56 protein-coding genes and 3 pseudogenes (2 of these 59 cut by a window edge) are annotated in these 57,671 nt (G+C 44.7%); 6 read left to right on the forward strand and 53 right to left on the reverse strand.

Annotation, left to right across the window (positions count from 1 at the left end; genetic code table 11):
- The 4 genes from M3212_RS09365 to M3212_RS09380 all read right to left on the reverse strand — a co-directional run.
- Positions 1-247, reverse strand: the beginning of a protein-coding gene (locus M3212_RS09365) for a Rid family hydrolase (protein ID WP_251193704.1). The gene continues 281 nt to the left of window position 1, outside the view; only the first 247 of its 528 coding nucleotides appear in the window; it begins with the start codon at positions 245-247; the stop codon falls past the left edge of the window.
- 36 nt (positions 248-283) lie between these two features.
- A complete protein-coding gene (locus tag M3212_RS09370; RefSeq protein ID WP_349774184.1) occupies positions 284-1,885 on the reverse strand; it encodes a flavin monoamine oxidase family protein in 1,602 nt (533 codons plus the stop codon).
- Between the two features lie 288 nt (positions 1,886-2,173).
- Entirely contained in the window at positions 2,174-4,777 is a 2,604-nt protein-coding gene (locus M3212_RS09375; RefSeq protein ID WP_251193705.1) for an S-layer homology domain-containing protein, read from the reverse strand.
- Between the two features lie 450 nt (positions 4,778-5,227).
- Positions 5,228-6,751, reverse strand: coding sequence for an S-layer homology domain-containing protein (locus tag M3212_RS09380; protein ID WP_251193706.1), 1,524 nt, complete (start codon positions 6,749-6,751; stop codon positions 5,228-5,230).
- A 425-nt stretch (positions 6,752-7,176) separates the two neighbouring features.
- On the opposite strand from M3212_RS09380, the gene M3212_RS09385 reads away from it, so the two are divergent.
- Positions 7,177-7,728 carry a DUF3231 family protein gene (locus tag M3212_RS09385; RefSeq protein WP_251193707.1) on the forward strand — a complete coding sequence of 184 codons (552 nt, stop codon included), beginning with the start codon at positions 7,177-7,179 and terminating at the stop codon, positions 7,726-7,728.
- 1 nt (position 7,729) lies between these two features.
- Here M3212_RS09385 and M3212_RS09390 read toward each other — a convergent pair whose 3' ends face one another.
- Positions 7,730-8,455 carry an AAA family ATPase gene (locus M3212_RS09390; RefSeq protein WP_251193708.1) on the reverse strand — a complete coding sequence of 242 codons (726 nt, stop codon included), beginning with the start codon at positions 8,453-8,455 and terminating at the stop codon, positions 7,730-7,732.
- A 175-nt stretch (positions 8,456-8,630) separates the two neighbouring features.
- On the opposite strand from M3212_RS09390, the pseudogene M3212_RS22400 reads away from it, so the two are divergent.
- Positions 8,631-8,786 (forward strand): annotated as a pseudogene (locus tag M3212_RS22400) (IS5/IS1182 family transposase); the annotation flags it as partial.
- 214 nt (positions 8,787-9,000) lie between these two features.
- Here the strand turns inward: M3212_RS22400 and gerQ are convergent.
- The 4 genes from gerQ to M3212_RS09415 form a co-directional block, all read right to left on the reverse strand.
- The gene (gene gerQ / locus M3212_RS09400) at positions 9,001-9,465 is read right to left on the reverse strand and encodes a spore coat protein GerQ (RefSeq protein WP_251193709.1); all 465 of its coding nucleotides are present in this window, start codon (positions 9,463-9,465) and stop codon (positions 9,001-9,003) included.
- Between the two features lie 24 nt (positions 9,466-9,489).
- Positions 9,490-9,966 carry a cell wall hydrolase gene (locus M3212_RS09405; RefSeq protein ID WP_251193710.1) on the reverse strand — a complete coding sequence of 159 codons (477 nt, stop codon included), beginning with the start codon at positions 9,964-9,966 and terminating at the stop codon, positions 9,490-9,492.
- 583 nt (positions 9,967-10,549) lie between these two features.
- On the reverse strand, positions 10,550-12,121 hold the full coding sequence (locus tag M3212_RS09410; RefSeq protein ID WP_251193711.1) for a stalk domain-containing protein: 1,572 nt from the start codon (positions 12,119-12,121) through the stop codon (positions 10,550-10,552).
- A 7-nt stretch (positions 12,122-12,128) separates the two neighbouring features.
- On the reverse strand, positions 12,129-14,639 hold the full coding sequence (locus M3212_RS09415; RefSeq protein WP_251193712.1) for an Ig-like domain-containing protein: 2,511 nt from the start codon (positions 14,637-14,639) through the stop codon (positions 12,129-12,131).
- 403 nt (positions 14,640-15,042) lie between these two features.
- Between M3212_RS09415 and M3212_RS09420 the strand changes: the two genes are divergently transcribed.
- The gene (locus tag M3212_RS09420) at positions 15,043-15,927 is read left to right on the forward strand and encodes an AraC family transcriptional regulator (protein WP_251193713.1); all 885 of its coding nucleotides are present in this window, start codon (positions 15,043-15,045) and stop codon (positions 15,925-15,927) included.
- A 69-nt stretch (positions 15,928-15,996) separates the two neighbouring features.
- Here M3212_RS09420 and M3212_RS09425 read toward each other — a convergent pair whose 3' ends face one another.
- From M3212_RS09425 to M3212_RS22075, 11 genes and pseudogenes are all read right to left on the reverse strand, one after another.
- Complete coding sequence (locus M3212_RS09425; RefSeq protein ID WP_251193714.1) at positions 15,997-17,301, reverse strand: acetamidase/formamidase family protein; 1,305 nt, start codon at positions 17,299-17,301, stop codon at positions 15,997-15,999.
- A 158-nt stretch (positions 17,302-17,459) separates the two neighbouring features.
- Positions 17,460-18,444: pseudogene (locus M3212_RS09430) on the reverse strand (Rpn family recombination-promoting nuclease/putative transposase).
- Between the two features lie 218 nt (positions 18,445-18,662).
- Complete coding sequence (locus M3212_RS09440) at positions 18,663-19,877, reverse strand: ABC transporter permease (protein ID WP_251193717.1); 1,215 nt, start codon at positions 19,875-19,877, stop codon at positions 18,663-18,665.
- The gene (locus tag M3212_RS09445) at positions 19,874-21,235 is read right to left on the reverse strand and encodes an HlyD family secretion protein (RefSeq protein ID WP_251193718.1); all 1,362 of its coding nucleotides are present in this window, start codon (positions 21,233-21,235) and stop codon (positions 19,874-19,876) included. The genes M3212_RS09440 and M3212_RS09445 overlap by 4 nt, the downstream gene beginning before the upstream one ends.
- Positions 21,232-21,822, reverse strand: coding sequence for a TetR/AcrR family transcriptional regulator (locus tag M3212_RS09450; protein WP_251193719.1), 591 nt, complete (start codon positions 21,820-21,822; stop codon positions 21,232-21,234). The genes M3212_RS09445 and M3212_RS09450 overlap by 4 nt, the downstream gene beginning before the upstream one ends.
- 214 nt (positions 21,823-22,036) lie before the next feature.
- Positions 22,037-22,744: a CPBP family intramembrane glutamic endopeptidase gene (locus M3212_RS09455; protein WP_251193777.1), complete on the reverse strand. Its 708-nt coding sequence runs from the start codon at positions 22,742-22,744 to the stop codon at positions 22,037-22,039.
- Between the two features lie 445 nt (positions 22,745-23,189).
- Complete coding sequence (locus M3212_RS09460) at positions 23,190-23,567, reverse strand: hypothetical protein (protein ID WP_251193720.1); 378 nt, start codon at positions 23,565-23,567, stop codon at positions 23,190-23,192.
- A gap of 681 nt (positions 23,568-24,248) precedes the next feature.
- Complete coding sequence (locus M3212_RS09465; RefSeq protein WP_251193721.1) at positions 24,249-25,232, reverse strand: peptidoglycan DD-metalloendopeptidase family protein; 984 nt, start codon at positions 25,230-25,232, stop codon at positions 24,249-24,251.
- A 191-nt stretch (positions 25,233-25,423) separates the two neighbouring features.
- Positions 25,424-25,792: an Rpn family recombination-promoting nuclease/putative transposase gene (locus tag M3212_RS09470; protein WP_251193778.1), complete on the reverse strand. Its 369-nt coding sequence runs from the start codon at positions 25,790-25,792 to the stop codon at positions 25,424-25,426.
- A pseudogene (locus M3212_RS22070) lies at positions 25,785-26,093 on the reverse strand (helix-turn-helix domain-containing protein); the annotation flags it as partial. The gene M3212_RS09470 and the pseudogene M3212_RS22070, both read right to left, overlap by 8 nt.
- A 97-nt stretch (positions 26,094-26,190) precedes the next feature.
- Positions 26,191-26,325: a hypothetical protein gene (locus M3212_RS22075; RefSeq protein WP_285874174.1), complete on the reverse strand. Its 135-nt coding sequence runs from the start codon at positions 26,323-26,325 to the stop codon at positions 26,191-26,193.
- 81 nt (positions 26,326-26,406) lie between these two features.
- Here M3212_RS22075 and tnpB point away from each other — a divergent pair, with 81 nt between their 5' ends.
- Positions 26,407-27,528, forward strand: a complete 1,122-nt coding sequence (gene tnpB, locus M3212_RS09475) for an IS200/IS605 family element RNA-guided endonuclease TnpB (RefSeq protein WP_434084041.1) — start codon at positions 26,407-26,409, stop codon at positions 27,526-27,528.
- A 47-nt stretch (positions 27,529-27,575) separates the two neighbouring features.
- Here the strand turns inward: tnpB and M3212_RS09480 are convergent, their stop codons facing one another.
- The 5 genes from M3212_RS09480 to M3212_RS09500 form a co-directional block, all read right to left on the reverse strand.
- The gene (locus tag M3212_RS09480; protein WP_251193723.1) at positions 27,576-27,797 is read right to left on the reverse strand and encodes an HIRAN domain-containing protein; all 222 of its coding nucleotides are present in this window, start codon (positions 27,795-27,797) and stop codon (positions 27,576-27,578) included.
- Between the two features lie 15 nt (positions 27,798-27,812).
- On the reverse strand, positions 27,813-28,106 hold the full coding sequence (locus M3212_RS09485; protein ID WP_251193724.1) for a hypothetical protein: 294 nt from the start codon (positions 28,104-28,106) through the stop codon (positions 27,813-27,815).
- 229 nt (positions 28,107-28,335) lie between these two features.
- Positions 28,336-29,658: a TolC family protein gene (locus M3212_RS09490; protein WP_251193725.1), complete on the reverse strand. Its 1,323-nt coding sequence runs from the start codon at positions 29,656-29,658 to the stop codon at positions 28,336-28,338.
- A gap of 501 nt (positions 29,659-30,159) precedes the next feature.
- Positions 30,160-30,588 (reverse strand): hypothetical protein, encoded by a 429-nt coding sequence (locus tag M3212_RS09495; protein WP_251193726.1) that lies wholly within the window; start codon positions 30,586-30,588, stop codon positions 30,160-30,162.
- Between the two features lie 266 nt (positions 30,589-30,854).
- Positions 30,855-31,760 (reverse strand): hypothetical protein, encoded by a 906-nt coding sequence (locus M3212_RS09500; RefSeq protein ID WP_251193727.1) that lies wholly within the window; start codon positions 31,758-31,760, stop codon positions 30,855-30,857.
- Positions 31,761-32,471: 711 nt separating this feature from the next.
- Here M3212_RS09500 and M3212_RS09505 point away from each other — a divergent pair.
- Together M3212_RS09505 and M3212_RS09510 are read left to right on the forward strand one after the other, a co-directional pair.
- A complete protein-coding gene (locus tag M3212_RS09505) occupies positions 32,472-32,810 on the forward strand; it encodes an integrase core domain-containing protein (protein WP_251193779.1) in 339 nt (112 codons plus the stop codon).
- Positions 32,811-33,014: 204 nt separating this feature from the next.
- A complete protein-coding gene (locus tag M3212_RS09510; RefSeq protein ID WP_251193728.1) occupies positions 33,015-33,197 on the forward strand; it encodes a hypothetical protein in 183 nt (60 codons plus the stop codon).
- Positions 33,198-33,349: 152 nt separating this feature from the next.
- Here M3212_RS09510 and M3212_RS09515 read toward each other — a convergent pair whose 3' ends face one another.
- From M3212_RS09515 to M3212_RS09650, 28 genes are all read right to left on the reverse strand, one after another.
- On the reverse strand, positions 33,350-35,209 hold the full coding sequence (locus M3212_RS09515; protein ID WP_251193729.1) for a hypothetical protein: 1,860 nt from the start codon (positions 35,207-35,209) through the stop codon (positions 33,350-33,352).
- Between the two features lie 235 nt (positions 35,210-35,444).
- Positions 35,445-35,891, reverse strand: a complete 447-nt coding sequence (locus M3212_RS09520; RefSeq protein ID WP_251193730.1) for a type II toxin-antitoxin system PemK/MazF family toxin — start codon at positions 35,889-35,891, stop codon at positions 35,445-35,447.
- Positions 35,875-36,552 carry a Panacea domain-containing protein gene (locus tag M3212_RS09525; protein WP_251193731.1) on the reverse strand — a complete coding sequence of 226 codons (678 nt, stop codon included), beginning with the start codon at positions 36,550-36,552 and terminating at the stop codon, positions 35,875-35,877. The genes M3212_RS09520 and M3212_RS09525 overlap by 17 nt, the downstream gene beginning before the upstream one ends.
- Positions 36,553-36,800: 248 nt before the next feature.
- Positions 36,801-36,974: a Zn-dependent hydrolase gene (locus tag M3212_RS09530; RefSeq protein WP_251193732.1), complete on the reverse strand. Its 174-nt coding sequence runs from the start codon at positions 36,972-36,974 to the stop codon at positions 36,801-36,803.
- A gap of 68 nt (positions 36,975-37,042) precedes the next feature.
- The gene (locus M3212_RS09535; RefSeq protein ID WP_251193733.1) at positions 37,043-38,008 is read right to left on the reverse strand and encodes an Rpn family recombination-promoting nuclease/putative transposase; all 966 of its coding nucleotides are present in this window, start codon (positions 38,006-38,008) and stop codon (positions 37,043-37,045) included.
- A gap of 91 nt (positions 38,009-38,099) precedes the next feature.
- Positions 38,100-38,867, reverse strand: a complete 768-nt coding sequence (locus tag M3212_RS09540) for a hypothetical protein (RefSeq protein ID WP_251193734.1) — start codon at positions 38,865-38,867, stop codon at positions 38,100-38,102.
- A gap of 18 nt (positions 38,868-38,885) precedes the next feature.
- Positions 38,886-39,752, reverse strand: coding sequence for a tyrosine-type recombinase/integrase (locus tag M3212_RS09545; RefSeq protein WP_251193735.1), 867 nt, complete (start codon positions 39,750-39,752; stop codon positions 38,886-38,888).
- Positions 39,753-39,994: 242 nt separating this feature from the next.
- Complete coding sequence (locus tag M3212_RS09550) at positions 39,995-40,696, reverse strand: N-acetylmuramoyl-L-alanine amidase (RefSeq protein ID WP_251193736.1); 702 nt, start codon at positions 40,694-40,696, stop codon at positions 39,995-39,997.
- Positions 40,693-41,100 carry a phage holin family protein gene (locus M3212_RS09555; protein ID WP_251193737.1) on the reverse strand — a complete coding sequence of 136 codons (408 nt, stop codon included), beginning with the start codon at positions 41,098-41,100 and terminating at the stop codon, positions 40,693-40,695. Before M3212_RS09555 ends, M3212_RS09550 begins: the two co-directional genes overlap by 4 nt.
- A gap of 55 nt (positions 41,101-41,155) precedes the next feature.
- A complete protein-coding gene (locus tag M3212_RS09560; RefSeq protein ID WP_251193738.1) occupies positions 41,156-42,250 on the reverse strand; it encodes a siphovirus ReqiPepy6 Gp37-like family protein in 1,095 nt (364 codons plus the stop codon).
- The gene (locus tag M3212_RS09565) at positions 42,237-42,383 is read right to left on the reverse strand and encodes a CD1375 family protein (RefSeq protein ID WP_251193739.1); all 147 of its coding nucleotides are present in this window, start codon (positions 42,381-42,383) and stop codon (positions 42,237-42,239) included. The genes M3212_RS09560 and M3212_RS09565 overlap by 14 nt, the downstream gene beginning before the upstream one ends.
- The gene (locus M3212_RS09570) at positions 42,380-42,691 is read right to left on the reverse strand and encodes a hypothetical protein (protein WP_251193740.1); all 312 of its coding nucleotides are present in this window, start codon (positions 42,689-42,691) and stop codon (positions 42,380-42,382) included. The genes M3212_RS09565 and M3212_RS09570 overlap by 4 nt, the downstream gene beginning before the upstream one ends.
- Positions 42,688-45,030, reverse strand: coding sequence for a hypothetical protein (locus M3212_RS09575; protein ID WP_251193741.1), 2,343 nt, complete (start codon positions 45,028-45,030; stop codon positions 42,688-42,690). The genes M3212_RS09570 and M3212_RS09575 overlap by 4 nt, the downstream gene beginning before the upstream one ends.
- A gap of 15 nt (positions 45,031-45,045) precedes the next feature.
- On the reverse strand, positions 45,046-45,897 hold the full coding sequence (locus tag M3212_RS09580; RefSeq protein ID WP_251193742.1) for a phage tail family protein: 852 nt from the start codon (positions 45,895-45,897) through the stop codon (positions 45,046-45,048).
- Between the two features lie 10 nt (positions 45,898-45,907).
- Positions 45,908-48,988 carry a phage tail tape measure protein gene (locus M3212_RS09585; protein WP_251193743.1) on the reverse strand — a complete coding sequence of 1,027 codons (3,081 nt, stop codon included), beginning with the start codon at positions 48,986-48,988 and terminating at the stop codon, positions 45,908-45,910.
- A 215-nt stretch (positions 48,989-49,203) separates the two neighbouring features.
- Positions 49,204-49,503 (reverse strand): phage tail assembly chaperone G, encoded by a 300-nt coding sequence (gpG, locus tag M3212_RS09590; protein WP_251193744.1) that lies wholly within the window; start codon positions 49,501-49,503, stop codon positions 49,204-49,206.
- A 2-nt stretch (positions 49,504-49,505) separates the two neighbouring features.
- Entirely contained in the window at positions 49,506-50,072 is a 567-nt protein-coding gene (locus M3212_RS09595) for a major tail protein (protein WP_251193745.1), read from the reverse strand.
- Positions 50,073-50,405 (reverse strand): hypothetical protein, encoded by a 333-nt coding sequence (locus tag M3212_RS09600; RefSeq protein ID WP_251193746.1) that lies wholly within the window; start codon positions 50,403-50,405, stop codon positions 50,073-50,075.
- A complete protein-coding gene (locus M3212_RS09605; RefSeq protein WP_251193747.1) occupies positions 50,402-50,773 on the reverse strand; it encodes an HK97-gp10 family putative phage morphogenesis protein in 372 nt (123 codons plus the stop codon). The genes M3212_RS09600 and M3212_RS09605 overlap by 4 nt, the downstream gene beginning before the upstream one ends.
- The gene (locus M3212_RS09610; RefSeq protein ID WP_251193748.1) at positions 50,766-51,092 is read right to left on the reverse strand and encodes a phage head closure protein; all 327 of its coding nucleotides are present in this window, start codon (positions 51,090-51,092) and stop codon (positions 50,766-50,768) included. Before M3212_RS09610 ends, M3212_RS09605 begins: the two co-directional genes overlap by 8 nt.
- Positions 51,089-51,376, reverse strand: a complete 288-nt coding sequence (locus M3212_RS09615; protein WP_251193749.1) for a head-tail connector protein — start codon at positions 51,374-51,376, stop codon at positions 51,089-51,091. Before M3212_RS09615 ends, M3212_RS09610 begins: the two co-directional genes overlap by 4 nt.
- A 45-nt stretch (positions 51,377-51,421) precedes the next feature.
- Positions 51,422-52,603: a phage major capsid protein gene (locus tag M3212_RS09620; protein ID WP_251193750.1), complete on the reverse strand. Its 1,182-nt coding sequence runs from the start codon at positions 52,601-52,603 to the stop codon at positions 51,422-51,424.
- Between the two features lie 37 nt (positions 52,604-52,640).
- Entirely contained in the window at positions 52,641-53,336 is a 696-nt protein-coding gene (locus tag M3212_RS09625) for a head maturation protease, ClpP-related (RefSeq protein ID WP_251193751.1), read from the reverse strand.
- Entirely contained in the window at positions 53,302-54,582 is a 1,281-nt protein-coding gene (locus tag M3212_RS09630) for a phage portal protein (RefSeq protein ID WP_251193752.1), read from the reverse strand. The genes M3212_RS09625 and M3212_RS09630 overlap by 35 nt, the downstream gene beginning before the upstream one ends.
- 14 nt (positions 54,583-54,596) lie before the next feature.
- Complete coding sequence (locus M3212_RS09635; protein WP_251193753.1) at positions 54,597-56,156, reverse strand: terminase large subunit; 1,560 nt, start codon at positions 56,154-56,156, stop codon at positions 54,597-54,599.
- 1 nt (position 56,157) lies between these two features.
- Positions 56,158-56,628 carry a phage terminase small subunit P27 family gene (locus M3212_RS09640; RefSeq protein WP_251193754.1) on the reverse strand — a complete coding sequence of 157 codons (471 nt, stop codon included), beginning with the start codon at positions 56,626-56,628 and terminating at the stop codon, positions 56,158-56,160.
- 64 nt (positions 56,629-56,692) lie between these two features.
- Positions 56,693-56,977 carry a hypothetical protein gene (locus M3212_RS09645; protein WP_251193755.1) on the reverse strand — a complete coding sequence of 95 codons (285 nt, stop codon included), beginning with the start codon at positions 56,975-56,977 and terminating at the stop codon, positions 56,693-56,695.
- Between the two features lie 25 nt (positions 56,978-57,002).
- Positions 57,003-57,671: the 3' portion of a site-specific DNA-methyltransferase gene (locus M3212_RS09650; protein WP_251193756.1), read on the reverse strand. 576 nt of this gene lie beyond the right edge of the window; 669 of the gene's 1,245 nt are visible here — the last part of the coding sequence; its start codon lies off the right edge, out of view — the gene reads right to left on this strand; it ends in the stop codon at positions 57,003-57,005.

Raw genomic sequence — 57,671 nt, forward strand, 5'->3', positions numbered from 1 at the left:
ACCGTTCATAGAGGGTTGCCCCTTCACTGTTGATCACACTTGGTACGGTCCCACTGAAGTTAAGGATATGATAATCACTCGGGATCGCGACAGAGCTTGAAATCGAAGAGGAAGGGTTTCCAAAAAAGGTCACCTCGGAAAGCTCTTCAATGGCTTGTTGATCACTATTCGCCCCGACAAAGGAACCAATTAGAAAGCTTGTCCCGATCAAACAGGAGGCAAGGGTCATTTTCAGCTTTTTTTTCATTGTATAAGATCATCCTCCAATCATAGGTAGTTGCTTTTAAGCAGTTACTGGCTCTTTCATCACGCTTTCGTGAATTTCACTCACGGCTTTCCGCGCCGACTCGAACGCTCCCGCCATCCAGCCGGTATAATAGCTGAGATGCTCTCCGGCAAAATAAACACGCCCTTGAGGCCGGTTCAAAATTGGATAGTAATTTCGTAAATCGGACTCGGAGTATGACGCCCAGCCACCTTCACTGTAACGGATCTTATGCCATGCGAGGGAGAAGCCCGTCTCAAACTCTGTCGAATATTGAGGATGAATCTTCGCTCCCTGAGCCAGAGCATGAGCCTGACGCTCGGCTAACGACATATTGCCCATTGTCACTGCATTATTACCGAAGTTATAATAACCGACCAGGATGCCTTTCTGTGCCAGGAAATCAGAGGATGGATACCAGATTTGGTTGATGTCCATGTTCGTTGTCGTCACACCGCCGTACACACGGTCCTCTGTTTCCCAGAAACGGCTTTTGAATTGCAAGCCGATTTTCCCAGTCGTCGCATAGCTGATCTGGTTCATCGCATTTTTCACTTCCGCGCTGAAATCGGCTGGAATTTTCTTCAGAACCGGAAGAGGGATCGTACAAATACAGTACTCTCCTTCAATCGCCTGCGTTCCACCGCCGCTTGCCGAATAAATAATTCGCACCCCGTTGCCTGTCTGACGGATTTCCCGGACGATCGCGCCAAAGGTAATTTTTCCGGCGAGCTTCCGTTCAAACGCTTTCGGGATTTGATCCATTCCGCCAATAGGCTGGAACATCATCATTTGCTGGTTGAAGCTGTATTCTGAACTGAAATGATTCATCATCCCTGATTGAAGCAAATCAGTAAATGAGTGCAATTGCCCTAATGTACCAGGTTGATCACCGGCTCCCGGAAGCTCGCTGTATCCCCGGGCGCTTGACCCCTGATATGTAAAATCGGAGGCGAGACCTCCCTCTCTTCTTAAGTATTCCAGCAGCCTGTCGGCATCGTCGCTTGAAAGTGGCTGATCAAGCGCCGATTGATTGACCGCTTTGGCGAGCAGCTCCGCCACATAACCGCGGGCGTCTGCCTTAATTTCATACTTTCGGTACTTCTGATTTGCAAGTGCGCCGACATTTTCCTGATAATAAAATGCATGTTCATTTCCGTTTGAAAACACCTCTAACGGCACACCCAGCTCTTTACAGTAATCCATCGTCACATGATGCTGCGGAATACGCGCCGGTCCCGCGTTAAAGTAGTGCCCCGGATCGTAAGTCGCTGTTTGCATCACCCCGTTGATTTCCTGCTCTTGGGTGCCCCGGCGCACTGTCCAATTTCGTCCACCGGTACGCTGACGGGCTTCAAGGATATGGCAGTCATAGCCGGCTTTCCCAAGCTCATAGGCTGCCGTCATTCCAGCAATCCCCGCTCCTAAGATGAGAATCCTCTTCCCATTTCTACCAGTAAGGGCTAAATCTCCTTGAGTGGGAGGCTGAAAGGAACTGGCTGAAGCTGATGTTGATAAAAGCCCAAGTGACTCCATCGCCCCAAATACTGCTACTGCTCCTCCAACCTTTCCAACCCGGTTTAGAAAGTCTCTTCGTGTCATGCCGCGTTTCTGTTCCAAATTAACCCTCCTCTTGTTAGTAGATTCATCATCAGTATAATTTGATCTTTTCTGAATATTTTTTATTTTGTGATATAATTTTACAGACTTTTTTGAAAATTGGTTCCGCTATTCTAACCTGACGATGATGAAAACCCGCGCCATGACAATAAGAAAGCCGACTAACGGCTTTTCTGAAAACCTCGGCCAGATGCGCCCCTGCCCCTGTACCACTATGTAACATTTTTCCCAAAAAAAGATGGTCAAGGTCCAATTGGACCTTGACCATCTTTCTATTTATTTACAGTACTATTCAACATCAACATTAACGACAGTCGTAATTAACGCATTGTTCGCACCACTGCGGTTAAGACGAAGAACGATGGAACCTTCCGTCCCAGCAGCAAAGCCGCTGACAGAATCTGTATTTCCTAGGAAGTTATTGCTGCCATCTTGATAGAATCCGGCATCGCTCACGTTCACAGAGAACGCGCTGATGGTCGCGACACTTACTGTCTCATTATCATCACTCAAGCTGATAACCAGGTCATCGCCATCGACTGAGTAAGCAACCGCGGCATCTCCTCTTTCACCAGAGAAAGTAAGAGAATCAATGATGTCATCAACCGCTAACGCTTCTGTTGAAGTGATCTCAAGACCATCCACGAACGACGCTCCAGCAAGAGTAGGAGTCGTATCTACTACTGTTACCTCTGTTTCATAACGAACGATTGATCCTTCTTTCACTTGGACCGTCGCTGTACCTTCAGCGACAGCTTCAACTGTGAAGCGGCCATCTGTCGAATCTGTAGCAGGTGTATTCTCAACTGAGAGGATATCGGAATTTGAAGATTCAATCGTATAGCGACCTTCTCCACTGAAGTCATGACCACCGATCTTCAAGCCTGATTCGTTGTACTCGTTAAGAACAAGTTCAAGTGTATTGTTATCGGCATTGAACGGATTCACATCGACTTCTGCATCTCTTGATGGATTGACAAGCTCAAGTGAGCGGCTGGCAACCTCAAGGTCCGCATCAACGGTGACATCAAGAGAAGCGAGGACATCGCCTGCCTCATTGACGATTTCCAATGTGCCGCTTCCTTCGTTGGCGCTATCCGCACTTACTTCCACGACAACGTTTCCTTCACTGTTTGTCCCGTCGGCAGGATCGTACGCAGCTGTCAGAATTGTATCCCCGTCGCTGTTTTCGACGGCTTCAATCGTTTCAGCAAATCCTTTCACCGCATCACCAAACTGGTCTCTTACCGTTAAAGCGAAGTTATCCGTCCCGTCGATGACAAGACCGATTTCTTCTTTGGAAACTTCCGCTTCTGTCGCTTCTCTTTCCTCAGAAGTCACAGTCGCTTCAACTTCATACTCAACGTCGCCAGCTGTAATCGTGAATGTCACGTCTCCATCGGAAATTGGTGTAATGACGCCATCCTCATCAATTAAAGCTACTGTCTGATCGGAAGAAGAGAATTCAAATACCTCGCGATCGGCAGATAAAGATGCTGTTCTTCCATCACGATATTCAACAGCAATATTAGCAAGGCTGATGTTATCATCAGACGTACTAATCACGCCACTTTCGCTGTGGACATCTTCATTGAAACGAATGTCGGCACCGTCAATCGAAACAATCGATGTCTGAAAGCTTTCAACAGTTACAGTTGTCACGTCAGACGTTAGCTCGAAATCGTTCTCGCCTGTTACTCTTACTTGATAGTCGAACGAATCGCCTGCTTCGAGGTTCGCTGCATTAAGCTCTCCCGTACGGGCATCAGCAAGCACATTATTGTCTGAAACAAGGAATTCAAACTCATAGCCCATGTCTTCGAGATAAGCCATTGGCAGTGCTTCGCCGTTCACTGAGAATGTTAGGAACTGCCCGTCCGCTCCAGCATCAACAGTCGTTGTGGTACCGGCAATTTCTTCAATTTCAAGCGTTTCAACGGTAAATTCCGCTTCAGCTGTCAGCGCTTCTTCGTCTTCGCCGACGGTGACACGAGCGACATAATCGCCTAGTGGAAGCTGGCTGAAATCAACAGCAGCGACGCCTGCTTCAACAGGAACAGATTCAGAATAAGCCGCTTCCTGATCTGTTTCTCCATTGGCGAAAAGCTCAATTGTAGCGCCAAGTCCGGCAGTGGCACCAGCAACATCAACGCTGACGTTTGTCACGCCTGTGTTGTTTGTTGTCACTTGCACGTCGCCAAGGCTTAGCTCTTCATCTTCCTCTTCGTAGCCAATGCGCTCGCTCGGTACTTCTGTACGATGTAAGAACGCCGCTGATTCAGCACGAAGCACAGTTGCGCCCGGATCAAAAGTTCCGTTTGTGCGACCGCCCACAATTCCAAGATCAACAAGCGTCTCAACTGCCCCTTCATACCAGGAACCAGCTACTACATCCGGGAATGTCGTGTTATTTCCTGCTCCCTCTTCCGCTTCAAGCATGTACGCAGCCTTTACCATTACCGCAAATTCGGCACGTGTTACAGTTGCATTCGGTCGGAAAGACCCATCTGGGAAGCCGTTCAGAATGCCGCGTTCTACTAACGCTGCGATTGGAGCTGTATACCATACACCATTCTTTGTATCTGTGAAATCAAGTGTCGCGTTTGGATTGGTACCGATCTCAAGTGAGTCGGCAATCATTTTTGCAGCCTCCGCCCGGGTTAATGTTCCCATTGGCCGAAGTGTACCGTCTGTGTAGCCACCAAGGACTCCTTTGTCAACCAAATAATTTACATTATCATAATACCAGGCATTTTCATCAACATCAGAGAACTGACTGGCGTCTGCGCTTACAGTCAATGGAGAGACAACCGGCGCAGCAATCGTGGCCACCATAGCCGTCGCGATTCCTGTCGCCATATACTTACGGTACGCTTTAGAGTGCTTGTTCATCGAAAATAATTCCTCCTTATTAGTAAGAAAATAATCAAAGTGACAGTGACTCCGTTCCGATCCAGCATCCAATCCTGATCAGCATTCCCAATAGAATTCACTGACCCCCTTCATTCATCTACCATAAATTCTCGTCTCGTAAACTACTTTTGTTCACTTTTTGAGAATTTCAGATTATTTTATGTATTTTGTCTCTACTTTCCCAAAAATAATTGGCGATGAAATGAATGTAAAAGACAAGCTCAGTTCGAAGTACATGTTCATCTTAGATTTATTAAACCTTTTATTCAATCGTGCATTGATGGAAGACTCACTAAAGGTTAGCGAGATTGAGAGATTTATCCTTAATCTGGTCAATAATACTAATCACCCTTCCTGCAAAACAAAAAGAGCAGAATCGAAAGGCTTATGCCTTTTCACCTGCTCTTTTCTCTATCCAGTTATCTTCCATTACCTCTTTACAAACACAACATCATCGTCCTTATTTAAGAAGACGGTGACCCGGCGTCCTTCAAGCTCTTCCGCTATTTTTAAGTCAAAATCATAGAGACGTTCATCCCGTTGAGCCCAGTAATAACCGTCATATTCATAGAAGTCATCGTCAATGTCGACACCGTCTGCAAAGACAGCGTCAATTCTGCCTGTAAGGAGGTTTGTACACACTTCCACCACCTTGTCGCTGCTGTTGAATAGGAGGAGGTCACCTTGCTTCACCTCTTCCGCGCTAATTGTTTTATGACCTTTAACAATGACATCATAATCGGCTAAATCGATTTCATCATGCAAGCCGCGGACCGTCGTGCCTTCAAGCCCTTCGATATAGATAAACTCATCCAGCTTAAATTGGTTGATAAATTTGCTGTTCTTTTTAACATCCTTGGCCTCATTCGTCAATTTGTAAAGAGTCAGTTCCCCTAAGCTGTTGTGCCAAATATCGGCTTCCCGATTAAAGGCATCCACAAAATCGATTTCTATCTCCGCAGGCACCTCTAGTGTGATTTTTTGCCCATTTCCATAGGAAATGCTGATCTCTCTGTCCGTCACATCGACTTCCGTTATTTTAGCTTTAGGAATCCGAAGATACTCGTTGCGATAATAATGATACGTGCTCGTTTCTCCTGCCACGGTATATTGAATTGTGTAATCTGCCACAGCGAGCAGTCCCGCCCCGTGATACATTGTGACGAGCGCTTTTCGGCCGTCTTCCATTAGCTCGATGCTCTCGACGCCATGCTTTTGCTGCGAGGCTGCATGGTAAATTGAAAATTGCGACTCATCAATCGTGTGAACTGGCTCGCTAAAGGTAATTTCAAGAAAGCGTCCATCCGAGCTTAATGCTTCGACTTCAACAATTTCGGTCGCTGTCTCATTTGGAACTGGAACGGTCTCCCTTGTCGCTTCATTTGCCCGATGAATGAGCACGGCCGCCTGGGCCCATGTTAGCGTCTCATCCGGCTTGTAAAGATCGGGTGTTACCCCTGTTACCATTCCTTCTGACACCAGCCCTGCTATGTAATTTGCCGCCCAATGGGAACCAGACAGATCAGAAAAAGGCAGCTCCTTCCCGCTTGGCTCAATTTGATAGGCCAGTGAAAGAACCTTGGCTATTTCAGCCCGCGTCAGGCTGTTTTCGGGGCGAAAGCTTCCATCCGGATACCCGTTCATCATTTGGGCAGCAGTGACAGCCTGGACGGCTGCCACATCATGTTTTTCCTCTTCAACATCAGGAAAGGAATAAGCAGACACCTCCTCCTCAAGTGGTAAGGCACGCATGATGATCGATGCAAATTCAGCACGCGTAATCTCTGCATCGGCGATAAACTGCCCCGGTTTAAGAATACCTCGTTCCGTTAACTCCTCCACCTCAGTCGAATACCAGCTTTCCCCCGAGACAGGAGCAACGGTTGTGACAATAAAAGCGATTACGAAAAAGAATACAATAAGACCAGACCTTTTAGCTTTATCGTGTTTCACAGCTCTCCATTTCCTCCTTTTTATTGATATAGATAATCATTATCACTAAAAAACAAACAAAAAAAGAAACTCCTTTGAGTTTAATCATCCTTTCTCCCTATAAATAACTGATAACGATTATCATTACTAATTATGATAAACTGTGTATTCCATTTGTCAAAGGATAATTGATAATCATTTTCAATAAATAGCCTGCTGTTTTTCGTATAATCGTCTTATCTTTGGTCATTACTAATAACACAACTTGAAAAAGGAGCCACCTTTTATGTCGAATTACCATAAAAAGCTTTTAGTTCTTATTTGGATGGGGGTTGGCAGTACATTACTCACCTGCCTATTCAGTACCATTTTGATTCTTTCATCCCGCCGCATACTTTCTAAATTAAATCAGCTTGCAACGATTCCATTACAGGGGAGATGATTCCATGCCGATTCATGCAGTCGAAGCCTTAACAAAAGTTCTACATAGCTTACACGACGATGAAAGCAAACCACCTCTACATGTCGGCGAAGTGATGACATTATGGACGTATTTAGCTTTGTTGGAGGAAGCAATCGTGCTTGAGCAGATTTACTTAAATACGACAGAAGATACGGAGTTGGAAGAGCTTCTAAAAAAGATTCAAAACAAATGTAATGATCAAGTAACAAAGCTGAAAGAATTCCTACAGCAAGAGGGTGTTCCTTTTCCGCCAGCTGCTGAACAAAAGCCGTATTCCGAGGCGCGTGCTATCCCTGTCGGCGCTAAAATGTCGGACTCCGAAATAGCCAGTGCGATCAGCGCTAAAATGGCGGCCTTGATCACGCTATGTGCCACCGGGATTTCGCAAGCGATCCGAAACGATGTCAGCATGATGCTGCTTAAATTCCAAATAGAAGCAGTGAATATATCGGCGATTTTAAAATCGTCGATGAAAAAACGCGGCTGGCTCAAGGTTCCACCGGCTTACTCTCCACCGGGCTCACCAGTGGAATAGCTTACTCATCGGTAAAAAGCTCAGCCAGCATTTTTTCCCGGTGCTGAAGAAAATACTTCGTTAATTGATAGTGTTCTGTTTGTTCATAGCTCGTTAAAGTAATGCTACCATCATCAAAACTGAAAATATCCGCCTCCGGATACCCCAATAAAATCGGCGAATGAGTAGCAATAATAAATTGAGCCTGCTTATTCGCCGTTACATCACGCATAATCCTGAGAAATGTCAGCTGCCTGGCTGGTGATAAGGCTGCTTCCGGCTCATCGAGCAAGTAAATCGCCTTGCTGCCCTTAAAACGATGCAAAAACAGTGACAGAAAGGACTCCCCGTGTGACTGCTGATGAAGAGAGCGACCTCCATAGTCTTTAAAGCCGTTCTGATCAACCGTCTCAATATGAGTCGCAAACTGATAGAACGATTCCGCCCGTAAAAAAAACCCGTTTGTCAGCTTCGGCATCCATGACAGACGAATATGTTCACTTAAAGAGGCTTCCGCCGCATGTACCTCATAAAAATTGTTGCGTCCCCCTCCTGCTGTATGGAAATCACATTTATCAGCTACCGCCTCAAGCAGCGTTGATTTGCCTGAGCCGTTTTCCCCGACGAAAAACGTGACGCTCTTCGTCAGTCTAAGCTCCGTCAAACTGCTAATCGCCGGAATCGAATAGGGATAACGGTCAAATGAGGAAATGTCGTCCCGCAATAAAGTTATTCTCTTTAAATACATAATCGGCTCCTTCCTGTTAATTTGGCACCTATATTGTAGCATGGCTATCTGACATATAAAAAAGTGATTTAAATTTAAAAGCCGACATTTGTACCAAAAAAGATATGAGCCTTCCTACATATTCGTAGCAAGGCTCATTTCAATTGTTTCAAATGGCATACAGATAGAAATAATGATTTACACAAAGCGTAAAGAAACGATTGAACGTGTCTTTACAGATTTGAAACAAAAGCATGGGTTGCGTTGGACAAACCTGAAAAGGGTGAAATTCAAAACAGGAGATGCTTTTACTGCCATGAACCTAAAAAAAGTAGCCAACTGGCACTGGAGAAACACACATCCTCCAGGGTCACCAACCCAAAAGAGACAAAATAACGTAAAAGTGCCTTTGAGAATCATCTCTCAAAGGCATTTTGTCTACGGTCTGAAGGAGCCAATATTACTGGCTCTTGTTAGCTTCCTTATCTCTTTTCACTCTTTCAAAAAATGCATTCCATCCATATACCACCGGTCATTGGCAGCTCGTTTTTTCTTGTTCTAATCCATTAATCCGATACTTCCATGGACGCTTGGATTTCCGGACTAATTTCCGTGTGAGGATAGTTAATTCGTTCTTCAAATTCTACCCAGTCGAGGTTTGCCATCATCAGCAAGTAGCGTTTACCGCTAGCAGGGTCGCTGATGATGATGTGGTCACGGCCAGCTGTTTCAACACGCCCACGGTAAACCATTGCATTCCATTCGCTGTTCCCTTGGTACGTAAAATAGAACGTACCAACCTTACCTTTGTTGAAGCGCAGGATATTTTCAATAAACGATTCTTCAACCCTGCCGGTCAGCAGCTGCTGCCCCGTTCCCATCGGAACAACTGGCACAGAATACGCAGGTCCAGAAGGCATCCCGGCCTGGAGACCGTTAAAGTTTTGCGGGGTATCGCTCCCCATCATAGGAGCTGGTTGAAAACCGGTCTGATTGCTCATTGGATAAAAACTAGAATTTCCGTTATTCACGAGAAAGTCATCTCCTTTTTTCATTTATCTATAAAACTCTGGGCAGTAGCCCGGTACACCGACATAGAAGCAATGATTCTTGTGTGCAAAATCGAACTGTGTCATAGGGGATCTTGGCATCGTTTCCGTGCAAGGCTCACGGTATGTTTGCCCCGGACTCGGATTAAAGAACCACAAATTCATTCGGGACCGTGGGTTCCTATGACCTTGCAACAAATTTCTAGCTCTCTGGAGATCTTCTTCAGTAGGACGCTGTGTATACAAGGCTCCATTTAAAACAGGCTCGAAGTGAGGAATTCCCGTTCCCGGTATCGTTTGATAAATAGCATGTCGGATATTACGTAAATTGGCGAAGTCCGGCTCACAGTCTGCCTCAACCCGATTGGCCACAACCGTTCCAACCATTTCCATGCCCTCGGCGCCTTCACCAATGGCCTCCGCCAGCATGAGCCTCGCTAAAGCATCCACGTCATTTTCAGTATGTTTGATTCGCCTACCCATTTTCTCACCCCTTTTGCTTATACAGTAACTTACTGCCCGGAGCCCGTTTTCGTAGCTTGCCTATCCGCCCAAATCCTGAAAACTGCAAATAAAGTGAAACTTCCTCCGCTGGGGCTTTTCTACATCCCTCTTACTAGTAGTGAACCTAGAAGAGCGTGCCAGCGCACTGAATGGAGTAAGTCAGATGATATAGCTCTCGACTTTTGTAAAAGGCATCTGAACGTTTCCTCCTGCCCTGCAGTTAATGAAGCCTTTCGTAATCTATGTACGTTTGCCTATACTTGAAACGGCAAATGCCTATATAAAGTTTATCCATATGAGCAAATAACCCAGCTGGTTGGGTAAGTGACCTTTCACCAAAATAGTTGTTATATACTTTATGGTTGAGTGCTTCAGCACATTTCTAACCGTTGCCCTTTCATGGCTTAAGCATTTTTAATCAGCTTTCTTATTAGGACACAATAGAAAAAGACGGCGGTTTCGTGCTGCGCAAAGTGAATACCTGCGCAGACGTTACCCGCCGCCTCAAGGGACGTGTTAAAAGGGTAAACTCAGCCTTTGGGCTCAAGCTCTCTTCCATTTATTACTTATCACGTAAAATGACTGTTTTTAACGGAGCGTGCCATTGGACATCAAGCGCGAACTCCTCAGAGAAGAAGCGTAATGGCACCATAAAACGGTCCCCTTCAATATACGGAGCGGCATCAAGCTCTTTCGTATAGGTCTTATCCTCCCTCTCCACCTTCATCGTCCGGCTGCCTACTTCCATTTCAATGGCAGTGTTTCCTTTGCGCAGTGTTACGGTTTGCGACTGATAGGAGCTCGTATAGCCAAAAGCTTCGACCACAGCGCGAACAGGAACCATCGTCCGGCCATTTTTCAGCTCAGGCTGCGTATCAAATACAATTCGCTCCTGCCCGTAAACAACCTTGATCACTTCATTTTGTGGAAGCTCCGGCAGCTGATACAGCGACCATCTTTTAATCAAGTTGTTTCCGGAATCAGCAATATACATATCACCGTTCTCATTTACCGCGACATTGGTCGGTTCCCTAAGCAAATTATGGCCATTAATGCCATCCCGGTCCCCGGCCAGACCTTCTCCGCTGCCGGCAAGTGTGCTCACCGTACCGTTGTGCAAATAACGGACCGCATGATTGAGACTGTCGGCAATCACAACGCCGCCATCAGCTGTTAGCGCTAGCCCTCGTGGTGCATGGAAACGGGCTGCATCCGCTGCACCGTCAGCAAAGCCTCCCCTCACAAAAAGCTCCTGACCCCGCTGAAGCTGCTGTGCCGCCGCGACATCTCCAGCCACGGTCGTCACTTCGCCAGCAGCCAAATCAATGTAGCGAATCAGTTGATTGCCCGTATCACTCACATAGAGATTGCCAGCGTCGTCCAGCGCCAGGCCGGAGGGTTCATTAAATTTCGCTTCCGAAAGCGTCCCATCTGCATAATCACCGGCCAACAAAGGCACGCCCTCTACCACTTCGACATAACGCTCTGAAGCCGCAGTCAACGTCTCGACTTCTCCGTCGACGATCCGCCTAATGAGATGGTTGCCACGATCAGCGACATAAATCGTTCCATCGTCGGCAACAGCGACAGCCGATGGATGATCAAAGCGGGCCTCCTCGCCGGCTCCGTCACTGCTGCCGGCAACGCCATCACCAGCCACGGTCGTCACTTCCCCATCCGGAGATATACGTCGAATCGCATGGTTATTTGTATCGGCGACGTATACCGTCCCATCACCAGCGACAGCCAATCCGTGCGGGCGCTGGAACGTCGCTTCCAGCGCTGTCCCATCAAGCAAAGACCCGATAGGCAGGCCATAGCCGTCAACCGGCAGCTCCTCAATTCCGGCATAGGTCGTCACCTGATCACCTTTTGCGAGCTTGATCAGCTGATTTCGAGTATCAGCGACAAGCAGCGATCCATCGGGAAGGAGGGCTATTCCTTGAGGCATTCTTACTCCGGCCTCAAGCAACGACCCATTTTCATGCGTGTACTGTCCGCTGCCCACATAAGTGGACACCTCTGACAAAAGCTCTCCGTCCTCGCCATAAAGCGCCTCAGCGGCAGCGATGCTTGCGCCGCCTGCGAGCCATGCTAGAGACAGAAGCAAAAGGATTGTTATTCGCTTTCTCATGTTCTCCCTACTTTCTAACCGTTTTAGCCATTCCTACAACTTCCACAGGAAACGGCGTCTCCGGATCATCCTCTGGAGTGAAGTTGACTGTCAGATGACTCTCTGATAGCAACTCGTTGAACTCAATCGTCAGCTCAAGCCGTTCCTCATCAAGACGGCGAGTATAGTCAGAAAATCCCGGTACGTCTATTTGATAAAGCCGACCATTTACAACTAATTGATTATTCTCATTGAGCATGACAGGGTGCGTGAAAGAGATACGGGCAACCGAGTGACTGTCGCTACCCTCAAGCACAGCTTCCGAATAATCAGTATAATAGAACAACCTTGGCTCACTGAACAGGTGGTTCGGATAAATGGCCTTCAGATTTCCGTTCCAGTCAGACTCATACGCTGTAAAATTATAAAGGACTATCTCCCATTCCCCATCTGTCTTTTGATAGTAGATCTGTCTATATTCGTCAGCCCATGGATGATCATCATAAGAAAACGCTAATAGCTCACCTTCGCGGGCGAGTCCCTGTTTCGGTGAAACTTCAGGAAACTCTGCCTTCTCAGCATAGAAGACACCATAGGTACCATAAAATCCTTCTATAACCGCAGTCGCTCGCCCATTCTCTATCGTCGTTGGGATGTAGTCCCAAAGACCATCATCATCTTGATGAAAAATACCGATGTCATCTTCCTCGACTCCGGCCTCTACATCGAAATGCAGCTTCACGGTGGCACTGCCGATTTCAAACTGTCTGAATTCCAGAATGGCCCCTGCAGGCGCAAGACCGGTCAATTCTCCTTCTTCTTCGGTAAAGGGAAACCGGGAAATACTTGCAATACTCTCGTCCGGCACATAGTCGACATTGTGTAATTCAAGCATGCCATCACGAAACGGGATCATTTTCTGTGTCAGGTCAATCCCTTCTTGATCATACGGAGCATATACGCGAACTTCCAGCGCTACTTCTCCTCCGTAGCCGGCAATGGTTCCGTGGATTGTGTAGATTCCGTATCGCGACGTTTCAGGAATTTCTCCCCATTGCACCGGTACCGCACGAGTCGTTCCATTACTCATTCCCACCACGACCTGCGCAGGCGGAGTAAAGGTTCCCCCCGCTTCAACCTTAACCGGCTCCGGCTGAATGACCTCTACTATTGTTGGCGAAGGGCTGCTTCCGCCTCCACCTCCTCCGCCTGAAGATCCTCCACTTGGCGGATTTGGTGGCGACGGTGGTTGTGGTTGCCGTTGCTCCCGCTCCTGCTGCGCTCGCTCCCGTTCCTCCGCGCGCTTCCGCTCTGCCTCTTCAAACCGCACTCGTTCTGCTTCTGACAACTGCTCGAGGTAACGATTGATTGCGTTATTTTGCGCTTCCTCTTTCGCCCGTTGGTTTGCCTCCTGTTGTTGACGAGCCTTCTCCTGCATTCTTTCTAACAGCTCTTTGTTCCGCTCCTCATACTCTTCCTTTTGTTGCTCGCGTCGTTCCTGCTGTTCCCTTTTTTGCTGGTCCAGGCGCTCCCGTTCTTCCTGCGCCTGCTTTAGCCCTTCACCACTAGGGTCCTCCCATGGCTTGACATCATCAAGATCAATCCGGGAAGAAGATCCTTGATTATTTATTTCCTCAATCAGCTGCTCGATACGTTCTTTATCTACCGTTCCCCTTTCCAATGCTCGTTTTATAATATTCCCGACAAGGTTCTCTAGATTTTGTGAGATTCTGTTAATATCCCCGGGATCCAGTCCGTTTTCATTCATCCCAATCCATTGCTGAGCAGCATACCCATTTAATATTTCTTGCCCAAACTGCTCGTTCTCCTGCTCAATTTTGTCCTTATTCTCTAACAGCTTGCGGAGAATTTCATCATTCATATCACCGGTAAGCTCGTCGAAGTCCAGTGGGGTGACCACTCCCGATGCTCCCTGTGAAGCGCCCGGGTACATGGTAATTTGCTGGCCAGGCAAGATGACGATTGGCGATGCGGCTGGTTGACGCGACTCCGTATTAACCACCCCTGAATAAACATAAGCAGATGGAAGCCCCGTCACCGGATCAATAGAAATTGAAAAATGCGTTCCCCGTGCCGCAATAGCGGCTGCCGGGTTGACAATTTCAAATGAATCGGCCGATTCATAAAGCGGTTCCACCTCTGCATAAACCGAGCCTGCCAGCACACGTAGTCTCGTTTGCTTTACACCGCTTCTTTCAGAAAGGGTTTCGGCAAACAGCTCAGTATTTTCAGTCAGGACAAGCGAATCATCACGATCCTTGCTGCTAATTGTTACAGAGGATCCCTCTTCCGTACGAAGCATATCCCCTTCCTGAAAAGCCGTTCCCGGATATACGAGAACTTCCTTAGCACCTCCCGCTTTTTGAATGAAGACATCACCAACAACGCTATCGACGATAAAGGAGCGCTCACCTTTCCCATCCGCCAAAGCCGGCGGCATCACACTAAAAAAAATAAGAAAAAAGACGAAAGACTGAATTAAGCAACGGAAACCTTGTTTTCCGGCTTTCCTTTTCATACTTTTTACTCCTCTCAGTATTTTCAAAATCTTCTTATATTATAAATCGATTTTCTCGTATTTCCTACTCTATTTATTCAGATTCACCCTAAAAAAGATAAAAAAGGATCATTCTTTGAGACTTTCGGGTTAATGCGATCAGGCCATACTACTGTCCATTTTATTCCTATCTTTAGACAAGAGGTAAGTAGACAGTTTTAGGTGTACCTCCTCTGCCATCCGGGATAAAATTAGCATAGGGCATCAACATCATTTGTAAGATTGTCGACAGCACTACAAAAAAGCTGATTCCTGCGTTCTAAATACTGAGCCGCTTCTCTCCATCCGACAAATTCGGGCAATAATTAACGGAGCTTGCTTATTATGAACTGATATACTTTCATTTGAAAAGGAGGTCATACAGATGAATATACTTGAGGGAATGAACAATGCGATGCAATACATTGAGGATCATCTGACAGAAGAAATTGATCTGGAGCGTGCCGCTAGTCTTGCTTACTGCTCCGCGTATCATTTTACGAGAATGTTCTCATCGCTTGCCGGGGTACCAATATCAGAATACATCCGCCGGCGCCGGCTGACTCTCGCCGCCTTCGAACTGCAGCAGCATCAGTTCCGGGTGATTGATGTCGCGCTTAAATACCGCTACAGCTCTCCCGATGCGTTCACCCGGGCTTTTCAGACCGTTCACGGAGTCACACCATCCGAGGCGAGGAAGCTGAGCCAGCCGCTCAAGTCTTTCCCGAGAATGACCTTCCAGCTTACAATTGAAGGAGGAGAAGCAATGAATTACCGCATTGAAGAAAAAGACGCTTTCCGGATCGTCGGTCTTAAGAAGCGCGTGCCGATTGTGTTTCACGGGGTGAACCCTGAGATCGCCGCCATGTGGGCTTCGCTTGATGAACAGACAATTACTACGTTAAAGGGGCTTTCAAATCTTACTCCAGCAGGCATGATAAGCGCCTCCACTAACTTCTCAGAGGGCCGAATGCGTGAAGAGGGGGAGCTCGATCATTATATCGGCGTCGCGACAACAGCGGCTTGTCCGGATGGACTTTCGGCACTTGAGGTTTCCGCCTCGACATGGGCGGTATTTGAAGCAGTCGGCCCGTTTCCGGAAACATTGCAAAACATTTGGGGTCGCATCTATTCGGAGTGGTTTCCGACCTCCGGCTACGAGCAGACGAAAGGACCTGAAATTCTTTGGAATGAAGAGAAGGACACGACCTCGCCGGCATTTAAAAGTGAAATCTGGATTCCCGTGAGGAAGATCAGGCAAAACAGCTAATCTACTAAAAAATAGGCGGCGGTTTAGTCCAAATGCGCGGACTGTGCCGCCGCCTTACTAGTAAAGTCATTATTCCCGTTCACAATGCGCAGAGACGACCTGAAGAAGCTTCGCCTTCTGTAAATAAGGCTTAGGTGCGAGGAAGGTAATCGTCACGACACCAGGGTGGCGGCCTATTTCAATCGAGCCGGTGATCGTCGCCCGGTTCATGATTTCCGGAACGGTTACTCCGAACAGATCAGCTGCACGCTTTAGCCCATTGTCGGTTGCTTCATTCAACGTCGGACCGGTGCCAAGAACAGAGAGCGGCAGCGACTCTTCAAGCTCCTTCATCCCCCACTGCGCAGCGACGGCACGCGCCGATTTCAGCTCGGCTTCCGTAAACGGTTTAGCCGTATAAGGCAGGTCCTCTTCATTCGGCAAAAGAAGCGGCCCTTCAAGATTTACACCCTTCAGAACGTGCACCTGCAAATGGACAATGCCGGAGACATCGGCCGTATGACCGGCAATTTCACCGTCCCCCTGCATCGCGTGCATATCGCCGAGATAAACGCCTCCACCCGCGACCTTCACAGGACAGATCAATGTCGCGCCAGCCCGCACCCGGCTAATATCCATATGTCCGTCCGTGCGGTGTTCGTCCAGCTCCTCCTGCGTCACTGCATACTCATGCGGCGCCCCGACGAGAAACGAGCCGAAGTCACCGGCGTTATGGGAATCAGGCAGCGGCTTCGACGGTGTGGTGCCGAGCTGACCTAAAAACGGCCTCATCCGGGCGACCGTGCCGACCAAATCATGCGGCGCAAAGGTGACGATCGGGTTCTGGACAGAGGCATCAGGCGTCTTCATATAGGACCGCCCGTCACGCCCGATTGTTTCCGCCGCCTCCTTCGCCAGCGTCACGCCGACATCGCCATTTTCACTGAATCCAATTGTATAACCATTTGTAAAAATGAACGGCGTCACATCCGCATGACAGGCAGCACAGCGGATTGCTTCCTGTCCAATTCCTTCAATCACCGTCTCAGGATAAAGCGTGCCGCACTCCGGACACTGCACAGCGACGAAAGGATCGCCGAGAAAGCGGCCATCGACCGGTTGATCATTGCCCGAAGCTGTCGCCAGCGATGTTACATGAATCGACTGTATCTTGATGACAATCGCATCCCCCGGCTCCGCTCCTTCGACATAGACCGGCTTCGTCACCTCATGCCCGCCGCGGATGCACGGGGTAATCATCGGTCCCCAGCAGCCGGGCGCCGTGTTGGCGATAATATGTCCTCCGTCTTTAACCGGTCCGAGCATCTCTTTTTCAGGGTCCAGCACTCCATCGATAAATGAATTGACCAACAACGTCTCTGTCGCTTTCTTCATCAGCTTCAGCCCCTTTTTCGAAGATTCAGTTCAATGATAGCTTCGCCTCCAATCTGCTTCTTTCCTCCTGTTGAGCCAATAAAAAAAAAGGGAACGAGGTCTCTCTGTCCTCATTACCCTTGTATGAAACATCCTTAGTACATCTCAAGAAATTTTTCTTACTCCTTGTTCGTCATAATACGTTTGACCTCAGCCCATGATTCGGCTTTGAACACATCCTTTTGCCGTTGATCGAGCTCTTCAATGTCCGTCAGCGCATGTAGCTGCTCAAGTATGGTCCCTTTATCCTCTTCAGGAAACCTCACTTCTAAAAAATTAACAGTCGAACGAATGAGCCGCTCCCGTTCCCCTTCTCTTTTGCCCTGTTCTAACCCTTTTTGTAACCCTTTTTGCAAACCCTTTTGTAAAGCCTCCTGCTCTCTTAGTTCGGCTTCACGCTTAGCCGCTTCTTCATCCAGCACTTGCTTCAAGCGAGCCTCATAGGCAAGTACTTCTTCCTCCGTTGCACTGAGTTGATCCCAGCCTTGAAAAGCAGTCTTAAGTACGTCATCTTTCATGGCGATCTCCTCCAGCTCTTGATAGATATCTTCATATACATGACCTTGACGATGGTCAACAATGCCTAACAGCAACATCCATCTAGCGAGCACATCATTCCACGGATCCAGTTTATTCGCTTTCCATTTGCCCATGAGCTTCGGCATCTCTAGAAAATGAAATTCCATCATGTCGGTCAGCTTGAACTGCTCAGTATCCTCATACAAATGATAAGATGTATGGAAACGATCCGTTTGATCAAATAATGAAAAATTCATAATAGTAATGGCAATAGCAGGGGTTAGTCATTGGATAACGGTAAATTCCAGCCCAATAGTAAAGAGAACGCTTAATCATGTCATATTGGTTTGTAAATTGAATTTCAATATTAACCCATTCCTGATTGTTCGTGAGAGCCAAAATATCAAGTCGCGATTGTTTATCTCCATCATATTCTCCACTGTTCTCATTATTTTTAAACGACACGTCCTGAATGCTATCCCGGCCACTTCGTTTCAGAATAGCATTCAAAAACACAACAGTAATCTCTTTGTTCTTTTCAGTGCCAAACAATTGCTTAAAGGCGTAGTCGACTTTCAGGTCCATCAGCCGATGTAATGGAACACGTCTCAAAAGCTTCGTTTCCAAATCCCCCAACCCCCTTTTTCCTATTATAGCATCTAAATTAAATCGAATAGAAGGGCTCCAGCTCCCGTTTCTTCTACATCATCTGCCTTATCACAAGCCAAAAAGACACCTCCGCAGATGAATGACCACCTGCGGAGGTGTCTCGATGAGAACCCCTGTATCACCTATATCCCACTCTATGAAACATACTTCGTCGAACCTGCTTCCGGCAATTCACCAGCCACACCCTTCTCCCTCCAGAAAAACGCCGTGCCTGAAACGAGAATCGCGAGAAAGTATGTGACGAGCCCCATTAGGAGCAGCGCGATCGCAGCGGGCAGCACCATTGCAAGACCATTCCCCTTTAAAAAGATTTCGCGCACGCCATCGAGGAAATGGGTCAGCGGCAGCAGCTTGCTGACAAACGCTAACGGCGCCGGCATCGCTTCAGTCGGCCATGTATAGCCGGAGAGCAGAAAGGACGGTACAGCAATCAGCATCGTCACCTGCGTCGCGCCAACCTGGTTACCGGAGAACAGACTGGCCGCATAGCCGATTCCCAGCAGTGCGAAGATGAAGGAAGCGGCCAGCAGCAGCAACGGAAGAACCGTGCCCCTAAACGGCAGCTCAAACAGAAGAACGCCGATTCCTAATGTAAAAAACGTATTGACGAGACCGATCAGAAAATAAGGCGCCGACTTGGCGTACGCCGTTTTCCAGGGGGAGGCTTTCCATGCAGCAAAACGCTGCCATGTGCCCTGCTCCTTCTCACGGGTGACGGTCAGTGAGATGCCTAAGAACAATACTTGCTGGATAACGGTGCCGATTAAACCGTAAATCAGAAAGACACCGTAATTAAATGTCGGGTTATACAGAACCCGGTAGCTGTACGGAATTGGCTGGAAGGCGGACTGAATCTCCTCCGCGCGCAGGCCCTCCTGCTGCATCCGTTCAACCGTCGCTCCGAGTCCGAACGTACTGACGACTTCATTCGCCCCTCTTGTGGCGACATTCGAGACGACCATATTGCTGCCGTCGATCAAGGTCAGCACAGAAGGCCGTTCGCCACGCATTAAGCCGACCTCAAAATCAGCGGGAATGATAATACCGACCTTGGCCTGTCCGCTGGCGAGCATTTGCTCGACCTCCGTTTCCCGGTACACCTGACTCGTGATCGCGAACGATTCTGTCTGCTGAAAGGCTTGGACCATTTGCCGGCTGAGGCTGCTGTTGTCCTGATCCAAAATGACGGTCGGCAGCTGATCGACGCGGTCATTGGAGTATAAATAGCCGAACATCAGCGTGTATAGAAGTGGCGTCAGAAACAGAATCGCGATCAGCCGCTTATCTCTCGCAATGCTGCGCCACTCCTCCATAATGACCGCGCCTATGCTCAATCCTTCCTCTCTCATTGGTCTTCTCCCGTCCCGTGCCAGATGACCGTCATCCCTGTCGCCACCTCAGGGGGAAGCTGATCAAGCATCACCTTGACACCAAAGGTGCGTATATCGGTTTCGCCGATGCTTTGTGACGCCTTTTGCGTCGCGTAGCTCGCCGTAGGGCTAAGCTGCACGACTTCTCCCGTAATCACCGTGTCGAGCGAGACAAGCTCGACATCGACCGTATCGCCGACCGCAACGCCGGCTAAGTCTGTTTCCGGAAAATAAAACGTCGCCCAGCGATTCTCATAGGATTCAATCGTATAAACAGGATAGCCGGCACTGACGAGTTCACCGACCTCTGCCTGCTGACTGACGACGACACCGGCAGTCGGCGCGACAAGCTCGGTATAGCTAAGGTACGTCTCCACCTCCGCCAAATTGGCCTGCGCCTGCTCAAGCGCGGCCTCCGCTGATAACACAGTCGCTTCCGCTTGGGAAACACCGGACTTCGCCGTTTGTTCCGTCGCCTGCGCCTGGGCTACACCCGCTGAAGCAGCCTCAACATCTCCCTGCTTAATAGTGACCTGCGCCCTGTTCGCCTTTGCCAGGTTCACGGCCGCTTTCGCCTGCTCAACCTGGGCCTCGGCGGCGGCGATTTCCTCCTGTCGAGAGCCGTTCTGGCTCATTTCCACCTGCTTTTGCGCGACGTCATAATCGGACTTTGCTTTTTCATACTTAAGCTGCTGCTCCTCGACTTCAACCTCCGAAGACAATCCCTCGGCAAACAGCGCCTTTGCCCGCTCGACATTTTTGCTTGCAGCATCAAGCGCTTCCTTCGCGACATCACGACGGCTTTCGGCTTGCGCCTGTTCCTCGGGACGAGGACCGCTTTTCACCGCCGCCAGCTGCGCTTCAGCCGCCTTCAGCGCAGCCTCGGCCTCCTTGACTTGCTGCTCGACGCTTTCAGCGGTTAACGTTACAGCAGAAGAGGCCTGAGATTGCTTCGCCTTCGCCGCGTTGATAGCTTCGGACGACTCATTAATTCTCCCCTCAGCCAACCCAACGGCGGCGCGCGCTTCAGCGAGCTTTCCTTCCTGGACTTTGACGGCTGCTCTCGCCTGCTCGACCTGGCTTTCCAGCTCAGAGCTTTCCAGTCTGGCAATGACCTGACCTTGTTCAACTGCTTCCCCTTCTTCCACGAGCAGTTCAACGACACGCCCCGCCATTTTAAAGCCAGCATTCGCCTGCTTCGCCTCAACATAGGCCGTTTGCATCGACTCCGCCCCGCTGACAAACTGGCTGCCCGCCTTCGTCGCCGAAAGAGCGAAGACACCCCCGGAAATCAACAGGACAAATACCGCAATCATAATGATTCTTCCTTTGTTCATCGTTTGTCCCCCGCCTGCCTCTCTGTAAGTAATCCGTTCATAATACTGTTCTCAAGAATAGCGGCTAACCGCTCCGCCGATAAGCTCTGCTGCGGCGCCCATTCCGTCACGACAGCGATATAAAGCTTGTATATTAGAAATGCCGTCAGCTCCGGCTCGCAAGGCTCGATTTTGTTCGCTTCGATCGCTTTTTGCAATAAGTCGGCCAAATAGTGAATTGCTTCCGTTTCGATTTTTTTCAGCGCATTGGCAACGAGCGGCGAGCCGGTCCAGTCAATTTCCTTCGCCAATGTCCGCAGCAATTCGTGAACATCGCGATAATTGAGAATTTCCGAAATCGCGTTATTAAAATTAATAAACACCGGGACCTCCGGCCGTATGACCTCGTCCGCCTTCTCCTTCACTTCCCGGATAATAACATGAATAATTTCAAGCAGAATATCCTCTTTCGTCTCAAAATAGTTATAAATCGTTCCCTTTCCGACCTTGGCAAACTTCGCGATTTTATCAACCGAGGTTCCCTTATAGCCAAAGCTGGAAAACGTTTCTTCCGCGGCCTTCAAAATCGCCTCCCGTTTCGCATCCATGCTCGCAGCTCTCCCTTCAAAAATGACCAAAATCCCCAAACAGTTCTGTAGTCATTTATACTGTAGCAGTCTTCGGCTCGTTTGACAAGCTCCCGCCTTCAAGAGACAACGAAAAAAGCGCAACAAAAGGTGGATCCTCCACCCTTTGCCGCGCTTAAAGCAGGGCTAACCAGTAGCTATTTCTTCGAGATTTTTCAAAACATCTCCAGCAGGTTTATGCTCTCCTTTTTCTTCTTTCAACCAGCAATAAGACCGATAGCACGACAATACTCAAAATGACGATAAAGAGAAAGGATAAGTAAAGAGTCAAGAAGCCTGTAAATGTTTCATCAAATTCCAACAAAGTGAGACCCTGGTCATACAGCCCCCCGCTGGAAATATACCTTGCCACTTCAAGATACACAACGTGGAAAGAAATACTCGTCCACAATGTCCCGGTATACTTTCGATACAGCTGTAGCGCAATACCAAAAGTAAATAATAAAATAACATAATCGATCGTCAAGACGAATGGTTCCTGAAAAAATAGTGACTCCATCCCTATCACGAAAATTGGAATACAAATAAAGATCAATGGTTGCAAAAGCAGCGAGATGATAAAACGAAATTTCTTATTCAGTTCTTCAAAAATCAGCCCACGGATAAAGACCTCTTCTGGAAATGCCTCGTACAAAAAGGCTGTCAACGTATTGATGAGAATCGCAATGATAACACTTGTGGTTAGGTTCAAGCTAATATTCTCAATTCCACCAACTAAATAAGCAGTTGCAATGCCTGAAAGTAGCAGAAGAAAAGGCAGGACAAGCCCGACGATTCGTTTGAATGGTGAATGTCCCCCTCTCAAGCCAATATCCTGAAGCAGGGCTGGATTTTTCCGCTTAAGTCGATAAAGAACAACAAGCGTTAACCCGGTAAAAATCACTCCCTGCAAAAGCATCCCTGCTCTTCGATTCCACCCATGATGTTCAATCAAGTACTGTCCAAGATTACCTGATAGAAAAAGGAATATTGAGACGAGACTAAAATACAACAGCAGCCTAGCAAAACTGAATTTTGACGAATCCAATAGTATCTTCCTTTCACCCACCTTGTCATTTACAAGTGTGTTCTTTGTTTATATTGTATATATATTATATATACAATATATATAGCTGTTTGTCAAAGGATCGCGCAAAAAATTCCAGCTTTTCTATCTGCCATCGCTGAAGAGCGGCAAACATGGATGTCACTTCCGTTCACTAAAAAAAGAGGCAGGGCAAAAGGTTGTTGTTTTAACCTTTTGCCCTGCCTCAAGGACATGAGCGCAACCGCCACGATTGTTTTGTTTAAAGCTATGACCAACATGATTTTAAATGAATGGCTAACGTTTACTCGGCCGACTGAGACCATCTCTCCTGCTTTTCTAATGCCTCTTGAATAAGGGTAGTCATTTCCTTGCGAGTCTCTGCCCGGTAAAGACGTTGGAGCAAATGATGTAACAACTCTAAATCCATAAGTTGTTCAACCTCTTTTTTCATACTTTTTGCTTCTAGACCAAAGCGTGAATCCAAATAATACTTTATTGCATTTTGGCTCTCTGAGATACGGCCACGTTCCTCCGCCATGCGCAACACCCTTGCCATACTCGCCACCTCCATTCGTTTTTCAACGTATTCCTCGTCAATGAACTTGTCGCTAATCGCAATAATCGTTGACATGAGCTTTACTTGCTGATTTTGATTCTTTATTCTCTTAGCTAATTCCACGGTTTCAATCGCCCGTTCCAAGCGGTCTACAATGCTTTTCATCAATGGGAGAAAAATAAGGTTCAGCTCATCGACATATCATTATTTCACCAAAAGGTAAGCTAAGTAACGGTGCAAAATTGGTCTGATCCATTGTTAACAGAAACCTCGGTCGCTTTACAAATTAACCAAGGTTACATATAATACAAGTAAGGTGAATAGTATTCACAAACTTGTTTCATACTTTAACAAGAAAAGCCGAGTGTTGGTCGCACCCGACTTTTCTGTTTAGCAAATTGCAGGCCGTCTAAGCGGTCGGCAGTTGTTTTGAGTAAAGTAACTCCACATCGCCGGTCAAGCAGAGTGTGGGGTTACTTTTTTATTTGTATGATCATGATTACTACTATGATCAGTGTTAGCAGCAGTAGTCCGAAAGAAATTGTCATCATTGCTGCATCAAATGTAACCATGTCTGTCTCACCTCCTCCCATAACGGAGGCTCGACCGCCCACACTTCTACTATGCAATTTACTATCTCTATTATATCATTCCTTTCACTGTTATTTACCTATTTTCCTTATAAGTAAACAGAAAACCAGTTATGACTTGGCGAGATTAGCACAAGCCCCTCCTCTATCATAGCAAATCGTATGAAACAAAACAGGAGGTTCCTCTCCCCACCAACCCCTGTCCAACGAACACCTATTCAAACCCTGTTGCCTCTTCACCACGCACCGGTTCGACTCCGTCCTCAAACGTAATCCGGATAGAGGCCGCCTCTTCCCACTCGGCACTGTCGGCGACGTGGAAGTGAATATGAGGCTCACTTGAGTTGCCGGAATTGCCGCATAATCCGAGCAGCTGACCAGCCTCGACCTGATCGCCCTCGCTCACCTGAAGACTTCCCTGCTGAAAATGGGCAAGAACACTGTACTCACCATTGTGATGGTCTATGATCACATGATTGCCGAGCGGCTCCTGCTCGTTTGTCTCGATGCCCGGCGTGTTGTCGGCAATGCCATCTTCAACAGAGACGACCGTCCCCGCAGCCGGGGCGACGACTTCCTTGCCGAAGGCGTGATAGCTTTCATTATTTGTTGCTTCGCCTTCGAAAGTCGAGCCATTTTCAACGACAACAAGATCGTAGGCATAGCGCTGGCTTTCCACCGGGTAATGGTAGTTCACCAGTTGATTCGTTCCACCCCAAAACGTCAGCCAGCTGCCGGTAATCGGCATCCGGTATGTGCCTTCCGTATACTGTTCATCCGTCTCCGGGTGCGAGCTGAGCGGCATTACCTGAAGACCTTCAATCGTCCAATCTTCAGCGAAATAAGCGCGGATTCCTTTATCGCCATTATCACTGATCCATTGGTACTCCTCATATCCCATCACAGGAATTTCCGATACGAGCTGAAATTCCTCGACTCCTTCAATAAATGTCTCGCCTAACTGAACAAACTCCTGCAACGGCACCTGCGCCTGAAATTCAGCGCTCGTCTGACTGTGCAGCCGCTCAAACTCCCCAGCCAAATAGCGCTCCGCGAATTGCTCCGGCGCGACCGCCTCCGCCTGATCTTCGACTGGTTCCTCTTCTATAGGTTGTGGGCTGCCCTCTTCCTCACCGCCGCATGCCACGAGAAGCCCCGCCAGCATGAGCGAAGTCGTCACTGTCAAATACCGATTCATTGTAAGCACTCCTTTCGAATATCCTCTATACGAACTCTACGATCACAAACGCCATTACGTTTCATCTTAGTTATTGTTGCCGGAGAAGGGTGTTTTTTAACATAAAAAACACCTAAAGAGTGGCCTCTCCACTCATTAGGTGCACGTTTCGGTTATGACTCTTGATGCTGACAGACATTCCGGCCAATGAATTACGTTAGTTTGTTTTTCAATGCTTCCACTTCTTCAAACGGAAGTTCCGTCATTTCTGCAATCAACTCAAGCGCCATCCCTTTATTAATCATCTTTTTCGCAATCTCAAGTTTGCCTTCACGTTTGCCGTCTCCGCGAATGGAAGCAATATCTTTTAAGGCTTTTTCCCTCGCTTCGTACTGCATTCTTGTTTCTGGATCTAGGCTTGCCTGCTTCAATATATCTACTGCCATTTCAAGCATCGGGTCTTGTTTTGCCATTTCTGCCCACCTCATATCATCTTCATTTGTTAAAAAGTGTAACCACTTTGCCATTCGATCATTCTTTGGGATCAATCGTTCTTGCTGCTGTCGAACAAATTTAGGCATTTCGATCAAAAGAATCAGCTAGATTTTCAACAGACTTTTGCAAAGCAATACTGTCTACCTCTTTTAAGAAAGTATACTGTTTCTTTAATTCTTTAACGGCTTTAACAGTTTTGTATTTGTTTAAGCACTCACCTTTCCATTTATTTACTTGAAGCTGACCGTTTTGAACCATTTCTTCAACGATGTGCCAGTAAGTGTCTTTGTTTTTCTGTTTGCCTAAAAAGAAGTTAAAGACGAACCTTGCAGAGCCGATAGTCTTATTGATTAATTCAATTTGTTTCTTATTAGGATAGATACGGAATTTGTACGATTTATAAGACGTGGGCGTAAAACCCCTATGCCTTTAGGCTAGGGGATGTAAGCCCTAACTACCTTGTGATTTTCAGAAATGTACTCCATTACTTATCCAAACCTTTACGGATAAGTTCGTAAACCGCACCTGCAAAACTTGAAATGTAATTTTCTTTTTGATACTTTTCTATTTCTGCTACTAAATCAGCAGGAAACTTAATTAATTTTGAAATGCGTTCCATTTTTCACTACCCCCAGTATACACTTGATATATACCATACACTCGGTATATATAAGTGTATACTTAAAAGGAGGTGAAATCAATTTTGGTCAATAAAGCATACAAATTTCGCATCTATCCAAACAAAGAGCAAGAAGTATTGATCGCTAAAACAATCGGTTGTTCACGTTTTGTGTTCAATCATTTTTTAGCAAAGTGGGATGATGCATACAAAGAAACAGGCAAAGGTTTGACTTACAATTTGTGTTCTTCTCAATTAACACAACTAAAAAAGGAATTAGTGTGGTTAAAAGAAGTCGACAGCATTGCGATTCAATCTTCACTCAAAAACCTTGCTGATGCTTATTCTCGCTTCTTTAAGAAGCAAAATGACAAACCACGCTTCAAGTCCAAAAAGAATCCTGTGCAATCTTATAAAACCAAGTATACAAACGGAAATATCGCCGTACTGGATAAACACATCAAGTTACCTAAACTTGGTCTTGTTCGTTTTGCAAAAAGTCGTGAAGTAGAAGGTCGTATTCTATCTGCTACTATTAGACGAAATCCAATCGGCAAATACTTTGTGTCCATTTTGGTTGAAACAGAAGTACAAGAGTTGCCGAAAACAGGTTCAGCCGTCGGCATAGATGTTGGCTTAAAGGACTTTGCTATTCTTTCAGACGGAACAACATATACCAATCCCAAATGGTTTCGTAAATTAGAAGATAAGCTAGCGAAAGCACAACGTATTCTTTCAAGACGTAAGAAAGGTGGTTCAAATTGGAATAAGCAGCGTATTAAAGTGGCTCGTATTCATGAACGCATTGTAAATGCCCGAACAGACTACTTGCAAAAGATTTCAACGAATATTGTCAAAAACCACGACATCATTGCGATTGAAGATTTGCAAGTAATCAATATGCTAAAGAATCATAAATTAGCCAAAGCGATTAGTGAAGTGTCATGGTCACAATTTAGAACAATGCTTGAATACAAAGCAAAATGGTACGGTAAGCAAGTTGTAACTGTGGCGAAAAACTTTCCATCCAGTCAGCTTTGTTCGTGCTGTGGTTATCAAAACAAAGACGTTAAAAATCTCGGATTGCGTGAATGGGAATGTCCTTCTTGTCATACTCATCATGACCGAGATATTAACGCAAGCTTAAATCTTAAAAATGAAGCATTAAGACTTCTAACCGTTGGAGCAACGGGGCTAGCCTAATCAATTAGAGTTCGATAGAACTCTGTACTTAGGAATCCACTACGGCTTTAGCCTAGTGGTAGTTCAAGATCATGAGGGTTTTCAGGGTCTAAAGAAAATTCTACCCTATCATCGATTTGAAGCTGGTCAATCACCTGATCTCCCTGATAATAACGCCAACCTGCAACAAAGAAGTCTAAAACAAAGTTGTTATGTTCCACAATAATCGGCGAAACAAATTCATAGGAATCTGTCGCTAAAATGCCGCCTGTCGCCCGCAACACATCCATCTCAGTACACTCCATTTAAAGACCTAAATCCTGGAGTACTGATAGGTAGTCAGGTCTTCGACGATCTGGTAACCGTCGCGCAAACGGTCCAAAAAGTGTGTTGGAAGTATACGTCTTATTCGTATCCGGGAATGCTAAGTGAGGTCGATACCCATTGTCCATCGCTTCTTTCAGCTTTCTTCTATATCCTTCCTTCTCGTAGGAAAATGTATAGACGCCATCTTCATGAAGCAACCTTCCTACATGATAACGCTGGCGTGTCTCAACATTTTGCCAAATCAGCCAAAGCTCAAACGGTCTCTTTCTCATGCTTTCCCCCTCCCTTTAAACCAATTTAAGATCCATTCCTTTCGGTAAAGCAAAAGGCGGATCACCCATTCCTTGGTCACCGCTCCTTCAACTAAAATCGTTATCTATAAGTATATAGTTTAAGTTACTAATTGTCACTTGGAATCATACAAATCAACGCGACCAGCATTTAAAATTGAAGAAGCACCAACAGGGCCATCCCCGCTGGTGCGTCTTTCGCTTATGCTACTTATGATTGTCCTTGCTGCGGCAGAACGCCGGCTTCAAGGGCTTTAAGTTGTTGGGTGACAAGGAAGTAGGAGTACTTCGCCATTTCGTGAGCAAGCTCGGCTTGATCAATTTGAATGGCCGCCTGTTCAAACTTCGCCTTTGACATCAGCCCGAGCTGATAGCGGCGCTCTAACATATTGTAGTCATAGCGGGCATAGTCCAGATCTCGCTGCGCGTCCTGAATCGCCTGATAGCTGTCCTCGATATCGAAGTAGAGCTGACGGATGGCCGCTTCGGCATTCAGCTTCAATTGCGCCAAATTCTCCTCTTCGACCTTCACATTCAAGTCGGCTTCGTTTTTCTGATAAGAGGATGAGTCCTCATCGTCATATACGCGCTCACGCTCATATTTTGCCATTTCAATCGCCTCAAGCTGGGCTTTATACTGGAATGAATTTTCGATCAACTCATTCGTATCGGTATCCTGCTCTGGTAAGGCAGAGCTGGAAAGCTCAATCGGCTCAAGCGAGAAGTCAGGATGATAGACAAGGCCTAAGTCGAGCGCAAACTCAGCCAGATCATGATGATATTTCTTTTCTTCCTGCTCAAGATCAGACTTCTGGATTCTCAGCTCACGCGCTTCTGTATTAAACTCGTTGAACGAAATCAATCCAAGCTCACGCTGCCGATCAAGATTGGCGATCTCTGTCTCCAATACGTCAATTGACTTTCGTTGCAGCTCAAGCTGCTCTTCAGTCATTAACAGCTGGGTAAACGTCATCGCCGTTGCCATTTTAATGCTTTCTCTTGCTTCATCCTGGTTGTAAACAAGCGTCACTTGACCGGAACGAAGCTGTTCAAGCGCATCCTCCAGCTGCTCAATTGTATCCTCAATCATCTTACGCTGATCGTTTATCGCATTCCACTCTTGACCAAGACCAAGTCGCTCCCCTATGTATGTTGGGTCTCTTGGATCAAGGTTACGGCGTTGATCCCTTATACGATCTAACGCTCTTTCCAAATCTCTAATATCCCTTTCCAAATCACGATAATCAAGGTTCGTGTTGCCTTCCTGGTTTTCGAGAATTTCAAGCTGATAGTTTAAGAGCATTAAAGAAGAATTGTCCTCAAGCGCCCGTTCAAGAGCCTGCTCAAGCGAAAGGCTGTCAATTAGCTCGATTTCCTCTTCCTCACTGCCTTCCTCTGCTTCTTCCCCTTCTTGTACATCTTCACTTCCTTCTTCTTCCAGGACTTCATCAGAAGCCTCATCCGCGAAAGCCACTGGTGCTATACTTGATGTGGCCAACAAAAACGCTAATCCGACTGTCGCACTTTTCTTCAACAAAACCTTCCCCTTCCCTTACGTTCGTTTCATCGCCATGTCTGTGCTTTCAGGTTCTATTTCAATCAACGGTAAAATTTAACGCTACTGATATTATTTTATCATACTTTCCAGGCAGATAAGTGACAAATTGTTGACGTGGAAAAAATGCCGCCATCGGTTTGCTTTCTGATCGATGACGGCATTCTAAGAATATGATGGTGGCTTCGCTCATTGCTCGTAGATTTAAGAAGTTCACTTAAACCTAGTTTAAAACAGGCAATGGCTCCACTCAACTCCTTCTGAGTTATTTGGCATGGACTCCACTCGCTGCCCGTCAATTAGAAGAAACCCACTTCTAGTTTACTTCAAAACCTTGCAGCGGCTTCGCACGAGATAAGTGCTATGGTGGCTTCGCTCATTGCTCGTAGGTTTAAGAAATTCACTTAAACCTACTTTAAAACAGGCAATGGCTCCACTCACCATTTCAAGTAATCGATCATCCAAATGCAGGATGATCGATTACTCAAACTGTTCTTGGGTTAGCATTTGGCCGTCTTGAATGACAATGATGTCGACGGCGTAATCTGGATATTTTTCTTTGATCATTTCTGCGTATGTTGCCGCAACTTCTTCAGCCGAAAGCTCTTGTTCGTCGTTGATTTCAATATCAGCATTTACTCGGTTTGTTGTCCCTTCTTCTACTTGCACCATCACATCAGCAATGCCTGGCTGAGAGGCAATTTCCTCTTGAAGCTCTTCTTCCGCTCCAACACTTATAGAAGGCTCTTCTTCTGAAGTGGCAGCGTCTTCAGGCTGCCCTTCTTCTTGCGGCTGATCCTGAACTTCTTCTTGTGGCTCGTCCTGCGGTTCTTCAACGTCACCGTTATTTGAGCATGCGCTTAAACCAAGGCTGATCGCCAATGCTGCGATTACATATCTCTTTTTCATGTTTGTTGTACCCCCATTTATGATATAGCATTTGCCCCTTTAGCTTACATTTATTTCAATGACAAGTAAAGTTGTTGCGAGATTGTTACATAATTGTAGAGAAGTATGCGGAAACAGCGTCTTAACTTTGCCACAGCGCTTTTATAGTCAACAAATTTTGGGAGGCGGAGCTCACTTGTCTCTACATAACGTTGTAATTTACATTGATAGCACCTCTTATACTTTTCAAATGATTCCGTCGTCATCATCTTCAGCATTTAACACAATTATGTTACTTTAACAATGGATGCTTGTTCGTCGTTTTCTATGTTTAAGACTAATGCTGCTTTCCCATCATCAGTAACAATTGTATTTTCTTCTTCCTCTTTTTCCTTCTGTTCTTTTGTGAGTAGTCGATCTAAATGCTTAATCATCCGTTCTAATGTGGCCAATCCGTTCCATAGCTTGCTCTCTAACAGTCGCTCTGCAATCGCTTTTTGTCTGTCAGCCTCAAACTTAGGGAAAAGAGGTAATGGAAGTTGCATAAGTTGTGAGATCATCTCGGATAGATCATCTACTTCTTTTAACGTTTCAACTTGCTTCTCTACTTGAACCGTGACTTGTTTGATTTGTTCTATCTCGATTTTTTCTCCTTCATTTGCTAGTACTTGTTGAATGACGTACTCGCGACCTGCTCTTCCTAGATTAATAAAGTCTTTACCAGCATGTTGAATGGCTCTTTCCATTGTTTTTTCTTCCATGCTTGGCTCACTTTTCTTCTCAGACGGAAGTGAAGCTTCAATCGTTTTAATTTCATTCATGAGCTGCTTTTTTAATGGACACGTTTGAACACCAGAAATTGATCTTCGAAGCTGTTTCGCCTTCTCTTTCGTGTCAACCTTTTCTAGCTGCTCTTTAGCCTCGTACAAACGATGTAACCAATCAATCCTTAACAAAATTTCTTCTTTTTCCTCTACAGCAATTTGAAATTCTTCAGCTTTTGACTGGATCATTTCAAGTTTTGATTGAAGGATATCAACAGACCTTTCTAATTCTAGCAATCTTTTATTTAACTCATCATACAGTAACTTTTCATTTCTATTTTCAGTAAAGCTTAACACACAATCATCTATCACTATTTCTATTTCGTCCACAGATTCAGCGACCGTTGAAGGCAATGTAGTCCACTTCATCATTTCATCATCCTCTCCTCCCTCTATTATAAAGCATCGACCACCCTCTCGAAAGGTAAAAGAGAAATGTGATCCAGTGAATTATTCCTTCAAACTCACAAATCACTTGTTCAAGTTCACCTTGTCAAGCAAACACCATTCATCCAGTAACCGGTTTATAATTTAATTACAATAAATTAGAAACATATCCAACAGTTTCATAATGAAAGACCAACCCGAATAAGATAAACTAAGTAAAGAAATAAGAGTGTGCGTTTATTAGAAATAGGGAGTTACCTCCATACTTTGCGATAACCCCCTTTCCTTTAGAACAGTAATGCCATGCAGTAAGACTTCTTATTCACAAAGAAAAACCCCACAAGTGTTAAACACCTCTGAGGTCATTGGATTCTTTCGACTTCTACAAACCTATCTTATAAATCAGTAAGTTCTTTTAAAAAAGCATTGCGATTAAAAAAGAAAAGGAAATCGAGAGGCAGAAGCAAGGTTCCTATACCAATTCAAAAGGCCGTACCGTCGTTTGGAAATGTTGCTTTGGTGAAAGAAAAACAAAGTAAAAATAAAAGAAAAAACACGGGGTCATTTTGGTGTCCTATTCCCTTTTTTCTTCGATAACAAACAATCAAATGTAATATTTTTGAATATATTCAATTAATAAACTACCATGCAAGGCTAGTGGGTCTGACCCCAATTCCTCCTCTTCACCTGTTCATGTCTAAAAAGTTTCAACGTTTCTTAAAATCATCGAGCATTCAATCCAAAAGAACTGCATATAAATCACCTTGGCAGAATGCTTATGCTGAAAGAGTAATAGGTACGATAAAGCGTGAATGTACGGATCATCTAATTCCGATTAATAGGAAGCACATTCACAATCATTTATCCGATTATATTCATAACTATTACAATACGCATCGACCACATCAAGGACTTGATGGACAAACGCCAATTCCTACTCCAACACATTTACCAGTGAAAGTGGAAGAGGTAAAACTGAAACCTACTCCTGTAATGAATGGAATCTATCATACATACGAACGGGTTGCTTAACCTTTTGCAAATGAATAGATTTTGAGTAAGCCCTTTTAAAAAAATTACTTGAAAAGGCTTTTTTGTCATGCCTATTTTTAGATCCGCATCAATGACCTCAACCCTCCATGATTTCTTTCCAACCATTTACCTAACATTTCAATGCAAAAAAGTAGCCCATCCAAGGGATTTCTTTGAAAAATCTCCTCGGATAGACTTTTTGAAGTGGACAAGGAACAAATCTTGCAGCCTTGGGAAGTAGTTCATAAAAATGCAATGGACTTTCAGCAAGACAATCAACAAAATGTTGTACCAATTGATTCTGCGAATAGTAACGAAACATTTGAAGATCCATTTGCAGAACAGACTCAAGCAACTCCGCCTGAGATAGACGATCTTCCATTCTAACACACAATTATAAAAACACAAAAAGGACTCAGCCACAAAGCTCAGTCCTTTTCTATTTGTCTAGCAAACTACAAAAAGAAGAACCAACCATTTGGCTAGTTCTTCTAGTATTGTTGCTTAACACTTTAGTAGTGTTGAGCGAGTAATTATTCTTATTGAATTGCCGCGATTGCTGCATCAATGATGTCGTTAGCGGCTTTTAACGTTTTAACTTCGTCATCACCAGAGAAGTCAAGTGGGGTTGCTACTCCTGCAACATCTTTCGTTAACCCATTAATATGATCCGCTACTGCAAGCTTCTGTGCAGTTGACAATGCTACATATGGAGCATATCCGTATGTGTCTAAATGCGCCTTAGTAGCATTTGTAGTAGGATTAGCATTTAAATCACCAATTGCATTGAATTCTCCAACTTTAGTTCCGTGATTAGCAATTTCATCTTTCAAAGCACCATCGCCATATGTTGCTGCAGATGTTTTAAGAATAGCATCTAAATCAGCATATCCACCACCTGGTCTATTTTCAATTACTAATTCAGCAACTTCTAGGCGTGCTTGTGATGAAAGGTTGTAAAAGTCTGTAACAACAGCTGTTACACCTGCTTCTGCGTGGTTCTCATTCGCTTCAGCAATATCAAATAATGCTGATCTTACTTGAACAGCAGTAGAAGCTGTATCGTTAATTGTATCTAATGCTACACTTAAAGAAGCCGTATTGTTCACCGTACTAATTGATCCTTGAACATCAGCTACGCTATTTCCAGTTCCAATTACATCAGCATCTAGTTCTCTTGCATAATCAACTAGACGAGAATCGTCTATAGTAGACATTAGGAATTTATCTGCAGCAGCAGTTTTATGGCTTGTGTAATTTGCAAGTTTTTGTAGTTCAGCTTTAAGTGCCGCTCTGTTTGTTGCATTGTCTGTACCTGCAAGAGTTGTAGCTGCTGCTCCTATCTTAACTACTGCATCTTCAACTGCATCACCATCAGCTTGAACAACAATATCATTTTTAATATCATCAGTTCCACCTTGGATGTCTGCAACTAATGTAGCCTTTGTTACGGTGTCTAATGCGCCTTTGTAGAAAGCTTTTAAGTTAGTGTTTAATTCACTAGTCTTCAATGTTGCATCTGGTGTTATGTTTGCATATGCTACCAAAGCATTGTAAACTGAGTTTTCAGTTGTAGCTTCAGCCACTCGGAATGCCGCTTCTTTAATTTTCGAAGCTTCGATTGCATCAGCCTTTGCTGTTGCTGGTGCTACATCATCTTCTATCCATTTCTGGATTAGTGATGTTACTTCTGCTTGCTTAGCTGAAGTATCAGCTACAGTATCCAACCCTGTTACTGGATCAAATATAGCATCATTATTAACTGTATCAATAGCTGCTTGAATTCTAGCTACATCTGTACCGTTTGTTTCCCCAAAATAGTTAGCAGAATCTAAATTTAACATTGGAATATCTGCTACTGTGTCCACGTCTACATCCTGTGCCGCATATTGAGCAATCCAATCTTTATTTACTCTATCAAAGTTAGCTTCAAGAGCAGCTAATAATTGAATTTGATTTGTCGCATCAGCCACAGCTTTAACAACTGCTGCTTCTGCTGCATCATCTGCATTATCTTTGTTTACTTGATCAATAATTTCTTGAACATCAACTGCCCATTCAGGAGTTGTTGTCGCAGTATCAATGGCAGTAGCATACTGACCAATAAAATCTGCGTTTAAGTTCTGGATTCCAGCTTCTGTTAAAAGATTATATAATTGCACTTGGTTAACAGGAGCCGCAGAAGCTGCTACAATATCAGCTACTAATTCTAATTCATCAAAGCTGTATTCTACACCGTTTACAGTCCATACACCAGTACGATCATCGTTTGTAACTGCTTTAACAAAATCAAATTGTGCATTTGTTGCACCTTTTGCTAAGTTTTGAGCAACTACTTCTACTACATTCCCCTTGCTATCTTTTACTTCAACCGTTGCATCCTCAACAGCTTCAGTCAAAGCTTCAAAAGTGATTTCAACATGAGTCGTAGTAATCGCACCTAATCACCTAAAGATTGACAGTGAGCAAAACCGCTTAACCGCACGGTGTCAAAGGTTGTGGCGCTTCTTAATCACACATTGAGAATCCTAATGATAGCATAAACACCATTGTGCATACTGTTAGCTATTACATACTTGTTATACATATAGATTAGCATTATGTTTCTACTAAAATAAGAGTTTTATGTAGCTATTATTCTAGATTATCTATGTCGATTCCAAGGAGATTCAACTTTATAGCAGCTATTTCTTCCTTCTTTTCCGTCGATATTTCTCCAACCTTTTCGTACATGTCTTTTTTTAGCATCGGCTGGGATAGGTGTATTTGAGCCATGCATTCTTCTTTTACATTATCTCGTTCTTTTTCTCCCTCATTTGGATGTAGAAGAACATCAAACTTTTGAAGGAACCTCGTTGTAGTTGTTAGCGGAGCCACCTCAATAATCAGTGATTCCTCATCATTATTCTCTAAACAGTTTTGAACAACTACTACTGTTCTAGATGGATATAATTTTCTTTTCCCATCTATTCTGTCAGTTGGAAGTAATGTAATCAATTCATCTCGTAGCTTCCATATATCCCCAAAAGAAAACTCCCGAGAATCCTTTAAATCATCCCGGGCGTTATAAGTTCTGACCATATTCTGACCTCTTCGTCGCTTCTATAGTATCGTTATAGGAACTTAATATAAACGCTTCATATTCTTTATAATTATCTTCATTTACTTGGAACACTTCTTTTTCTTTCAGCTTCTTTTGGGCGGCTTTTAACCTGGCAGATGAAAAGTTAAACACATTGTTTTTCACTTTTTTCATCCCCTTTTCTAAAGCTTTCGCTCCATAATATTCTCTCATTAAGGAATCGGTTATAGGTCTATCGGAATTTTCATTTGCTGCAAGTCCCTCACGGGTTTTTTGCCAAGGATACTCAGCGTGGTTTATTTCCTCTAATTCGTCAGCACTAAACATAGAATATGCTTCAAGTACCTGGTGTATTCTTGCCACTTTTTCATCGGAGTACTTTCTAAGAAATTCTGTTTTTGTCTCCAAATTCTCAGCAGGATCCCTCCAGATATTAGTATACCCAAATTTCGCATATTTAAAATAGAGGTTCTTCAATACCGCTCCGTGAACCCATGCCTCAAATTCATGGTCAATTAGTCTTTCATTATCTAAAGCCAGCGACCAAGCCTGGCAGTAATACATGAGTTTCTGTAATTTTTTATTGGTTATATTGGTTCCGTTTAAATTACAATATGCAATTATATAGTTTGATAGATCTCCGTATTGGATAAAGCCCAATATTAGCACCCCCAGTTAACGACCCGAACAGATTCTTGTATTATACTAAGTATAACAGAAAAAGCGACCCCTTTACAGAGCCGCCCATATTATTTTATTAACTGTATTGTTTCCTTCTTAGCAGCGCCTTGGCCTCGTGCACAAATCCATGTTCCTGCAATTACTCAATAAGGGCTTTTTCAAATTCTTCGTGAGAATCAATCCCTAACAAGTTATGCTTTAAAAGGTAATCGTCATTGTCTTTTTCGTTATACTTTCCCATGTCCTAGAATGTCCTTTATTAGTGTAGGGGTAATGGAAACCTTTTCATTCGCAAGATCAAGTACTTTTTTCTGCATATCGGGAGAAAGACTCAGATTTTCTAAGTGAAGGTTTTGCAGGACCCTTTTGAATTCCTTTGAATCCAGTTTCAATTCCTTCATACAAACAACCCCTTTCTTTATATATCTTACATTCCCTTTTAGATTAGGAAGACTTTTAATCGATCAATTCACTGAAGCATTTTCTGTCTAATGCTTTCAACCTCTTCTTTTGTCAGTCCAGTGATTTCAATAATATCTTCTGTAGAAAGCCCTTTAATTATTGATTTCTTGGCTGCTCTTTCCATGCTTTCCCTAGCCCCTTCTTCCCTAAAGCTTTCTGCCAAAGTCATGGCAATTTCGCTCCCTTCCGGATAAGTCGTTTCAATTTCATGAATAATGTTATCAATGTCTTTTTTCGTTAAGTTCTTACCTGCACTGAAAATGTACCTCATCAGCGTTTCGAGGTATTCCAATCCAGTCCGCTTATCTTCCAGTTCGTTTAGATAGCTTACCGCCCGATAGATAGACGCCTGTAATCCCTCACCATCTTTTGTGAAGATGTCCCGGAATATCGTGAGTAAGATTCTAAGCTGCGCCTGACCTTTTATCTCTTCATCTGTAAATCTTGTGAGGTCGTAAATCAAATATTCAAAGTTCGGAATGTATTTTTGAATGTCCTCCGGGAGTTCGTTATACCCCTCGATCATATCTCCGAGTTGGGTTTTCACATTCCAGTTGGTTTTTCCGTGATAAATGACTAGCGGAACGATCACCGGCAACTCATTCGCATCTTCTTTTTTTATTTTGGTTTCCCAAATCCGAGTCATGTATTTCAGGAGTTGGAAGGCTGTTTCTTTACTCGTGTAGCTTTTGTGCTCAAAAAGAAAGTAGATGAAACCCTCTTTCTTGTTGATGTTCACTTTAAAAAACAAGTCAGAAAAACTTTCCTGCAATTCTTCGTCAATAAAGCTATCTTTTTGTGGTTCCAATGTGTTCACGTCGATGACCTGCATTATATTTTGGGGCAGATAATGATTCAGGAAGTCCTTGGCGACCCCCACATTCCCTAACGTCTCTTTAAAAAATTTATCGTGCGGATTCTGTATTTTCAATTCACTATCACCGCCTTGGATCATCCATTCATTTTCTTTCATTATACAATTCAAACACAAGAATTTCCACTGGATAAAAGGTATAACTGGGCAGAAACAGCCTTCGATTGAAAAGGCAGCTCTGTCAGTTTATTCACTTCCTAAGCAGTACCTCCACCTCCTGCTTGAACCCGTACTTCTGTAAATACTCGATAAGAGCCGCTTCCACTATTTCCCGCTGGGTGATGTTCTTCTCTTGGCTGAATTCCCCAGTAAGCTTGGCAATCAGGTCGCTCATGTAGATGGCTTTGGTGCGAACCATCCCGGGAACCGCATATCTTGGAAGTTTGCCGTCTTCTCGAACTCCGGTAAGTAGTGTATAAACTTCGTCACGTTTCTCGTAAAGGAACCGGATGAAGGGGATGTACTCTTCAATCCCCTCGGCGGTTTCCCCATTCTGTTTAGTCTTGCCAGATTCCGCTTTTATCTCCTCCGTAGGCAATTCCTTCTTCACTTGTTCAATATAGCCAACGCTTGGCACATAGTTGTTTTTGTGAACGCTCCACTCGAATCCTTTCGATTTCATGTAGTCAGCCATTTCCTTGTGTGTTTCAAAACCAGCGTTTTGGGCGATGGTTCGTGGGTCGGCATCTTCCTCTCCAAAGGCGGCCATGATCGTTTCCGCTCGCTTGGGTGCGTAGGTAACGGACACACTTCGTTTGGGTGGTTTGTCAACAAGCTTCGCCGGGATGTATTGTTGCTGCTTTGGGTCAAAGTGAAAGTTCCGCCGCCGCATAAAAATCTCAAGCGATTTATAGTTTTTATAACCCATTTCACGAGCTACTTCATGCCGATCTTTAAATTTCAACAAGTCGATGATTTTATGCACTTTGGCATTGTATTTTGGTTCTTTGCTTTCCATGGTATCAGTTTCCTTTTATCATAGTAAGTTCACAGCTTCTGCAAGCTTGTCCTTGTCCTGATGTAGGTAGCGTGAGGTGACGGTCAGGTTCGCATGTCCGAGCAATTTTTGAATGCTGACAAGTGATGCGCCTTTCTCCAATAGGTTTGTTCCAAAGGAATGGCGCAGGACATGGGCGGTGATATGCTTGTCCCAGCCAAGTTCCTCGACCGCTTCTTTCAGCAGTCGGTTGACGTAGTTGCCGGAAATGGTACCGGATTTTGGAATGGCGAAGAAGAAGTCGGTTTCAATGTCATCATGTTCTCGGATGTTTTCAATGTAGTTGGTTAAGATGACATGTAGTGTCCGGCTAATCGGGACATCGCGGTCTTTTTTGCCTTTCCCCTCAATAATGTGAAGCACGCTGTTTTCGAGATCGACGTCTTGGAGTTTAAGATTCTTCATTTCTGTAATTCGTCCGCCGGTGTAAAACATGGTCTGAATGACGGTTCGGATGACGGGCTGCGGAATCTTGGTGATGAGCGTCTGCAATTCTTCCTCTGTAATGAAATCGCGTTCTTTCTGGACCACTTTGACGGGCTCCAACAATACTGCATGATTCTTTTCGCAGAGTTCCCTCTTGCAACAATAATTGTAAAAGCTTCGCAAGACGTACACGACCCGGTTTCTTGTAGCTGTAGAAACCCCTCGATTTTTCAGGCTCAACATATATTCCTCAAGGTCTGAGAGTTCAACATCCTCGAGATACACTGGTCCATTGTGTTTAGTTGTAAGAAAGTGGTTGAAATAGCTGAGCTCCGCTTTATACCCCTTTACGGTCTCTCTCGACCGGTCGATGACGACTAGGTTGTGAATAAACTGTGTTATTGCTTGGTTTACCAGCATGTTTAACTCCCCCTTATGTTTTGGTGTCTGTATGTTAAAATTCATTTGCTGTGTTATCAAGTCATTTCTCACTAATAATTAGAGATAAAGAACAGTTGTGTCTGTAAGAGAAAAATAGAACCAAAAAAAGAAGCCTTGAACGTTAAAAGGTTCAAAGCCCGCAAGTTTTGTTTCTTACAAACATATCTATTCCCTTATCATTCATAAGTGTTTCAGATATTTAGGGATGTTACACCTAACAATTATGGATGACTAACTATAATAACGGCATCAAACCCCGCCTTTTTTAACCGTACAACTTGCCGCTCGGCATTCGATTTGTCTGCAAAAGACCCAGCCATCACACGGTAACGGGCACTGGTTGATGAAGAAGCTGGTTTTGCAGGATCAGCAGGTTTTGATGCCGCTGCTTTATACGATACACCTACCTGCGCCAAGATGGCTCTTGCAATCCCGGTGATTACTTGTTGCTTCTTCGCATCCAGTAGCCTGTTATCTGATATGTTGTCAATAAAGCCAATTTCCATCAATACGGCTGGTGCTTTTGTTTCTCGTAACACATGGAAATTAGCAGCTTTAACACCCCGGTTGGTGAATCCCACCTTCACTAGCTCAGTCTGTATTTTTGCCGCCATGCTTTTCGACTTGGTTCCAGTGTTTACATAGGTATATGTTTCTACTCCCTGTGCCTTTTCCGGTTGATAGGCATTGCGGTGAAAGGAGATAAAGTAATCATACTTCTTGCGGTTTTCAAAATTGCTTCGTTCTCGCAAACTCACTGTTTTATCCGTTGTCCGCGTTTCATCCACTGTGATGCCATGTCGACGAATCTCCGCAGCCACTGCTTTCCCAATCGAAAGCACATCGTCCGCTTCTTTTCTTCCTTTATAGACGGCTCCCGGATCCGTTCCACCGTGACCATAATCCAAACAAAGTCTTGTCATTTTTTGTCCTCCTTCGCATGCATTTCTTGAAACAGCAATTTCAGTTTCTCCGGAACCGGCAAACCGACCTTGGATGCATTCTCAATGATGCTTAATGCTTCATTAGAAAGATAGAAAAAGATGACCGCGGTTCGAACGGCACTTCCTTTTTCCAAAATGTATAAATCAACAATGTGTCCAATTCCAACAAAGGCAAAGATCAACACCTTCTTGAAAATCCCTTTAAAGCCAACACGACTGGATAGCTTTTTATCAAGCACTGCCACCATAAGTCCAGTCATATAATCAATGGCGACAAAAACAATGAGCGCATAAATGAGCCCATCAAAGCCACCCAAAAACCAACCGATATACCCTCCAATAGCCGTAAAGATAAGTTGCAAAATGTGCAAGGTGTCCTTCATTAAATTTCTTCCCCTTCTTTCCTCCATAAAAAATAGACATCGTGGGGATGCCCTTTTATCGTCTACTCTCAAGCGTCATGCCTTGAAAGGTAGATTTCAGTTTTTGTGTGAATGTCGGGAGGCTGTTGCCAAACGTGACAGTCAGTTTAAATCCACTCGCTTCATAGATTTCGGTCACTTCTGTTATCCGGGTATCCATCGTGATGTTCCAGTCCTTGTTTTGCACGGTCACGAGATCTCCCACATCCCAATCTTTCTCATAGGCAAATGCCCCGTGCGGGAAAACTTCCGATTGCAAGGAGAAAATGCGCTGGTGTTCAATCAGTTTGTTTTTCCCCCGTTTTACTAGGTCAGCTTGGTTTTCAACATCCCTTGCATCCACAAAAATGACATGCCGTTCAAGACCCGTGCCATCTCCAGTAAAAACAATGTCGCGATTCACGCCTTCTCCCTGTCCGGCCACCACGGCGTAGTTGCTGTAACCGATACAACTATCGATGAATTGCTGGGACATCACATTCTCAAACTCGGGCGAAAAGATGACAGGAGCGTTTTCTTGTTGACTCGCTGAAAAGTTTCTTCCTTTATATATGTCAAAAATCCATGCCTTTGAATCGAGGTCTAAGTAGATATGCCATCCCAAGTTTTCCAGTCTACTTATCTGTTCCAGTTCTTCCGCTAGATTTTTATATCTACTTTGCCATTTAATAGATTCCCCTCGATTTTGGTTTGCAGCAACAACTAGATTGGGGAATGCCATCTCTTCTATATCCAAGCAATTTCGCTGTACATAATTTTTCATAACTGTTTCAGCATCAGCATCTTGAATGTCGTGGGCTTGTCCTTCAGGTGGAATGGTAATTCTCTGCTTTGTTATGGCACCGAGCGTTTCACCTTTAATCGTTACGATTTCCTCTCCCTGTTCATTCGTTTTGATTTCCTTGTAACGAATGATCCCTGTCTTGAAGGAGCTCTCCCCCAGCATGATAATCTGATTGATGTTCAATGTGTCGGCATGTTGCACTTTCCGGTTAGTGACTAACTGAAATTCACCCGGTGCATAGTAGCTACGGGAAAAAGAAAAGGAAAGATAATTGTCGATCTCTCCTTCAAGATCAAGCGTCGGTGTTAATATCCTAACCGGCTTCACGGTTATCCGCTTCTATTTCTTCTGCCAAATATTCAGCGACAGGGATTTGATACGTTTCAGGCAAACGATGGATGGTTCGTCGTTCGGTTTTGATTAAAAAGGCATACACCGGAATCATATAATGGAACATCATGGGTCACCGCCTCCCAGTTGATTTTTTAACAACTGCACTTCTTCAAACAAATTGGCAATCGCTTCAAAGAGGATCACTTTGTCAGGGTCGGGGGACTCGGAAAAGGTTGGAACGTCTTCCACGACAACGATATCTTCCCCCACTTTTTCTAAATGGAACGGTTGTTTATCCACCCATAAAGCCTCGTAATCCTCCGGTACCCCACCGAAGTTCGGAATGACATTGAGCCGAATCTCGTCTTCTACACTCACACCCGTTGGACAAGAACCAACGATTTCTAAATCCGCTTTCCGATAAATCCGAATCACAGCGACACCTCCCACATTCCGGTAAAGTTCACACTTGTCGTTGACGTATTGTTATTTCGATAAACGAGGACGATCTCTTTGTGTTGATGAATGTAGACCGCTTCTAAGAACACATTCGTTTCTTCGATAAACCATAACCGCATTGGAAAACCGCCGTAATTGCGGTAATTTCCTGATGTTAAGTAACTCGATACAATCTGTGCCGCCCCTTTTACCGAGTTAAAATAGACTTGGCAAAAGTTCGAATCGCCTGTTCCTTTCATGAAAAGACTGCCTCGTCTTGCTGGGATTTGTAGCGGAATCCGTTTAATATAAGTGCTTCTCGCTGGAATGGAGACGGATTCGTTATAGTGCCCCGTTGTCACAGGATGAAGGGGAGCCCGCCCTTTCCACGTCACATCCATTGTTTGTAGTTGGGGTGACGGCAGGGATCGCTCTTCCTTCGTTAGCGTCCATTTCAAAATGATGTCTTTTTCGTTAATGGTTTCTAACCGTTCCTCGTTTGCCAATCCGCTTTGCAGGAGATGATCCCCTGACAACCCCTCCACCTGAATATACGCTTTCCGGTTGGAGGAAGGGTTAAATGCAGAGCCTGTAAAAAGATTGGGATGCTCTTCATCAATTACACATCCCAAATAGTTTGGATAAGTCGTATTACCGTCTGTTTGAATGACGATATAGTAGTCAGCTCCCTCCACTAAAAGATGGGCTAACGGTTCGAACTCAAACGAGACGAGATTTGTTTCCACTTGTGGAATGTCACTCGTACCGATTTGGCGAACGGGTGACATACTATCTGTCAAAGCCGCCGCTATTCTTTGGTTAGGTTTTCCGTCTTTTGAGTCATACAGTTCAATGACGGTACTGTATGACGTGGATCGTTTCGCAAGCACCAAACTTCCTTTGATACGATTGTTAAGTGGTTGAAATCCCAATTGAAAATGAACGGCTGCGGGTGATGTATCTGCCACATTCTGTTTTATCGTGGGCACATCCAGCACCGAAGCATCTAACGGAATCGGTTCATTCTTCAAGACATCACAGGTGATGGCTGTCCCTGCTGGTGTCTCTCCTTCCCACGTCAACACACCCCAACGTTCAAACTCTGGAAAGGTTAATGTTTTATAGACACGCCCTTCTGTGTTTTCATAATCAGCTTGAATGCGGAAGGCTAAACTTTGCTCCGGCCAGTCAAGCGTATGTGCCCACTGATTCGTCGATTCGATAAAATGCGTCGTCGCTGAAAAAGTCGGCGGGTGATTGTGATTGATGCGAAATCTTAAATCATCATCTGTAGGGACACTGCATCGGATTCGAATATCAATCGTGTGACCAGGTGTCACGGGTGTGTTTAAGGCAAATGTTTTATACCCTACGGAATCTCCAAAAACGGTCTTCGTAAAACTTCTGGATACCAGTTCCTCATCCAATGTCACGTCAAATACAGAAATGTAAATGTAAGGGTTAGAAGAATAAGCAAATTTGACGACGGACAAATACAATTCAATGGCGTGAATATACGTCAGGTCTTGAGTCAAGGCGGGCAAAAGCCGCTGCCCAATCTGGTATCCGGTTCCCGAAATTTTGACGGTTGAGCCGGTATAGTTATCAAAAATAATATTTTTTGAACCGGAAAGCGTGATCTCTCCTGCTGCGTAACTGCAGTTATCTGTCAACACGTCCTCGAATCCAAACGTCTGTTGATAGGTTCCGGCATAATCGAGCACATCGTTTTCAAAGTCTTCTTTCGTCTGAAACGTCGCATTTTGAATACCATCAAACCACTGTTGCCATTCGCCTTCGAACGCTTCGATTAAATGGGATGCATCGATGTGAATCAGCGAGTTCACTAAACCACACACATCCGTATCAAACCGCTCATCGTGGATGGCTGACTCATCAAGATAGCTTTTCCCCTTTTCCACGACAATGTGGGCAAGGGACAGTTCGAATACGTTGCCGTCTCTCGTCAGCTCCGGGGCTTCAGGCGTTTCACTCGGCTCACCTGTCAAAACAAAAGCTTTCACATATCGGTTCTCCAGTCGTTTGTCTAAGCGAATAATCACCCGATCAATCCGATCCTTTTCCGCATCAGCTGCAGCAACTGGTAGGACGAGCGGTTCCGTATCCACTTTATACAAATACCCTTCCAGCCAAGCATAGCCAGGATGGATCATAATCGTCATATCCATACCTGAACTTGTTACTTGCAAATTTCCTCCGCCATTAAAAATACCGCTGGATACGAGTTGCCGGAAATACTCAGCGAACTCATCAGCGGTATACGTTCGTTCATCTTCACCATCGATGGAATCGAAAAAGCGATATTGTTCTGCCAACATAACCTCCCCTTCCTATAAACCTACATAGCGATTTTTCCATGTGACAGTCACTTTGGTGTTGATGCTGTCATTGTTGCTCGTATAGCTTAATATGTTGCTGCCCGGTTCCAATTGCCAGAAGGTACTTGACAAGTCAATGTAGTGAAAAGCATTGGCGCCATTGATTTTGACATACTTTTCACCGAAGGCTGTTGAAATATTGAGCACATCAACAATCCCTATTGACCGATTAACCTTTATTACTCTCCCTGTTGTTTCATTTGTAACTGTTGGGTTAATCGCTGGTCCTTTAAATTCAATTTGAACGGGAGTGGCAACATCCCCTTTGTTGAACGCCTTTCTTTTGAAACCCCGATTAGAGAATGAAGTCGGTAGTTTTAATCCAAATTGAAAGCCCCCCATGAGATACGACATTTCACTACTTTCCACATACGGATCCTGCCAGAATGGTTGGTGACAAAGAAGGTTCAGCAGAAATTTTTGATAATACAATCCTTTGCTGCCTTGTCCAGTTGGGAAGATGGGTGTAGATTCTGCGATTCCCTGTATCTCCATCATCGACTCACCACGATAATAGGTCATGGTTACTTCTCCCAACTTTGGATTCAACACCTCTTGCATACGTCGTCGTGCTGCATAAACTTCAACAGGATTATTTTTTGTGACAATCATCCCTTCCATCGTGATGCTTCTATTTTCCAATGTGTTGTCGATATAAGTAGAGCCATCTTGCTTTGGTGCTTTTTGGCTTTCAATCGTAACTGGGACTTCCGCAGCACCGTCCAGCATTTCTAAAAAGTAGGGTGCCTGGTTTCCTAAAATAATCGATTCCCCGTTTTTATTCGTAATCATGATTTTTTCCACCAGCATCCACCTACCATTCCAAAGCGAGCTGTCTGGAAGCATTTTTAATTTGTTTCGCTGTTTCAGCAGGGGAAAGAGGGGAAGGACTATTGATGGTAATATGCTGCGTGACTCCTTTTCCGTGCCCCATGATCTGTTTTGTTTCAAAATCGTTATAAATGCGAGATCCTCTCGGCAGTGCCACGAGTTCTGGACCGAGTTCACCTACCATTGTAAGACCCCCTTGGAAAAAGCTCGTACCACTAAAATTTGCCGCAGGTTTATCAGAAGAAAAGACGCTCTTTACTTTTTCCACAATACTGAATACTTTTTCTTTCACACTCATCGCATTCCATTCTTGGATTTTTTCAAGCCCCTCTGAAATTTTCCCCTTTACTGAGTCAATGCTATCCTGCACAGAAGTCTTAACGGATTCCCACTTTTCCTTCGCAGAGGTTTTCACTTCTTCCCATTTCGCAATGATGTCTTCTTTCATTTCCTTAGCTTTTTTGGCGACATCGTCCTTCATCACTTGCCATTTGGATTTGATTTCCCCCGTTTCCCAGTCGACCTGATTCACATGTTCGTTTGCTTGGTTTTTCGCTTCACTGACCACATTTTGATGCATCTGTTCTGCTTTCGAGATGGCTTCATCCCGTTGGCGAGTAGCTTCTTGAATGAGCCTATCCGCTTGTTCTTTGGAGATGGTGCCGGCTTCATCCCGTTGACGGATAATTTCTTTGACGACTTCATTGTACTGATCCTCAGCTGCTTGAATCGCTCCGTCTTTCTGCTTCAGACTGTTTTGCACGACCTCTACCGCCTGTCTTGCCGTCAGTTCCCCGGCTTGGGCTTTCATCCGTTCCATGATGGCTTTCGCTTCTACCTCATTTTCAGAGAGCACTTGAATACCGGTATTCACCATCTCTTGTTGGATCGCATTAATTTCTTGTTGTTCCGCTTTTGTTAAAGCCCTTTTTTCATTCGATGCAGTATTAAGAATCTCTTTAATCCGTGCCTCTCCATCAGCGACTTCCTGTTTTTTATTTTCATAGCCTTTTTGCATATTCGCTAGAATCTCTTCCTGTTCTGCTTTAGAAAGGGAGGTACTGTTATCGACAAACCCTTGAATTTTGGCAAGAGCTTCTTCGTGGTGCTCACCCAATCCAACTTGAATCTGTTCTGCCATTTGTGAAAAATTACCGGTGATGGTCTCGGTCATTTCTTTGGTAACTTCTTGACCACTCCAAGCGAGTTGATTTAAGGCCAAGGTAGCTTCATCATTCAATTCCATAAACCCGCCAACAGCTTTTTTGGTTGCATCTGATACCTCATCACCAAACAATTCAACCGCCGGAATGCTTTCTTTGCTTAAATGTTTATATAAAGCAACACCTGCGACAGTTACCGCAGCAATCCCCAACACCCATGGGTTGAGAAGCAAGGCTCCCGCTTTCGCCGCCATTCCTGCAGCACCAAATCCTGATGCCACACCACCGGTTGCTGTTGCAGCCGTAGCTGCACTAAGGGAAAATTTGCTGAACAAGCTAACAATGGAACCAAGCCCACCAACGAGCTTTCCACCAATAAGTAAAAGGGGACCAATCGCTGCAGCAAGGGCTGCAACTTTGACAATCGTTTCTTGGGTTTTAGGACTGAGATTCGAAAACCACTCAACGGCTTGTTGTAGCTTTTCAACTAACTTTTGCAGATGGGGAACAAGAATCTCAAAGATCTGAATCCCTACACCTTCCAAGGCAGACTTTAACTTTGTCATTTCGCCTTGAAGATTATCCTGCATCGTATCTGCCATATCTTTTGCCACACCGTTGTATTCCCTTGTTGCATCAGTCAGCTTTTCATAGTCTTCCTCACTTGCATTAATGATGGAAAGCATTCCGGCCATGGCTTCTTTTCCAAAAATGGTGGCAGCATATTGCGCTTTTTGTTCCTCAGAAAGACCAGAGAATTTTGTTCTTAATTCATCCATCACATCTTTAAATGGAAGCATCTCGCTATTTGCATCGGTAATAGAAATACCTAAAGCACCCATGGCTTTTCCCATTTTTTCTGTCGGATTTGCTAAGTTGGCTATCGCTGTTTTCAACGATGTCCCGGCTTGCGAACCCTTGATTCCGGCATTTGCCATTAAGCCTAAAGCAAGAGCGGCATCTTCTGCAGAATATCCCAAGGAACCAAAAAGGGGAGCCACATATTTAAACGACTCCCCAAGCATAGCTACATTCGTATTACTGTTAGACGCAGCACTGGCAAGTAAATCTGCAAACTCCCCAGCTTGTTTAGCCTCCATTCCAAAGGCGGTGAGGGCATCGGTAACAATATCGGAAACCAAACCTAAGTCTTCGCCACTAGCAGCTGCAAGCATCATAACTCCGTCCAACCCATCAAGCATCTGGTTTGTGTCCCAACCGGCCATCGCCATGTACTTTAATCCTTCACTTGCTTGTGCGGCTGAGAACTTGGTGGTTGCGCCCATTTCTTTTGCCTTTTCTTCTAATTGGCGCAAGTCATCACCAGCCGCTCCGCTAATCGCTTGCACTTCACTCATGCCTGCTTCAAAATCAGAACCGACTTTTACAGCGGCAGCTCCCAAACCAACAAGAGGTAAGGTGATTTTCTTCGTGAGATCTTTCCCGACATTTTCCATCTTCTTACCAATTTCTTGCATGGATTGCCCAATTGGTTCTAGAGTTTTTCCAAGTTTGTACCAACTGGAAGCTTGCATCGCAATTTCTTGGTTGACGTTTTTTAAGTCCTGTTCCATCTGGGCTAATTGCGTTTTGGCACGATTTAATTTGATTTCGAGTTCTTGTGTAGCTTTCGCATGCTTGCCTTTTGTTTCCACTGACTTCTGATGGGCGGCTTCTAGGGCTGTGACTTTTTGACGCTGAAGTTCGGTTTGCTTGGTTAAGCTACCCGATTTTAGTTTTAAACCCTCTAGCTCTTTCCCGTGTTTTCCGAGTTCGGTACTTGCAAGTCGAAATTCCGATTGCACCTTTTTCATCTCACGATTTAAGATGCTGACGCCATTTTGAAAACCAGTGGAGTCCAATCCCACAACAACATTTAATTGCCCGATTTCTTTTGCCATTTGCCTCACCACCTTTTGGGCATAAAAAATACACCTTAGCCGAAGGTGTTATAAAATGTGATCGATATACACTTTTTTAGAACTGTGTTTCTTATGAAGCAATTTTAAGTAATACATGATGTCCATGGAGTCAATATCATTTAACGTCCAACCTTGATCAAGAAGGGCGACATAAAGGCTGTCTATAAAATCCTGGGGATCCATGGCATTCCCCTCTACTCGTTTTTTCCTTCACCAGCCGTTGACTCTGCCATTTGTCCCACCACTTCATTGATGCATGACGTGATTGTCGGGATTAATGATTTCGAAGATAATCCATCGTAAAGTTCATCACGAGTAAACTGATTGGAAAATAACTCAACAATGTAATCCACTAATTGATCCAGTTCTTCTGGCGAGATACTTTCAAAGTTTACTTTTTTAGAAACTTCAATCGTTCGCCTGACCATGCGAGCACTAATAAAGCCGGCCGTATATGTTTTATTCTTTTTATCAATCTTCAGTGCAATCTCCATTATTACATTCCCACCTCTGCCGTATCTCCAGGAACTTTGTCAAACCATGTTTCCGCTCCTAGAAAATCTTCACTGTCCTCATCTGCTGTGCGTTTCCATTCCCCGTCATGGATGCGAGCCATAAAGGTAAACGTCACTTTAGGTGTTTTTGGTTCTACGTTGTCCTTTTTGGTGGAATAGTCTTCTGCCATCGGTTGAGCAACTCCTTTTAAGAGCCACACATACCGATACTTCCCGTTCGACTTTAGGCTCTTAAAGCCTAATGCCACATGGGGTGGAATGTCTGTCTTGTTTTCCACTAGCACCCCTTCTTCGATTTTGTTTCCTAGTATTTTCGCCCGCACAGGAAGAGGCAAATCCGCCGTTTCCACTTCCACATCGATTTTCCCTAATGCGGAAATAGACTCCCAAAGTTGATCATCGGCATACACTTCCTGCGTATTGACCGTCGGGTTGATGGTGGCATTAATGGCTCCAATCATTTCACGGGTGGCTTCATAGGTGAGCGTTTCTTTTGAATCCTCTGTAAGAATCGCAAAATGTAAATCATTTAATCCGACTTGTGCCATTTACAGCACCTCCTTATTGAATTGAAAGCGCATCGCTTTATGATAAACACCGACATCTGTTTCATAGAAATCATAATAGCTTCTCTTGGTAAATCCGGCGGCGAGCATTTTTTGATGTACAGTACTGGCCAAATCGGTATAATCGTCCTTCGACCAGATATCGACTTGTACATAATAGCCCGTTATTTTTTCTTTATCGTCGGCATGTTGTTCTCCCTTTTCCAAATACGTAAAAAAGGTGATATAGGGAAAGGTCTGTCCACGATAGTGTTGAAAGGAAACGGGTACACCCACATCTTGTAGGGCTGTGAAAATTATTTTATTGATATTCATAGTCCCAGTCCCTGTTTCAGCTGCTTTTTGATCTCAGCCATGGCCTGACTTTTAGAAGTTTCATAGCCCCTAGCCATGAAAGGATTGGCTTTCATTTTGACGGTGCCAAATTCCACAAACTTCCCGTACCAGCCGTCTTTATCTGGACCAATTTCAACACGTTTCTGGTCACCGGTTGTTTTCACTCTTGATACGGTTATGCTTTTTTTTAATGTTCCACTTCTGATGGGTGCTTCACTCTCAATTGCACTTTTAATGACATCACCTGCTTCACGTAAAGCTTTATTTTCAATCCTTGCCCCACGTCTACCCAATTGTTCTACTTCTGTGAGCAAGCTTTCAATCCCCTCAACTTTAAGTTCAGCCACTTTCCCTCACCTCCACCGCTTTCATTTCCATGTACCGTTTTTCGTATTTGATATGATCAACGGCAGTGATGTCGTAGGCTTTTCCTTGAAATAGTATCCGCATGGATGAGTCAACGCCTTCAAGATGGCGAATCATAAATTTCACCGTATTTTCTGCTTGAACAGCAGCTGCAGCGAAATATTCTCTCCCATGAAGATTACTAACCGCCGCCCAAACGGTTTGAACATCAACCCATTCCTTCATTTCAAACCCGTTTTCATTGATGGTCGTGGTGAGTTTTTGAACGGTCACTCGATGTCTTAAATCCCCCGGATTCATTCCACCACCTCCGGGTAACAATAGGTAAGCTGGGCTAACATGCTGTCAATGACCGGTCTCATTTCTTCTCCAACCCGCCCGACTGTTAATTCCCGGTTTTCATACCAGTCGGTGACTAAGGTCAAACAAAATAGCCGGGCGAGGTCATTCGTGCTGTCAAAAGTTTGACCGGTGGCATTTTTCAAATATATCTCAGCGGCATTGATGAGCGATTCGATTAAAGCATCTTCTTCAGCATAATCCACCCGCAGGTATTTTTTTGTTTCTTCCAATGTAATCATCAAATCGATTCACCCCTTAAAAGGGAAAGAAGCGGGAATGGCCGCCCCTTATGTTCCAGTTGAAATGGTGATTTGCCCAAATACGGCGGCTTCACTGTCCCACTTCACACAGTCATCGCGGGTGATGGTTCTTAGTTCGGTCGTATCCCGCCTCCAAGCATCACCGCCAATATTCGTAGATGCCAGTTCGTACATTCCCCGGTTAAACAACACCATCAGTTCTTTAAAATTCCCTACGATAAACGGTGCTTTCACTGTGGTGGATCCGGTGGAAGGTAAGGTTCTGTTGGCGACCACCACAATGGGACGACCTTGAAACAGATTCTTACCCGGTTGGGTGATGTCGTCTTGCAGAAGTGGCCTGTTGTTGCCGTCTTCTTGCTCGTCCAACCACTGGAAGCCGTCTTGGTTAGTAATAATGGTGCTGGATAAGCTAATGGCTGGATCTAAATCCACATTAAGCACTTTCTTCATGGCCTTCATATCTGCTAGGCTCTTTTTACTTAGCGTATTTAAGATTGCAATAATCAGACTGTTCTTTGTGACCACATGCTTTTTGGCAATCCAGTTAGATACATAGCTTAAAATATTCTGATCTGTGTCCTTTAAAAGCTCGTTCGTTAATGGCAAAAAGCCAGCTCGTTTAATGAGCTGATACGTCACCGGAGTAAACTTCGGGTTGTCCATTTCCCCAATTTCCCCATACTCATCTACTACCGCAAAGGGCACCATGTCTTCATCTTTCTCCAGGACTCGGGAGCCAGATAACGTGTTGACCGTTTCCATCCGGATGTGTTGGGATAAATCGTTCATACTCCTCATGATGTCATGGATTCTCGTTTGAATATCTTCGGGAACGATAATGCCCATATCGCCATCGGCATCGGTACTTACGCCACCCTCATGCATCGCAGCCCGGTACTCACTAACGATGCTGTGCTCATCGGCAGAAATTCGCTGACGGCGGAGACCCTTTAAAAATACCCGCTTATATTCTGCTTCCAGTTCGGTATCCGTAAGGTTGTGAGTTCGATCTATAGGGGTGGCATTATCAAGGTCATGTTCTTCTAATGCCCCCAATTCCTGCTCTATGGCCACTGCCTTTTGTAATTCCCGTACGTCTTCCATGGCTTTTTCCGCATCAAGCACGTTGTTTTCTCCCAGTAAACTGCGGACTTTTGTTTTCTCCGTTTCCAATGCCTGTAGTAGTTCACGTAATTTTTTACTCAAAGTAAATCGCCTTCCTTTCAAAATAGAAAAGGAGCCTTTACAGCTCCAATTCAATCGCTATTTTTTCTTTCAGCAGTTGGTGTTCTTTGTCATTAGGTTTTGACTTCGTTAGAAACTCTTTTGGAGTGTTTTTGTATCTGGTCAACAAGGTTTTATCCATACTAGCTGCCAGTTGTTTTTCCTCTTCCACCACATCGCAAAACCCATATTCTTTGCACTCGTCTGCCGTTAGCCACGTCTCCTCATTCATCAGTTCAACAATTTCATCCTTTATTAAAGCAGAGCGTCTTTCATAAGCGGCAATTAAACTTTCCCCGATTTTATCTAAATCATCAGCCAGTTTTCTAAACTCCGCCGCATTGCCAATGCCAAAAGTCCAAGGATGATGGATCATCATCATGGCATTTTTGGGCATAAAAATCGTATCGCCTGCCATAGCTATGACACTTGCGATACTTGCTGCTAGACCGTCGATATATACATTTTTATGGGCTGGATGTCGCTTTAACATGGAATGAATCGCTTGACCTGCGAACACATCTCCGCCTGGGGAATTGATGTAAATGTTTAATGTATCCATATCCCCTAACCCATCCAAGTCAGCTTTAAATGTTTTGGGAGTGACTTCATCTCCCCACCACGTTTCATTGGCGATGTCCCCGTAAAGGGTTAATTCTCCGGTCTTTTCATCTAAATTTTTAAAGCTCCAAAACTTCTTCACTTTCTTTGGCATGTTCATCACCACCCTTCCGATATTGTTCACCCGCCATTTCTATGGGCATCATATTGCCGTTGATTAACAGCCGGTCACCACCATCTTTTGCCTCCATTTCTTCTAACGCTCTCACTTCATTCGCTGTCATAAAACCGGACTGGATGGCGATGCGATAGCCTTCGTATCTTGTTTTCGGGTCGGCTCGTAAAATGGCATTGACGTTGAATTTAATATAGTAACCTGCGTCTAGCTCTTTTTGAGTGAACAGTTTATAGGTCAGTTCCTGTTCGTAGCCGGTGAGAATATCCATTAAGGTGTCGACATAAAATTCCCGCTGTTGGTGTTCCACGTTGGTGTGGGTCGCTCGGTCTAAATCATTCAGCTGGTGATTTTTGACACCAAAAGCAGCGGCAATTTGTTTAACGGTTAGTTGGGTGTTCTCTAAAAACTGGGCATCAGCCATGGTTAAGCTCAAAGGTTGGAATTGATAACCCAAAGGGAGTAATGATACCCGGTTTGCATTTTTCAGGCCACTGGCCATTTGTTCAAATCGTTCTCTAAATACCCGTTGCGCTTCCGGGTTTAAATCTCCGACATAGTGGATGATGCCTTTCGTTTGCAGCCCCGTTTTAAAGCTATTATTCAAATACCGACTGGCGGCTCCGGCGTTTTCGATGGTGTTTCTAAGTTGGGTTAAGGGAGTCATGCCCACAATGCCATCACTGCTTAAACCTTTAAAATGCAACATTTCGTCCGAGTCAATGCGGTATTCTGTGCCTTTATCGTCGGTGTAGACGTACCACAGTTTCCCTTTACCGGGAAGCAGCCCAACATCATCCATATATATTTGCACCTTTGTACTGTCCAAGGGGTAAATCCCTGTGACTTTGCCTGCATTTCTACCTTTGGTTTCAAATTCCAGCCAAGCATATGCATTTCCAAAAAGATGACGCTCGACTTCCAATGCTTTAAAAAAGTCTCTCGCATTCATCCAAGGATTTGGCCTCATCTTTAAGAGCGGGGTGAGGTAATGGTCTACGGTACCGTTATGTAAATAGACCTTCACCGGCAACTTCCCCACGCTATCTGCTAAAATGCGGATACAGGCAAAAACGGTCGCTTCTTTCAGGGCATTTTTCCCCCGGTAGTTCATTTCATCTGTTTCAATTCCTAGTATTTCTAGAAGCCTTCGGTCGTTTATTTCTAGCGAATCCGGCACCACTTTTGCTTTTGGACTAAAGAATTCCTTTACTTTACTAAGCACTCCCTCACCCCCCCTTATCGCCACAGTTTGTCCAGTGTATCCCCGGAGGAAAACTCGTTTAAATCAAAGTGGTTTTCGTTTCGAATGGCGCGATCTAACGCCATAATCATCGCCACTGCACCATCAATCTTTTCCGTAGACTTTTCTTTATCCGGTTTGATATTTCCCGCCGGATCCGTTCTTACGTGAATGTTATCCATCATCCAGCTGAGTGCCGGGTTTCCCCCATGGGCGATTCTTTTTTCTAGTGTAAGTTTCATCAGTTCTTTCGTAGGTGGTGACATATCTTTATACCCTTGTCCGAAGGGAACGACCGTAAAGCCAGCCCCCTCCAGGTTTTGTACCATTTGAACGGCACCCCAACGGTCAAAAGCGATTTCTTTAATGTTGTAATCCTGCCACAGTTCTTCGATAAACTTTTCAATGAATCCGTAGTGAATGACATTTCCTTCGGTGGTATTGAGAACCCCTTGTTTTTCCCAAAGATCATAAGGAACATGGTCTCGCCTTACCCTTAGCTCCATGTTCTCTTCCGGGATCCAAAAGTAAGGAAGAATAGAGTACTTATCATCTTCTGGTATGGGTGGGAAGACTAAAACAAATGCGGTGATGTCAACCGAGCTGGAAAGGTCTAAGCCGCCGTAACATAAGCGGCCTTTTAGTTTTTCAGGATCAACAGGTAAAGCGCATTTTTCCCATTGGTGCATTGGCATCCATCGGACGGATTGTTTCACCCATTGGTTCAATCGTAACTGCCGGAATAAGTTCTCCTCCGCTGGGTTCTCCTTTGCACTAATAAAAGCGGCTCTTACTTTTTCGATATCAATCGTATGATCTAGCGAAGGGTTCGCCTTATACCAGTTCTTTTCATCTGTCCAATCGTCATCATGTTCAATTCCATAAATAACCGGATAAAAGGTAGGGTCATGTTTCTTTCCTCTTAAGATATCCTCTGCTTTTTGATGAACCTCATAACAAATCGAATGCCGGTCATTCCCAGCGGTTGTAATCAAAAAGAAAAGTGGTTGCTTTCTCGCATCACCACTTCCCTTTGTCATCACATCATACAATTGTCGATTTGGCTGAGCATGGAGTTCGTCAAAAATCACACCATGAACATTCAGACCGTGTTTTGTAAAAGCTTCTGCAGATAACACTTGATAAAAACTTCCCGTTGGCAAATAGACAAGTCGTTTTTGCGAAAGCACTGGTTTCATTCTTTTCTTTAATGCCGGACTTTGATCGACCATATCTACCGCTACATCAAATACGATGGATGCTTGTTGGCGATCTGCCGCACACCCGTACACTTCGGCACCCCATTCTCCGTCTCCACAAGTCAAGTAAAGAGCAATAGCCGCAGCCATTTCAGATTTCCCGTTCTTCTTTGGAACTTCTACATAAGCGGTATTATACTGACGGTAACCGTCATCTTTTACAGTGCCAAAAATATCTCGGACAATTTTATCCTGCCAAGGGAGAAGGTCAAAAGGAACGCCATGCCATACCCCTTTTGTATGCTTGAGATGATTGATGAAAGTGACTGCCCGTTCTGCTTTCTGTATATCAAACATCTCATTTCACCCTCAGCAATTCTTCCATCGGATCATTGGATTCCGTTTGTACGGTATCGACTTGAATGCGTGTCCTTGCGGCAGGGGTTAATCCAAATTCGGAACAGAAGTCTTTCATAATTTTCAGATACGTCTGGGCAATCGACACTTGTGGCACTTGTTGGATATAACCCGATGGTGTTTTAAAGATTGTGCCATGTTTGGTTAAAAACTCCTCTGCTTCTTTCCATCTTGCATAAGCCTGACAATAAGCGGCAAAGGCAGAGGCATCCACTTGTGTTAAGACACCGATGGCTTCTAACGTTTTCACCATTCGCTTCCATTCTTTTTTTGCTTCCGGTTCAAGCCATGACGGACAGCGGGGAGCTTTCTTTTCTGGCTTTGGTTCATTTTCATTTAATGGGCGTTTGCCCGGATTGCCTTCTAATACTTTTAATGCGGTTGGTTTTGGCTTTCTTCCTCGTGTCGCCATGCTTTTCACCTCCTGTTTTTTCTCAAAAGAAAAAGGCCTGAGTGGCCATTATGTTTATCGTGATTTAAACCGGTGTCGGGGAGTCTTTCCACACTTCCATTTTGAATGTCCCTTCATCCAGCATCCAGCATACTTGCCCATCATCCAGTTTCAAGATAAGAATGCCCGGGAGCGCATAAATCTGTTTTTCATCATATCCAGACTGAAGCAGTTCTTCTTTCTGTTGCATCAAAAGCCGCATAGCGCGAATCGGGTCAACTCCGCCTTGTAAAAGTTGGGTATGGCATCGTTCCATAATCATCACCTCACGATAGATTTCGCCGCTGTTTTGGCGTAGTCTATCTATCACTCTACCGGCACCTTATAGCAAGCATTTAAGCGGTTATTACCAACTCTTTATAAGGGATTTTCTCCCCGCTTCTATGTAAGTAAATTTCATCTTCACCCGCAGATTCCACAAATCTTTTCACGATCACATCACAGTATTTTTCATCCAATTCAATCGCAAAACAGATTCGACCCGTTTGTTCACTTGCGATTAAAGTGGATCCGCTTCCCGCAAAAGGATCAAGGACAATACAGTTGGTCATACTGCTGTTTTGAATCGGGTAAGCCACGAGAGGCACCGGCTTCATAGTTGGATGAAGTTCCGATTTCGTTGGTCTATCGAAATTCCAGATGGTCGTTTGTTTTCGGTCGGCATACCAGCGATGTTTTCCGGTCGGCTTCCAGCCATATAGGATGGGTTCATGTTGCCACTGGTAATCACTTCGTCCAAGAACTAAGGATTGTTTTGCCCAAATACAAACATTGGAAAGATGAAACCCCGTATCTTTAAAAGCCTTTCTAAAACTTAATCCTTCCGTATCGGCATGGAAGATATAAGCACCTGCACCGTCATCAAGGGCTGTATAAATATTTTTAAAGGCCGCCAGTAAGAAATCGTAAAAGTTTTGATCTTCCATGTTGTCATTTTTGATGACACGTTCATTATCACTTCCAGCCGTGTAATTTACATTGTACGGCGGATCGGTCACACAGAG

Origin of the sequence: Halalkalibacter oceani (assembly GCF_023715705.1) — a bacterium.
GTDB lineage: Bacteria > Bacillota > Bacilli > Bacillales > Bacillaceae_D > Halalkalibacter > Halalkalibacter oceani_A.

Excerpts from the sequence above, each read along its gene's own strand:
- M3212_RS09375 (WP_251193705.1), bottom strand. The coding sequence starts at position 4,777 with ATGAACAAGCACTCTAAAGCGTACCGTAAGTATATGGCGACAGGAATC.
- M3212_RS09385 (WP_251193707.1), top strand. The coding sequence starts at position 7,177 with ATGCCGATTCATGCAGTCGAAGCCTTAACAAAAGTTCTACATAGCTTA.
- M3212_RS09390 (WP_251193708.1), bottom strand. The coding sequence starts at position 8,455 with ATGTATTTAAAGAGAATAACTTTATTGCGGGACGACATTTCCTCATTT.
- M3212_RS09405 (WP_251193710.1), bottom strand. The coding sequence starts at position 9,966 with ATGGGTAGGCGAATCAAACATACTGAAAATGACGTGGATGCTTTAGCG.
- M3212_RS09410 (WP_251193711.1), bottom strand. The coding sequence starts at position 12,121 with ATGAGAAAGCGAATAACAATCCTTTTGCTTCTGTCTCTAGCATGGCTC.
- M3212_RS09415 (WP_251193712.1), bottom strand. The coding sequence starts at position 14,639 with ATGAAAAGGAAAGCCGGAAAACAAGGTTTCCGTTGCTTAATTCAGTCT.
- M3212_RS09420 (WP_251193713.1), top strand. The coding sequence starts at position 15,043 with ATGAATATACTTGAGGGAATGAACAATGCGATGCAATACATTGAGGAT.
- M3212_RS09425 (WP_251193714.1), bottom strand. The coding sequence starts at position 17,301 with ATGAAGAAAGCGACAGAGACGTTGTTGGTCAATTCATTTATCGATGGA.
- M3212_RS09440 (WP_251193717.1), bottom strand. The coding sequence starts at position 19,877 with ATGAGAGAGGAAGGATTGAGCATAGGCGCGGTCATTATGGAGGAGTGG.
- M3212_RS09445 (WP_251193718.1), bottom strand. The coding sequence starts at position 21,235 with ATGAACAAAGGAAGAATCATTATGATTGCGGTATTTGTCCTGTTGATT.
- M3212_RS09450 (WP_251193719.1), bottom strand. The coding sequence starts at position 21,822 with ATGGATGCGAAACGGGAGGCGATTTTGAAGGCCGCGGAAGAAACGTTT.
- M3212_RS09465 (WP_251193721.1), bottom strand. The coding sequence starts at position 25,232 with ATGAATCGGTATTTGACAGTGACGACTTCGCTCATGCTGGCGGGGCTT.
- M3212_RS09470 (WP_251193778.1), bottom strand. The coding sequence starts at position 25,792 with ATGCCTAAATTTGTTCGACAGCAGCAAGAACGATTGATCCCAAAGAAT.
- M3212_RS22075 (WP_285874174.1), bottom strand. The coding sequence starts at position 26,325 with ATGGAACGCATTTCAAAATTAATTAAGTTTCCTGCTGATTTAGTAGCA.
- M3212_RS09480 (WP_251193723.1), bottom strand. The coding sequence starts at position 27,797 with ATGGATGTGTTGCGGGCGACAGGCGGCATTTTAGCGACAGATTCCTAT.
- M3212_RS09485 (WP_251193724.1), bottom strand. The coding sequence starts at position 28,106 with ATGAGAAAGAGACCGTTTGAGCTTTGGCTGATTTGGCAAAATGTTGAG.
- M3212_RS09495 (WP_251193726.1), bottom strand. The coding sequence starts at position 30,588 with ATGAAAAAGAGATATGTAATCGCAGCATTGGCGATCAGCCTTGGTTTA.
- M3212_RS09500 (WP_251193727.1), bottom strand. The coding sequence starts at position 31,760 with ATGAAGTGGACTACATTGCCTTCAACGGTCGCTGAATCTGTGGACGAA.
- M3212_RS09505 (WP_251193779.1), top strand. The coding sequence starts at position 32,472 with ATGTCTAAAAAGTTTCAACGTTTCTTAAAATCATCGAGCATTCAATCC.
- M3212_RS09520 (WP_251193730.1), bottom strand. The coding sequence starts at position 35,891 with ATGGTCAGAACTTATAACGCCCGGGATGATTTAAAGGATTCTCGGGAG.
- M3212_RS09530 (WP_251193732.1), bottom strand. The coding sequence starts at position 36,974 with ATGAAGGAATTGAAACTGGATTCAAAGGAATTCAAAAGGGTCCTGCAA.
- M3212_RS09535 (WP_251193733.1), bottom strand. The coding sequence starts at position 38,008 with ATGAAAGAAAATGAATGGATGATCCAAGGCGGTGATAGTGAATTGAAA.
- M3212_RS09540 (WP_251193734.1), bottom strand. The coding sequence starts at position 38,867 with ATGGAAAGCAAAGAACCAAAATACAATGCCAAAGTGCATAAAATCATC.
- M3212_RS09545 (WP_251193735.1), bottom strand. The coding sequence starts at position 39,752 with ATGCTGGTAAACCAAGCAATAACACAGTTTATTCACAACCTAGTCGTC.
- M3212_RS09550 (WP_251193736.1), bottom strand. The coding sequence starts at position 40,696 with ATGACAAGACTTTGTTTGGATTATGGTCACGGTGGAACGGATCCGGGA.
- M3212_RS09555 (WP_251193737.1), bottom strand. The coding sequence starts at position 41,100 with ATGAAGGACACCTTGCACATTTTGCAACTTATCTTTACGGCTATTGGA.
- M3212_RS09565 (WP_251193739.1), bottom strand. The coding sequence starts at position 42,383 with ATGATGTTCCATTATATGATTCCGGTGTATGCCTTTTTAATCAAAACC.
- M3212_RS09585 (WP_251193743.1), bottom strand. The coding sequence starts at position 48,988 with ATGGCAAAAGAAATCGGGCAATTAAATGTTGTTGTGGGATTGGACTCC.
- gpG (WP_251193744.1), bottom strand. The coding sequence starts at position 49,503 with ATGGAGATTGCACTGAAGATTGATAAAAAGAATAAAACATATACGGCC.
- M3212_RS09595 (WP_251193745.1), bottom strand. The coding sequence starts at position 50,072 with ATGGCACAAGTCGGATTAAATGATTTACATTTTGCGATTCTTACAGAG.
- M3212_RS09600 (WP_251193746.1), bottom strand. The coding sequence starts at position 50,405 with ATGAATATCAATAAAATAATTTTCACAGCCCTACAAGATGTGGGTGTA.
- M3212_RS09610 (WP_251193748.1), bottom strand. The coding sequence starts at position 51,092 with ATGAATCCGGGGGATTTAAGACATCGAGTGACCGTTCAAAAACTCACC.
- M3212_RS09625 (WP_251193751.1), bottom strand. The coding sequence starts at position 53,336 with ATGCCAAAGAAAGTGAAGAAGTTTTGGAGCTTTAAAAATTTAGATGAA.
- M3212_RS09635 (WP_251193753.1), bottom strand. The coding sequence starts at position 56,156 with ATGTTTGATATACAGAAAGCAGAACGGGCAGTCACTTTCATCAATCAT.
- M3212_RS09640 (WP_251193754.1), bottom strand. The coding sequence starts at position 56,628 with ATGGCGACACGAGGAAGAAAGCCAAAACCAACCGCATTAAAAGTATTA.